General features: G+C 64.8%; 49 protein-coding genes and 1 pseudogene (1 of these 50 running past the window's edge). 35 read left to right on the top strand and 15 right to left on the bottom strand.

The features are described 5' to 3' along the window. Nucleotides 1-488: the 3' portion of a molecular chaperone DnaJ gene (dnaJ, locus tag AC1DX5_RS22530; protein WP_478017454.1), read on the top strand. It extends 631 nt beyond the left edge of the window; only the last 488 of its 1119 coding nucleotides appear in the window; the start codon falls outside the window, past its left edge; it ends in the stop codon at nt 486-488. 53 nt (nt 489-541) lie between these two features. On the opposite strand, the gene AC1DX5_RS22525 is transcribed toward dnaJ, so the two are convergent. Next, nucleotides 542-847 (bottom strand): hypothetical protein, encoded by a 306-nt coding sequence (locus tag AC1DX5_RS22525; protein WP_478017453.1) that lies wholly within the window; start codon nt 845-847, stop codon nt 542-544. A gap of 148 nt (nt 848-995) precedes the next feature. Between AC1DX5_RS22525 and AC1DX5_RS22520 the strand changes: the two genes are divergently transcribed. Then, the gene (locus AC1DX5_RS22520) at nt 996-1859 is read left to right on the top strand and encodes a sigma-70 family RNA polymerase sigma factor (RefSeq protein WP_478017452.1); all 864 of its coding nucleotides are present in this window, start codon (nt 996-998) and stop codon (nt 1857-1859) included. Nucleotides 1860-2132: 273 nt separating this feature from the next. On the opposite strand, the gene purB is transcribed toward AC1DX5_RS22520, so the two are convergent. Next, complete coding sequence (gene purB / locus AC1DX5_RS22515; RefSeq protein WP_478017451.1) at nt 2133-3440, bottom strand: adenylosuccinate lyase; 1308 nt, start codon at nt 3438-3440, stop codon at nt 2133-2135. Between the two features lie 236 nt (nt 3441-3676). Here purB and AC1DX5_RS22510 point away from each other — a divergent pair, with 236 nt between their 5' ends. Beyond that, nucleotides 3677-4243, top strand: a complete 567-nt coding sequence (locus AC1DX5_RS22510; protein WP_478017450.1) for an EF-hand domain-containing protein — start codon at nt 3677-3679, stop codon at nt 4241-4243. Between the two features lie 80 nt (nt 4244-4323). Here AC1DX5_RS22510 and AC1DX5_RS22505 read toward each other — a convergent pair whose 3' ends face one another. Further along, nucleotides 4324-5553 (bottom strand): mandelate racemase/muconate lactonizing enzyme family protein, encoded by a 1230-nt coding sequence (locus AC1DX5_RS22505; protein WP_478017449.1) that lies wholly within the window; start codon nt 5551-5553, stop codon nt 4324-4326. Nucleotides 5554-5810: 257 nt separating this feature from the next. After that, the gene (gene radC / locus AC1DX5_RS22500; protein WP_465172717.1) at nt 5811-6494 is read right to left on the bottom strand and encodes a RadC family protein; all 684 of its coding nucleotides are present in this window, start codon (nt 6492-6494) and stop codon (nt 5811-5813) included. A 172-nt stretch (nt 6495-6666) separates the two neighbouring features. Here radC and AC1DX5_RS22495 point away from each other — a divergent pair, with 172 nt between their 5' ends. The 4 genes from AC1DX5_RS22495 to AC1DX5_RS22480 all read left to right on the top strand — a co-directional run bounded on the left by AC1DX5_RS22495 (nt 6667) and on the right by AC1DX5_RS22480 (nt 12176). Beyond that, nucleotides 6667-8238, top strand: coding sequence for a hypothetical protein (locus tag AC1DX5_RS22495; RefSeq protein WP_465172718.1), 1572 nt, complete (start codon nt 6667-6669; stop codon nt 8236-8238). 121 nt (nt 8239-8359) lie between these two features. After that, the gene (locus tag AC1DX5_RS22490) at nt 8360-11566 is read left to right on the top strand and encodes an intermembrane phospholipid transport YdbH family protein (protein ID WP_478017448.1); all 3207 of its coding nucleotides are present in this window, start codon (nt 8360-8362) and stop codon (nt 11564-11566) included. A gap of 47 nt (nt 11567-11613) precedes the next feature. Beyond that, nucleotides 11614-11796, top strand: coding sequence for a YnbE family lipoprotein (locus AC1DX5_RS22485; RefSeq protein ID WP_465172720.1), 183 nt, complete (start codon nt 11614-11616; stop codon nt 11794-11796). 8 nt (nt 11797-11804) lie between these two features. Beyond that, on the top strand, nt 11805-12176 hold the full coding sequence (locus tag AC1DX5_RS22480; RefSeq protein ID WP_465173897.1) for a YdbL family probable chaperone protein: 372 nt from the start codon (nt 11805-11807) through the stop codon (nt 12174-12176). A gap of 16 nt (nt 12177-12192) precedes the next feature. Here AC1DX5_RS22480 and AC1DX5_RS22475 read toward each other — a convergent pair whose 3' ends face one another. After that, nucleotides 12193-13524: an MFS transporter gene (locus AC1DX5_RS22475; protein WP_465172721.1), complete on the bottom strand. Its 1332-nt coding sequence runs from the start codon at nt 13522-13524 to the stop codon at nt 12193-12195. 183 nt (nt 13525-13707) lie between these two features. Between AC1DX5_RS22475 and cyoA the strand changes: the two genes are divergently transcribed. From cyoA to AC1DX5_RS22395, 16 genes are all read left to right on the top strand, one after another. After that, nucleotides 13708-14724 (top strand): ubiquinol oxidase subunit II, encoded by a 1017-nt coding sequence (gene cyoA / locus AC1DX5_RS22470; protein WP_478017462.1) that lies wholly within the window; start codon nt 13708-13710, stop codon nt 14722-14724. Further along, nucleotides 14725-16725: a cytochrome o ubiquinol oxidase subunit I gene (cyoB, locus tag AC1DX5_RS22465; RefSeq protein ID WP_465172722.1), complete on the top strand. Its 2001-nt coding sequence runs from the start codon at nt 14725-14727 to the stop codon at nt 16723-16725. It abuts the gene before it with no gap. 2 nt (nt 16726-16727) lie between these two features. Continuing rightward, nucleotides 16728-17387, top strand: a complete 660-nt coding sequence (gene cyoC / locus AC1DX5_RS22460; protein WP_478017447.1) for a cytochrome o ubiquinol oxidase subunit III — start codon at nt 16728-16730, stop codon at nt 17385-17387. Beyond that, entirely contained in the window at nt 17384-17734 is a 351-nt protein-coding gene (gene cyoD / locus AC1DX5_RS22455) for a cytochrome o ubiquinol oxidase subunit IV (protein WP_465172724.1), read from the top strand. The genes cyoC and cyoD overlap by 4 nt, the downstream gene beginning before the upstream one ends. Next, the gene (locus AC1DX5_RS22450; protein WP_478017461.1) at nt 17731-18429 is read left to right on the top strand and encodes an SURF1 family protein; all 699 of its coding nucleotides are present in this window, start codon (nt 17731-17733) and stop codon (nt 18427-18429) included. Before cyoD ends, AC1DX5_RS22450 begins: the two co-directional genes overlap by 4 nt. After that, on the top strand, nt 18426-19742 hold the full coding sequence (locus AC1DX5_RS22445; RefSeq protein WP_478017446.1) for an ATP-binding protein: 1317 nt from the start codon (nt 18426-18428) through the stop codon (nt 19740-19742). The genes AC1DX5_RS22450 and AC1DX5_RS22445 overlap by 4 nt, the downstream gene beginning before the upstream one ends. Continuing rightward, nucleotides 19743-20276: a response regulator transcription factor gene (locus AC1DX5_RS22440; RefSeq protein WP_478017445.1), complete on the top strand. Its 534-nt coding sequence runs from the start codon at nt 19743-19745 to the stop codon at nt 20274-20276. 206 nt (nt 20277-20482) lie between these two features. Then, nucleotides 20483-20773 carry an AtpZ/AtpI family protein gene (locus AC1DX5_RS22435; protein ID WP_465172727.1) on the top strand — a complete coding sequence of 97 codons (291 nt, stop codon included), beginning with the start codon at nt 20483-20485 and terminating at the stop codon, nt 20771-20773. Between the two features lie 60 nt (nt 20774-20833). Beyond that, nucleotides 20834-21601, top strand: coding sequence for a F0F1 ATP synthase subunit A (locus AC1DX5_RS22430; RefSeq protein WP_478017460.1), 768 nt, complete (start codon nt 20834-20836; stop codon nt 21599-21601). Nucleotides 21602-21665: 64 nt separating this feature from the next. Then, nucleotides 21666-21878 carry a F0F1 ATP synthase subunit C gene (locus AC1DX5_RS22425; RefSeq protein ID WP_055777096.1) on the top strand — a complete coding sequence of 71 codons (213 nt, stop codon included), beginning with the start codon at nt 21666-21668 and terminating at the stop codon, nt 21876-21878. Between the two features lie 16 nt (nt 21879-21894). Beyond that, nucleotides 21895-22389: a F0F1 ATP synthase subunit B family protein gene (locus AC1DX5_RS22420; protein ID WP_465172728.1), complete on the top strand. Its 495-nt coding sequence runs from the start codon at nt 21895-21897 to the stop codon at nt 22387-22389. Further along, nucleotides 22382-22936 carry a F0F1 ATP synthase subunit B family protein gene (locus AC1DX5_RS22415; protein ID WP_465172729.1) on the top strand — a complete coding sequence of 185 codons (555 nt, stop codon included), beginning with the start codon at nt 22382-22384 and terminating at the stop codon, nt 22934-22936. The genes AC1DX5_RS22420 and AC1DX5_RS22415 overlap by 8 nt, the downstream gene beginning before the upstream one ends. Nucleotides 22937-23010: 74 nt before the next feature. Next, complete coding sequence (locus AC1DX5_RS22410; protein ID WP_478017444.1) at nt 23011-24879, top strand: CHASE2 domain-containing protein; 1869 nt, start codon at nt 23011-23013, stop codon at nt 24877-24879. After that, complete coding sequence (locus tag AC1DX5_RS22405) at nt 24797-25150, top strand: hypothetical protein (protein WP_478017443.1); 354 nt, start codon at nt 24797-24799, stop codon at nt 25148-25150. The genes AC1DX5_RS22410 and AC1DX5_RS22405 overlap by 83 nt, the downstream gene beginning before the upstream one ends. Continuing rightward, nucleotides 25147-27039 (top strand): M48 family metalloprotease, encoded by a 1893-nt coding sequence (locus AC1DX5_RS22400; RefSeq protein WP_478017442.1) that lies wholly within the window; start codon nt 25147-25149, stop codon nt 27037-27039. Before AC1DX5_RS22405 ends, AC1DX5_RS22400 begins: the two co-directional genes overlap by 4 nt. A gap of 130 nt (nt 27040-27169) precedes the next feature. Further along, nucleotides 27170-27511, top strand: a complete 342-nt coding sequence (locus AC1DX5_RS22395; RefSeq protein ID WP_478017441.1) for a hypothetical protein — start codon at nt 27170-27172, stop codon at nt 27509-27511. A gap of 3 nt (nt 27512-27514) precedes the next feature. Here the strand turns inward: AC1DX5_RS22395 and AC1DX5_RS22390 are convergent, their stop codons facing one another. Then, entirely contained in the window at nt 27515-28234 is a 720-nt protein-coding gene (locus tag AC1DX5_RS22390) for an SDR family oxidoreductase (protein WP_478017440.1), read from the bottom strand. A gap of 69 nt (nt 28235-28303) precedes the next feature. Between AC1DX5_RS22390 and uvrC the strand changes: the two genes are divergently transcribed. Next, entirely contained in the window at nt 28304-30226 is a 1923-nt protein-coding gene (gene uvrC, locus AC1DX5_RS22385; protein ID WP_478017439.1) for an excinuclease ABC subunit UvrC, read from the top strand. 171 nt (nt 30227-30397) lie between these two features. Here uvrC and AC1DX5_RS22380 read toward each other — a convergent pair whose 3' ends face one another. Continuing rightward, the gene (locus AC1DX5_RS22380) at nt 30398-31561 is read right to left on the bottom strand and encodes a DUF3089 domain-containing protein (RefSeq protein WP_478017438.1); all 1164 of its coding nucleotides are present in this window, start codon (nt 31559-31561) and stop codon (nt 30398-30400) included. Nucleotides 31562-31839: 278 nt separating this feature from the next. On the opposite strand from AC1DX5_RS22380, the gene AC1DX5_RS22375 reads away from it, so the two are divergent. After that, the gene (locus AC1DX5_RS22375) at nt 31840-32526 is read left to right on the top strand and encodes a TetR/AcrR family transcriptional regulator (protein WP_478017437.1); all 687 of its coding nucleotides are present in this window, start codon (nt 31840-31842) and stop codon (nt 32524-32526) included. 197 nt (nt 32527-32723) lie between these two features. Here AC1DX5_RS22375 and AC1DX5_RS22370 read toward each other — a convergent pair whose 3' ends face one another. Together AC1DX5_RS22370 and AC1DX5_RS22365 are read right to left on the bottom strand one after the other, a co-directional pair. Further along, nucleotides 32724-35519 (bottom strand): TonB-dependent receptor domain-containing protein, encoded by a 2796-nt coding sequence (locus AC1DX5_RS22370; protein WP_478017436.1) that lies wholly within the window; start codon nt 35517-35519, stop codon nt 32724-32726. 811 nt (nt 35520-36330) lie between these two features. Continuing rightward, on the bottom strand, nt 36331-37713 hold the full coding sequence (locus AC1DX5_RS22365) for a PI-PLC domain-containing protein (protein WP_478017435.1): 1383 nt from the start codon (nt 37711-37713) through the stop codon (nt 36331-36333). A 212-nt stretch (nt 37714-37925) separates the two neighbouring features. Here AC1DX5_RS22365 and AC1DX5_RS22360 point away from each other — a divergent pair. Beyond that, a pseudogene (locus AC1DX5_RS22360) lies at nt 37926-38210 on the top strand (helix-hairpin-helix domain-containing protein); the annotation flags it as partial. 623 nt (nt 38211-38833) lie between these two features. Here the strand turns inward: AC1DX5_RS22360 and AC1DX5_RS22355 are convergent. Further along, nucleotides 38834-41953 (bottom strand): HD domain-containing protein, encoded by a 3120-nt coding sequence (locus tag AC1DX5_RS22355; RefSeq protein ID WP_478017434.1) that lies wholly within the window; start codon nt 41951-41953, stop codon nt 38834-38836. A 718-nt stretch (nt 41954-42671) separates the two neighbouring features. Continuing rightward, the gene (locus AC1DX5_RS22350; RefSeq protein WP_478017433.1) at nt 42672-43529 is read right to left on the bottom strand and encodes a helix-turn-helix domain-containing protein; all 858 of its coding nucleotides are present in this window, start codon (nt 43527-43529) and stop codon (nt 42672-42674) included. A gap of 818 nt (nt 43530-44347) precedes the next feature. On the opposite strand from AC1DX5_RS22350, the gene AC1DX5_RS22345 reads away from it, so the two are divergent. The 4 genes from AC1DX5_RS22345 (at nt 44348) to AC1DX5_RS22330 (ending at nt 50044) form a co-directional block, all read left to right on the top strand. Then, entirely contained in the window at nt 44348-47143 is a 2796-nt protein-coding gene (locus AC1DX5_RS22345) for a DUF3857 domain-containing protein (protein WP_478017432.1), read from the top strand. A gap of 43 nt (nt 47144-47186) precedes the next feature. After that, nucleotides 47187-47813: a DNA repair protein RecO gene (gene recO / locus AC1DX5_RS22340; protein WP_465172746.1), complete on the top strand. Its 627-nt coding sequence runs from the start codon at nt 47187-47189 to the stop codon at nt 47811-47813. A gap of 84 nt (nt 47814-47897) precedes the next feature. Then, nucleotides 47898-48944 (top strand): 3-isopropylmalate dehydrogenase, encoded by a 1047-nt coding sequence (leuB, locus tag AC1DX5_RS22335; RefSeq protein WP_478017431.1) that lies wholly within the window; start codon nt 47898-47900, stop codon nt 48942-48944. Then, entirely contained in the window at nt 48941-50044 is a 1104-nt protein-coding gene (locus AC1DX5_RS22330; RefSeq protein ID WP_478017430.1) for a glycosyltransferase family 2 protein, read from the top strand. The genes leuB and AC1DX5_RS22330 overlap by 4 nt, the downstream gene beginning before the upstream one ends. A 7-nt stretch (nt 50045-50051) precedes the next feature. Here the strand turns inward: AC1DX5_RS22330 and AC1DX5_RS22325 are convergent, their stop codons facing one another. Continuing rightward, nucleotides 50052-51341 (bottom strand): phospholipid carrier-dependent glycosyltransferase, encoded by a 1290-nt coding sequence (locus tag AC1DX5_RS22325; protein ID WP_478017429.1) that lies wholly within the window; start codon nt 51339-51341, stop codon nt 50052-50054. A gap of 83 nt (nt 51342-51424) precedes the next feature. Here AC1DX5_RS22325 and AC1DX5_RS22320 point away from each other — a divergent pair, with 83 nt between their 5' ends. The 5 genes from AC1DX5_RS22320 to AC1DX5_RS22300 are packed head-to-tail and all read left to right on the top strand — an operon-like array spanning nt 51425 to nt 54588. Then, the gene (locus AC1DX5_RS22320) at nt 51425-52630 is read left to right on the top strand and encodes a trans-sulfuration enzyme family protein (RefSeq protein ID WP_478017428.1); all 1206 of its coding nucleotides are present in this window, start codon (nt 51425-51427) and stop codon (nt 52628-52630) included. Then, on the top strand, nt 52627-53025 hold the full coding sequence (apaG, locus tag AC1DX5_RS22315) for a Co2+/Mg2+ efflux protein ApaG (protein WP_465172752.1): 399 nt from the start codon (nt 52627-52629) through the stop codon (nt 53023-53025). Before AC1DX5_RS22320 ends, apaG begins: the two co-directional genes overlap by 4 nt. Next, nucleotides 53022-53813, top strand: coding sequence for a LysR family transcriptional regulator (locus AC1DX5_RS22310; protein WP_465172753.1), 792 nt, complete (start codon nt 53022-53024; stop codon nt 53811-53813). The genes apaG and AC1DX5_RS22310 overlap by 4 nt, the downstream gene beginning before the upstream one ends. Further along, complete coding sequence (locus AC1DX5_RS22305; protein WP_478017427.1) at nt 53810-54337, top strand: GNAT family N-acetyltransferase; 528 nt, start codon at nt 53810-53812, stop codon at nt 54335-54337. Before AC1DX5_RS22310 ends, AC1DX5_RS22305 begins: the two co-directional genes overlap by 4 nt. After that, nucleotides 54334-54588: a hypothetical protein gene (locus tag AC1DX5_RS22300; RefSeq protein ID WP_465172755.1), complete on the top strand. Its 255-nt coding sequence runs from the start codon at nt 54334-54336 to the stop codon at nt 54586-54588. Before AC1DX5_RS22305 ends, AC1DX5_RS22300 begins: the two co-directional genes overlap by 4 nt. A gap of 44 nt (nt 54589-54632) precedes the next feature. On the opposite strand, the gene AC1DX5_RS22295 is transcribed toward AC1DX5_RS22300, so the two are convergent. The 3 genes from AC1DX5_RS22295 to AC1DX5_RS22285 form a co-directional block, all read right to left on the bottom strand. Continuing rightward, complete coding sequence (locus tag AC1DX5_RS22295; protein WP_478017426.1) at nt 54633-55028, bottom strand: hypothetical protein; 396 nt, start codon at nt 55026-55028, stop codon at nt 54633-54635. A 71-nt stretch (nt 55029-55099) separates the two neighbouring features. Further along, a complete protein-coding gene (gene parE, locus AC1DX5_RS22290; protein WP_478017425.1) occupies nt 55100-57079 on the bottom strand; it encodes a DNA topoisomerase IV subunit B in 1980 nt (659 codons plus the stop codon). 102 nt (nt 57080-57181) lie between these two features. Beyond that, on the bottom strand, nt 57182-57671 hold a 490-nt coding region (locus AC1DX5_RS22285; RefSeq protein ID WP_478017424.1), incomplete at its 5' end, for a GcrA family cell cycle regulator.

Raw genomic sequence — 57671 nt, 5'->3', positions numbered from 1 at the left:
AGACCAAGACGCTTACCGTCAATATCCCGCCCGGCGTCGACGAGGGCACGCGGGTGCGGCTGACCGGCGAGGGCGAGGCCGGCGCGCGCGGGGCGCCTCCGGGCGATCTCTACATCTTTCTGCACGTGCAGCGGCACGCGCTGTTCGAGCGCGAGGGCACGACCCTGTTCGCCCGCGCGCCGATCAGCTTCACCACCGCGTCGCTGGGCGGCGAGATCCGCATCCCCGGGCCGGACGGCGAGCGCCACACGATCAAGATCCCGGCCGGCACCCAGAGCGGCCGCGAGCTGCGCCAGCGCGGCGCGGGCATGCCCGTGCTGCAGGGCCGCGGTCGCGGCGACCTGGTGATCCGGGTCGAGGTCGAGACACCGACCAAGCTGACAGCCCGGCAGCGCGAACTCCTCGAACAGTTCCGCGCCACCGAAACCGGCGAGGAAAACCCGCAGACCACGAGCTTCTTCAAGAAGGTGAAGAGCGCGCTCGGCTGACCCTATGAATACCCCTCCCGCTTGCGGGAGGGGTCAGGGGAGGGCCTGTGCGATCAACCAATCCCGAAACTGTCGACCAGTTCAACCGCCAACCGCACCGGCACGACCGGCGTGGCGCAGCGCGATGCCAGATCGGCCTGATAGGCCTGGAAAGACGGCAGTCCGGTCACCGCATCGGCGCTCTCGTCGGCCAGATTGACGAACAGGTGGATAAATTCGTCCCCGTCGCGGAACAGGGCATAGCCCACCTTATCGGGCGCGTTGGCGCGTACCTCGTCGAACACGGCGCGCGCCAGCCGTTCATTCTCGTCCGACGTCTCGGCTTTGGTCGCATAGCGTACCAGCGTCACTCTCTGCATGATGTGGGTTCCTTATCGACGCGGCATCGCGTCGGAGGATGAGACGGTGCCGATCCCGCAAAGGATTCGGCGGTCGAAAAAGAATCCTCACCCGAATCCTTTGCGTCTCCCGCGGCGTCCCTGGGCTAGAGGAAAAGTGGAGGTGCGTGTGACGGACCGGTTGAACGACTGGCTGGGTGAGATGCGGCCGCGGCTGCACCGTTATGCCGCGCGCATGATGGGGTCGGCCTTTGATGGCGAGGACGTCGTCCAGGATGCGCTCGCCAAGGCAGCCGAAGCACTCGGCGCCGGCGCGCAGGTGGCCGAGCCCGACGCCTGGATCTTCCGCATCGTCCACAATACCGCGCTCGATGCGCTACGCCGCAGGCGGCGGCAGGAGGCGCGCGATGCTCTTGCCGTCTCGGACGATGCGTCCACCGAAGAGGCCGACCGGCGGATCGCGGTGGAGGCCGGGCTGGGCAGCTTCCTCCATCTCGTGCCGGCACAGCGATCGGCCGTGGCGCTCGTCGATGTGCTGGGTCACTCGCTCGCCGAAACCGCGGCGATTCTCGGCATGACGGTCCCAGCGGTCAAAGCAGCGCTTCATCGCGGGCGGGTCAGGCTGCGCGCGCTTGCGCAACAAGCGGAAATATCGGCGGTCATCGCGCCTGCCGAGCGCGCGCGCCTTCGCGCCTATGCCGACCGCTTCAACGCCCATGACTGGGATGCCCTGCGCGCCTTGCTGGCCGAGGATGTGAAGCTGGATCTCGCCAATCGGACGACGCTGTCCGGTGCGCGCGACGTGTCGATTTATTTCACGCGCTACGCTGCGCTGCCGGACTGGCGGGCAAGTGTGGGCATCGCGGAGGGGCGTCCGGCATTGCTGATCCGGAAGCGTGGGGACGAGTCAGGTCCACCCATTTTTGTCGTGCTGCTCGATTGGCGCGGGGATCGGATCGCGGTGATCCGCGACTTCCACTACGCCACCTATATCATGGAAGGATTGAGCTGGTCGGCCATCCCGCCGGCCTAGCCACCCCTTTAGACAAGGGGTGGGCGGGCCGATGGATCAGAGGCTTACGACCTCGACCACCAGCGCAAGAGCCGTGAACGTCAGCATGGTGCTGACCACGGTTTCAAAGAAGCGCATGGTAGGGTCTCCGATGCCGGAAAAGTCCGGCTAGGCCCTATGTGGAGATTGTTGCGGACTCTCGCAATATTGTTACGCGCCTTCGCAGTTGCAGCATTTGCAATCGCTTCATCGACAAATCGACACGCTTCGCCGCCCGATCAGTGACATCTTGATTCAATAACCAGTCCCGAACACCCGGTCGAAGATCGTATCGACATGCTTCAGGTGATAACCGAGGTCGAACTTGTCCTCGATCTCTGCGGGCGACAGCGCCGCAGTCACCTCGGGATCGGCCTTGAGCAGCTCGAGCAGCGACAGCTCGCCGTCCGATTCCCACACCTTCATCGCGTTGCGCTGAACCAGGCGATAAGCGTCCTCGCGGCTCACCCCCGCCTGAGTCAGCGCCAGCAGCACGCGCTGCGAATGGACCAGCCCGCCCATCTTGTTGAGGTTCTTCTCCATCCGCGCCGGATAGACCAGTAGCTTGTCCATCACGCCCGTCAGCCGCGCCAACGCGAAGTCGAGCGTGATCGTCGCGTCCGGCCCGATATAGCGCTCGACCGACGAATGGCTGATGTCGCGCTCATGCCACAGCGCGACATTCTCCAGCGCCGGCGTCACATAACCGCGCACCATGCGCGCCAGGCCGGTGAGGTTCTCGGTCAGCACCGGATTGCGCTTGTGCGGCATCGCCGAAGAGCCCTTCTGTCCTGGCGAGAAATATTCCTCCGCCTCCAGCACTTCGGTGCGCTGCAGATGGCGGATCTCGGTCGCGAGCCGCTCGATCGAACTGGCGATCACGCCCAAGGTCGCGAAGAACATCGCATGCCGGTCGCGCGGGATGACCTGAGTCGAGACCGGCTCGACGCTCAGCCCCAGCTTCTCGGCGACATAGCTTTCCACGAACGGATCGATATTGGCGAAGGTCCCGACCGCGCCCGAAATCGCGCAGGTCGCGATATCGGCGCGCGCCGCGACGAGCCGCGCGCGGTTGCGGTCGAACTCGGCATAAGCCTGGGCGAGCTTGAGGCCGAACGTCACCGGCTCGGCATGGATGCCGTGGCTGCGCCCGATCGTCGGGGTCATCTTGTGCTCGATCGCGCGGCGCTTCAGCACCACCAGCAGCGCGTCGATATCGGCGATCAATATGTCGCTCGCGCGCGCCAGCTGCACTGCGAGGCAGGTGTCGAGCACGTCGGACGAGGTCATGCCCTGATGCATGAAGCGCGCCTCGGGCCCGACATGCTCGGCGACGTTGGTCAGGAAGGCGATCACGTCATGCTTGGTCTCACGCTCGATCTCGTCGATCCGGTCTACCTCGAACGCGCCCTTCTCCCAGATCGCCTTCGCGGCTTCCTTGGGGACTACGCCCAATTCGGCGAGCGCGTCCGTCGCGTGCGCTTCGATCTCGAACCAGATGCGGAATCGGGCTTCGGGCGTCCAGATGGCGACCATGTCGGGGCGTGAGTAGCGTGGCACCATGGCAACGGTTCCTGAAATTCCGGTTTCTGTTCGTCGCGAATCCTGAACGGACTCGCGATGAGCCGCGCGTTAGCAGGGACGAGGCGAAGCTTCAAATCGAGAAAAAATGAACTATCTCGGTCGCTGAGGGGTTTTATCTTCAAGTCTTGGTCAACGGGAAATTGACCGGCTTATGTATCTTGAAGTAACACCAACGGAGAGAGCACATGTTGAAATATATTCTTCTTGCCAGCGCCATGACGATTTCTGTCCCTGTTCTGGCACAGGATAAGCCTGCCGATACCCAGACGGCGCCGACTACTCAGACCGCACCGGTGCAGACTGCGCCTGAGGCGACTCCGGCCGCACCCGATGCTACGGCACCCGAGACGGCCTCGCCCGTCGACCAGGCGATGAGCCCGGTTGCGCCGGTGACGGACCAGACCGCGCAGACCACGCCGCAACAGACCCCGGTCGATCCGGCGGCGGCGCCCGCTCAGACCGCCCAGGCTACGCCGGCCCCTGCTGAACCTGCCGCGGCGCCGGTCCAGACCGCGTCCCAGCCGGCCACCAGCGCCGCCCAGATCGCTCAGGTGGTGAGCACCGAGTTCCCGACCTATGACAAGGACTCGAACGGGTCGCTCAACGAGACCGAGTTCAGTTCGTGGATGGTCGCGCTGAAGACGGCGAGCGATCCGACGACCAAGGCGGAGAGCGCTGCGACCAAGACCTGGGTCAACCAGGCCTTTGCCAGCGCCGACACCGACAAGAGCAAGTCGCTGTCGAAAACCGAGCTCACCGGGTTCCTGACCAAGGGCTCGTAAAGCTACCTAGCGGGACGCGCAGTCCCTCCGGGGCGGCCGTCGGACCTTCGGGCCCGGCGGCCGTTCGCCGTTTCGGCCGATCATCCCCACCACGGCTCGCCCGGCGCAAGGTTCGCGCGCAGATACGCCTCGTCCATATCGAGCCCGAGCCCAGGCTCGTGCGACACCGCCATGTGCCCGCCCTTAATGACCAGCGGGTTCGCCTTCGCCCATTTGAAATCGACCGCGCGGCGCGAGCATTCGATCCGCGGGCAGTTGAACAAGGCCGCTGCCAATTGCTGCGACGCCATGTTGAGCAGCAGCCCGCTGACATTGTGCAGCGCGACCGGGATGCGGTAGCGCGCCGCCATCTCCGCGATCATCCTCGTACCGGTGATGCCGCCCGAATTGATGATGTCGGGCTGGAAGATGTCGACGGCCTGATTCTCCAGGAACGGCACGGCAAATTCCGCCAGCTCCATATTCTCGCCGGTCATGATCGGCACCTTGGTCGCGCGGCGCAGCGCGTTCCACCCTTCCGACCAGGCCGAGGCGAGCGGATCCTCGAAATAGAGCGGACGGATCGGCTCCACCGCCCGCGCGATGCCGATGGCGCTCGGCACGTCGAACTCGCAATGGCAATGGACCAGGATGTCGATGTCGTCGCCGAACGCCTCGCGCGCCAACGCATAGGCGCGCTCCATCCTGCGGAAATCCTGCGGGCCCAGCGACGGCGTATATTGCTGCATCGGCACGCCGAGCACGTGATGCGTGTCGACCTTGTACGCCTGGAACCCCCATGGGTCGGCCGCGAGTTGCTGCACCCGGTCGCGCCATTCTGCCTTGTCGAGATAATTGCCGCCCGGGCAGTGCGAATAAAGATCGATCTCCTCGCGGAAATTGCCACCGAGCAGCTTCGATACGGGCTGGTTCAGGATCTTGCCCGCCAGGTCCCACAAGGCCATGTCGATGCCGCTCAGCACGCGGATCGCCCGACCGCGCTGCTCATAGGCATAGAACATGTTGTGGAAATGGACCTGGATGGCCAGCGGGTCCTTGCCGATCAGCCCGAGATGCGGAAGGCGGCCCCCGCCATTATAGGCCGCGATCACTGACCGCGCCGTCGGCCCGTCCGCGCCGCACTCGCCATAGCCGCTGATCCCGGCATCGGTCTCGATCCTGATGAGGGTCTGCCCCTCCTTCAGCCGCATCGCCGTGATCGCGGTGATCTTCACCAGCCCGCGTGCAGGCGCCGCAAGGGCGTCGAGCGTCCCGAACAGCGGCGCAAGGGCGACAGCGCCGAGCGCTTTCAGGAGATCGCGACGGCGCATGGCATGTGGCCCATGATTTCAGACAGGCAAGGCTATCCGGGCAGGAATCGCGACGTCAATCGACCGCCCCTTGGCGTTCCTCAAAAGCTGAGAGGGAAGCAGAGAGCGACCCGTTCCACCGTCATGCCGGACTTGTTCCGGCATCCATGTTTCCTCGTACGCACCCGGCGTTGCGTTTTCCGGAACGATGGACCCCGGGGACAAGCCCGGGGTGACGGGAGTGAGGGGGTGACGCCGGTCGACTTTGTCCCTTCGCCCTACATCAACCCCAGCGCCCGCAGGCTGGAATGACCGCTCGTGCCCATGATGATATGGTCGTGCACGGTAATGCCCATGCGCTTCCCGCCCTCCACCATGTTGCGCGTGATCTCGATATCGGCCCGGCTCGGCGTAGGATCGCCGCTTGGATGGTTGTGGACCAGGATAAGCGCCGCCGATCCCAGGTCCATCGCCCGCTTGATCACTTCGCGGACATAGACCGCCGCTTCGTCGATCGACCCCTCGCTCATCAGCTCGTCGCGGATCAGCATGTTCCTGGTGTTGAGGTGAAGCACCCGCACCCGCTCATGGATATGGTGGGCCATGTCGGCGCGAAGATAATCGAGCAGCGCCTGCCAGTTGGACAGCACCGGCCGCGCCGCCACCTCGGCGCGCAGCAGGCGAAGCGCGATGGCATGCGCTACCTTGACCGCCGCGACCGACGTTTCGCCCATGCCCTTCACGCGCCCGAGCGCTTCATGGTCGGCCGTCAGCAGCCCGCCCATCCCGCCGAATTCGGCGAGCAAGGCCTTGGCCAGCGGCTTGGTGTCGCGTCTCGGAATAGCCAGCGCGAGCAGATATTCGATCAGCTCATGATCGAGCAGCGCGTCCGATCCGCCCTCGCTCAGCCGCTGGCGCAGGCGGGCACGGTGGCCGCTATTGTCATTGTCGGGAACGCTCATCCTTTGTCCGAGACTAGGGGCAGCGATGGGCACGCGCAATTGCGCATCCCGCGACGCCTGTTACGTGTTCCCTTATAGTCGGGCTGCAACCGTGGTTCCTGCGTCCTGCACGGCCTGCGAGCGAAAATCCCATGAAGCGAGTATTTGATGCCGGTCGGTTCAGGTCCGTGGAATGAACCTCGCGATTGATCGGCGTTCCGTATCGGAAGATTCTCCGACGCAGCTTACCGACCGGGACCGGCGCTGGTGGGAGAGTCGCACAGCGGCGACCTTCGCTATTCTGCTCACGGCATTGCCGTTGCTGATGCCGGCCATCCCGCCTTTGACCGATCTGCCCGGCCATATCGGTCGTTTCCGGATCATGGCGGAGGCTGGGTCATTGCCGCTTGCGCAGCATTATGCGGTTCATTGGGCCCTGGTCGGCAATCTCGGTGTGGACGGAATAGTGCTCGCTTTGGCCCCCGTCATGGGGCTTGAGCCAGCGACGAAGCTGGTCGTGCTGACCATCCCGATGCTGACGGTCGCCGCGATGCTGTGGCTTGCGCGGGAGGTACATGGCAGGCCGCCGCCGACGGCTGCCTTTGCGTTCCCGCTCGCTTATGCCTTTCCGTTCCAGTCGGGCTTTGTGAACTTCTCGCTCGCTTCAGCGCTGGCGCTGGCTGGTCTCGCCCTCTGGATCAGGCTGGCGCACAGGGCGCGGCCTTGGACGCGGCTGGTCCTGTTCGTGCCTATTTCCGCGCTGGTCTGGGTCAGCCATTCCTTTGGTTGGGCAATGCTGGGCTTGTTCGTGTTCGGGGCGGAATGGGCGTTGCGACGGCGCGCGGGCCTCAACCCATGGCGTGCCGGTTCCCATGCGGCGTTGATGTGTGTTCCGATGGCGCTGCCTGTGCTGTTGACGGTCGCGGCTGGCGAAAACCGGCTGACCGGGGCGACCGGCGACTGGTTCGATTGGCCGTTGAAGCTGTTCTGGGCAATGTCGCTGCTTCGCGAACGGTGGCAGCTCTACGATATTCTCGGCGCCGGTTTGCTTTATCTTCTCCTGGCGCTTGCCCTTCGCTCGCGCGCTCTGTCCTTCTCGCCGGTGTTGGCGGCGCCCGCCCTGCTTGGCGGAGTCGCCTTCATTCTGTTGCCCGCTTTCTATGCAGGGGCATCCTGCGTCGATATGCGCGTGCTGCCCGCCACCGTGGCGGTGGCCGTCCTCGCGATCAGGATAGGCCCAAGGGCAGACCGGCTTGCGGGCCGGCTGGCGCTCGCGGCGGCGGCCTTCTTTCTGGTGAGGACCGCCACCTCGACGATCGCGCTCGATCTTTTCGCCCAGCGCCAGGAAGAGGCGTTGCGCGCGGTGCCGTTGTTTCCGGAAGGGGCGGCGGTGCTGGTGCTGGTCGACGAGCCGGCGGCGGACAATTGGAACAATCCGCGACTGAGCCATATTGCCGGGATCGCGATTGCGCGCCGACGCGTCTTCACCAACGAACAATGGTCGCTGGCGGGGCAACAACTTGTCCGTCCCCTGCACCCGGCCGCGGCCCCTTATGATCGGGATCCGTCTCAGCTCGTCTATCCGCCGACGGTGCCGGGGAGCCCTGGCCTGGGTCGTGCGATCCGCGATTTCGATCGAGGGACGTTTGGCTATGTCTGGACGATCGGCTTTCCGGTCGGACGGGTTCAGGCCGCCGATCTGGCACCGGTCTGGTCGGACGGCCGCTCCGCCGTCTACAGGGTCGTTTCGAGCGGACACCGGTAGCGCCGTCGGGGGTAGGATACGTCGGGCACGGCTGCCATTTTCCCTTTCGGGAACGCTCATCGGGGTTCGGGAATTGGAGACCGGGTGGCCACGCGCAATTGCACGTGCCTGGGCGTGCCCTATGCTGAAGAGCGCGTGCCCTTGTGCCGCAACCGGGAGTGGCGAGCTGAGTCTGGACGAAGCGATCGAGGATAAGCCCCGCTGGCGGCGGGTGCGCCGGGTCGTGCTCGTCGTGGCGCTGGTCCTGCTCGCCGGGCTGGTCGCGCTCTGGACTCAGCGCAAGCCGATTGCGTCAAGCTATATCGACAAGGCGCTCACGGGCTATGGYGTGCCTGCGCGCTACAAGATCGCCGATCTCGGCCTCAACCGCCAGCGCCTGACCAACGTATCGATCGGGGATCCGGCGCACCCCGATCTCGTCGCTGACTGGATCGAGCTGCGCACCAGCATCGGCCTGTCCGGCGCCACCGTCACCGCGATCCGTGCGGGCCATGTCCGGATGAACGCGCGGCTGATCGACGGCAAGCTGTCGCTCGGCGCGCTCGACAAGCTGATGCCAGCGCCTTCGGGCAAGCCTTTCGCGCTGCCCGCGCTCTTTGCCGATGTGCAGGATGCACGGATCAGGCTGGTCGCGCCGCAGGGCGTGATCGGCATCAAGCTGAGCGGGCAGGGCAAGCTGAATGACGGTTTTGCCGGTCAGGTCGCGGCCATCACCGAACGGCTCGATCTCGGCGGCTGCGTCAGCGGCCCCGCGACGGCGGTGCTGGCGGTGCGTATCGCCTCGGCGCGCCCGACCTTGCGCGGGCCGGTCCATGCCGGGAAGCTCGATTGCGCGGGTGCCGTGCTGAGCGATGCCGGCGCCGACATCTCGGTGACGCTGGAGCAGGCGCTGGACGGCTGGCGCGGGGACGCGAAGCTCTCTGTGGCGAAGATTCGCCATCCGTCCGCCGAGCTCCACACCCTCACCGGCACGATCGATTTCGCCGGCAAGGCGGACGGCACGGCCGGCAAGCTCGACCTTGTGTCGGGCATTGCCGCGTCTCGGGGTATTGCCGCCGATTCGACCACGCTCACCGGGACCTACCGGTTCGGCACGGCGGGCATCGCGTTCGAGGGCAAGGCCGGTGCCCGCCATGCCCTGTTGGGCAAGCTGATGCGGGCCCGGCTGGCCACCTATCGCGACAAGGGCGCGGGCACGCCAGTGGGGCCGCTGGTCCACAAGGCAGTCGACGCCGCGGTGGCCGCCGCGCAATCCGCCGATCTCGACGCCGATATCGCCGTTTCGCTCGACGGCGGACGCGGCCAGGCCAGGGTCTCGCGTCTCCAGCTTGCAAGTGCCTCCGGCGCCTGGGCGACGATCGCCGGTGGAGAAGGCATTGGCTATGCCTGGCCGGGTGGGGGCGTACGGTTCGACGGCTCGGTCGATCTGGGCGGCGGGAACCTCCCGACCGCCACGATCCGCGTCGCGCAGGCGGTGGCGGGCGGGCCAGTGAGCGGCACCGCGACCATGCAGCCCTATGCTGCCGGCAATGCCCGCCTCGCGCTGACGCCGGTCAGCTTCGCCGCGACGCCAAGCGGCACGACCCGTATCGCGACGCGCGTCACTCTGTCGGGGCCGCTCGCCGACGGGCGCATCGACAATCTCGTCCTGCCGGTGAACGGCCTGTGGGACGGGCGCGACCGGCTCCAGATCAATCGCACCTGCGCGCCGCTGTCGGTCGGTGCGCTTGCCCTATCGAGCTTCAGGCTGGGGCGGACATCCGCGACTCTATGCCCGGTCGACGGCGCGATGTTCCGTCTCGACGGCGGTCGCATCGGCGGCGGGGTCCAGTCCGGCGCGCTGCGCCTGTCGGGCGCGATCGGCAGTTCGCCGCTCACCCTGTCCACCGCCAGCCTCCTGCTCCGGCTGCGCGATACCCGCGCCGATCTGCGCCATGTCGATGTTCGCATCGGCGCGCCCGACCGCCTCACCCAACTCTCCTTCGCGCGAGTCGAAGGCGGCCTGTCCGGGGGCACCATGGCCGGCACGATCGAGGGCGGTTCAGGGCGCATCGCCAATGTGCCGCTGCTGATGTCGGAAGCGCAGGGGCGCTGGACCTTCGCCAAGGGCGCGCTCGACCTGACCGGCGGCACGCTCAAGGTTGCCGACGCCGATCCGCAGCCGCGCTTCGAGCCGCTCGCCGGCAGCGACGTGGCGCTCCGTCTCGCCGACAACCGGATCACCGCCACCGGTCGGCTGAGCACGCCCGAAAAACAGGTCTTCGTCAGCGGTGTCGCGATCGAGCATGATCTGTCGAACGGCAGCGGCCATGCCGACCTGACCGTTCCCGGCATCACCTTTGGCGAGGCGTTTCGGCCCGAACAGCTCACTTCGCTGACCAAAGGCGTGATTCAGAATGTGGTCGGTACCGTCTCGGGCGAAGGCCATATTCGCTGGAACCAGGCCGGGGTGACGAGTGACGGCGTGTTCCGCACCCCCGGCACCGATCTCGCCGCCGCCGTGGGACCGGTCACTGGCATCGCCGGCGAGATCCGCTTCACCGATCTGCTCAACCTGGAGAGCGCGCCCGGCCAGATCGCGACGATCAAGACGATCAATCCCGGCATCGCGGTCAATGACGGCACGATCCGCTACCGGCTGCTCGCCGGCACGCGAGTCCAGATCGAGGAAGGGCGCTGGCCCTTTGCCGGCGGGTCGCTGGTGCTCGAGCCGACCATGCTCGATTTCGGCCAGAGCATCGAGCGCCGCATGACCTTCACCGTCACCGGCATGGATGCCGGCCAGTTCCTCCAGCAGTTCGATTTCAAGAACCTCAACGCGACCGGCGTGTTCGACGGCACCTTGCCGATGGTCTTCGACGAACAGGGTGGGCGGATAGAGCATGGCCGGCTGACGGTGCGCCCCGGCGGCGGCACGATCGCTTATGTCGGCGAGGTCAGCCAGAAGGATGTCGGTTTCTGGGGCAATCTCGCCTTCCAGGCGCTCAAATCGCTGCGCTATCGCAGCCTCGAGCTGGTGATGAACGGTCCGCTCGCGGGCGAGATGATCACTGAGGTGCGCTTCGAAGGCGTCGGCCAGGGCGAAGGGGCGAAGCGCAACTTCATCCTCGACCGGCTGCAGAAGCTGCCGTTCATCTTCAACGTGCGGATCAAGGCACCCTTTCGCGGCCTGATCGATGCGACCGCGTCCTTCTACGACCCGAAACGCCTGGTGCAGCGCAACCTGCCCGCCCTGCTCGAGGAGCAGCGCAAGCGCGGCAAGCCGCCCGAGGAAACTCCGCCCGCGATCCAGCCCATTCAGCCTGCCGAAAGCGAGAAACTGCCATGACCGAAACAGGATTGACGAAACGAGAGTGGAGACCGACGAGGTACGGGATGAAGAGAATGCTTTCGATCATGGCCCTGGGCGCCACCGCCGCAACCACCGGTTGCGTCAACGTGACCGCGCCGGACAAGCCGATCGAGATCAACCTCAACATCAACGTGACTCAGGAAGTCGTCTATCGGCTCGACGGCGAGGCGAAGGCGTTGATCCAGCAGAATCCGGGAATTTTCTGATGAAGAAGATGATGAAGCTGATGACGATCGCGGCGGCCGTTGGGGTCGCGGGCCTTGCCACGGCGGCCTATGCGCAGCGCGACCCCGCCTATCAGGCGGCGCGCGCGGCCGGCCAGGTGGGTGAGCAGCCCGACGGCTATCTCGGCATCGTCGGTGCCGGCACCCCGGATCTGCGCACGCTGGTCAACAGCATCAACATCCAGCGCAAGGCGAAATATACCGAGAGCGCCGCGTCGGGCGCGACGGTGGAGCAGATGGCGTTCGTCAGCGGCTGCAACCTGATCCTGAAGACCGCGCCGGGCGAGAAGTACAAGACGCCGGGCGGTATCTGGGCGACCCGCGGCGCCGGCCCGCCGGAACGCGATTCCCGCTGCGTCTGATCTCCGGCGTCGCCGATCAGTCTCCCGGACGCGCCCATTCCTTGTTGATGCCGAGCGCGGCCAGCGTGCAGACCGCACCGGACAGCAGGTACACGCCCACTGACCACAGGCCGAACCGGCTCGCCAGGGTCAGCGCGACCAGCGGCGCGAAGCCGGCGCCGATCAGCCAGGCGAGATTGGCGGTGAGCGCCGCGCCGGTATAGCGGCGCTCGCGCGAGAAGCTGCCGTTTACCACGCCCGAGGACTGGCCGAAGGCAAGGCCGAGCAGCACGAACCCGCCCAGCATGTACAGCGTCTCGCCAAAGCCGCCCGCGTTGAGCAGTTGCGGGGCGAAGCCGCTATAGGCGCCGATCAGCACCGCGGAGACGCCCAGCACCGCGCGGCGCCCCACCCGGTCGGCGATGATGCCCGAGGCGAGCATCGACAACACGCCGACGCCCGCGCCGATCATCTCGATCAGCAGGAAGCGAACCGTGCCCTCGCCGGTGTAGAGCACGACCCAGGACAGGGGGAACACCGTCACCAGGTGGAACAGCGCGAAGCTCGCCAGCGGCGCGAAGGCGCCTAGCAGGACGGTGCGGCCTTCCTCGCGCAGCGTCTCGCCGATCGGCGCGGGCTGCAGTTCGCGGCTCTCGAACAGATGCTCGAAGTCCGGCGTGGCGACGATGCGCAGGCGGGCGAACAGCGCGACCACGTTGATCGCGAAGGCGACGAAGAAGGGATAACGCCAGCCCCAGCTCAGAAAGTCGGCGGTGGTCAGGGTCGCGAGGAAAAAGGCGAACAGGCCGGCCGCGACGATCAGGCCGAGCGGCGCGCCTAGCTGCGGGATCATCGCATACCAGCCGCGGCGATCCCGGGGCGCGTTGAGCGACAGCAGGGACGGCAGCCCATCCCACGCGCCACCCAGTGCCGCGCCCTGGCCGAGCCGGAACAGCGCGAGCAGCCAGACCGCGACGATGCCGACGTCATTATAGCTGGGCAGGAAGGCGATCGACATGGTCGAGCCGCCGAGCAGGAACAGCGCGATCGTCAGCTTCACCCCGCGTCCGTAGTTGCGGTCGATCGCCATGAAAATCAGCGAGCCGATCGGCCGGGCGATGAACGCCAGCGCGAACAGCGCGAAGGAATACATCGTGCCGGTCAGCGCATCGACAAAGGGGAAGACCAGCGAGGGGAACACCAGGACCGAAGCGATGGCATAGACGAAGAAGTCGAAGAACTCGCTGGTGCGGCCGACGATCACGCCGATCGCGATCTCGCCGGGCGCGATCTTGCGTTCGCGTGCCGTGATCAGGCGCGCGTCGCGCTCGAGGGGCGTCGAGGTCGACGCAGCGATCGGTGCAGTCATGGCGCTTCGCTCCACAGCCTGATGGCAGGATTCCACTTTACAACACGCCTTGCACGATAAAAAGCTCGCGAGGGTATCGGACAAAATGTCCAATGTCGGCATCCAGACCTGTCGGGATAGGCGATGACCATGCGCGAACACCCAACGCCGGCGAGTCGACGACTCGTGCCAACGCTCATCCTGATGCCGCTCGTCGCGCTGGTTTCGGCCTGCGACCGCGCCGTGCTCAACCCTGCGGGCGACATCGCCCTGCAGCAGCGCGACATCATCTATATCTCGACGGCGCTGATGCTGGTCATCATCATTCCCGTGATCGCGCTGATCATCGTGTTCGCCTGGCGCTACCGCGCGTCCAACAAGGACGCGACCTATGATCCGCATTTCGACCATTCAACCTCGCTGGAACTGGTCATCTGGTCGGCGCCGCTGCTCATCATCATCTGCCTCGGCGCGCTGACCTGGTGGAGCACGCACCTGCTCGATCCGTTCCGGCCGCTCGACCGGGTGACGGTGGGCAGGCCGGTCGATCCGAAGGAAAAGCCGCTGGTCATCCAGGTCGTCTCGCTCGACTGGAAATGGCTGTTCATCTATCCGGAACAGGGCATCGCGACGGTCAACGAGCTGGCGCTGCCGGTCGATCGCCAGGTGCGGTTCGACATGACGTCGACCAACATGATGAACACCTTCTACGCGCCGACGCTGGCCGGCATGATCTACACCATGCCGGGCATGCGCAGCACGCTCCACGCGGTGCTCAACAAGCCGGGCAGCTATGAGGGCATGTCCGCCAATTACAGCGGCGCTGGCTTTTCCGACATGCGCTTCAAGCTCTACGGCGTCGACAAGGGCGGGTTCGACGCCTGGATCGCGCGGGTGAAGGCGAGCGGCCGCACGCTCGATACCAGCGGCTTCCTTTTGCTGGAGCGCCCGAGCGAAAAGGTGCCGCCACTCTATTTCGGTGGCGTCGACGCGACTTTGTTCGACCGCATCTACAATCGCTGCGTCAAGCCGGGCACGCCGTGCATGAGCGACATGATGCGGCTTGCCGGAAAGGGCGGCCACGCCGCGCCGCGCACTGACCAGGGCAAGGCCGAAGGCGCGCTGTTCAAGCAGGACGGCGAGAAGGGCAGCGGCGAGAGCCTCACCCCGCCGCCCGGCGCGCAGGCCAGCCCCGCCCCGCATTCGCACCAGGAGCGTTAAATGTTCACCGAAAGCCTGGCGCGCACGATCTTTGGCCGCCTCACCCTCGAATCCTTCCCGCTCCACGAGCCGATCCTGCTCGTGACCTTCATCGCCGTCGTTCTGATCGGCGTCGGCATCCTGGCGGCGGTGACGAAATACCGCCTTTGGGGCTGGCTGTGGCGCGAATGGCTGACCAGCGTCGACCACAAGAAGATCGGGGTCATGTACATGATCCTCGGCATCATCATGCTGCTGCGCGGCTTCGCCGATGCACTGATGATGCGCGCGCAGCAGGCCGTCGCCTTCGGTGCGAACCAGGGCTATTTGCCCGCGCATCATTACGACCAGATCTTCTCCGCGCACGGGACGATCATGATCTTCTTCGTGGCGATCCCGCTGATCGTCGGCCTGGTCAATTTCGTCATGCCGCTGCAGATCGGCGCACGCGACGTGTCCTTTCCCTTCCTCAACAATCTCAGCTTCTGGCTCACCGTCGCGGGCGCGCTGCTCGTCATGGTCTCGCTGTTCGTCGGCGAATTCTCGCGCGGCGGCTGGCTCAACTACGTGCCCGTGACCAACCTGCAGAACAGTCCCGATACGGGGCCGGATTATTATCTCTGGGCATTGCAGATAGCGGGCGTCGGCACGACTCTGTCCGCGATCAACATGGTCACCACCATCATCAAGATGCGCGCGCCGGGCATGACGATGATGAAGATGCCGGTGTTCTGCTGGACCGCTCTGTGCAGCAACGTGCTCGCCATCGCGATCTTCCCGGTGCTGACCGGCGCCTTCGCGCTGCTGATGCTCGATCGCTATGCCGGCACCAATTTCTTCACCAACGATCTCGGCGGCAACCCGATGATGTACTGGAACCTGGTGTGGATCTGGGGCCACCCCGAGGTGTACGTCCTGGTCCTGCCGGTGTTCGGCATCTATTCCGAAATCACCTCGACCTTCACCGGCAAGCGCCTCTTCGGCTATTCGTCGATGGTCTATGCCACGGTGGTGATCACCATCCTGAGCTATCTGGTGTGGCTCCACCATTTCTTCACCATGGGCTCGGGCGCCAGCGTCAACAGCTTCTTCGGCATCGCCACCATGGTGATCTCGATCCCGACGGGCGCGAAGATCTTCAACTGGCTCTTTACCATGTATCGCGGCCGGATCCGCTTCGAGCTGCCGATGATGTGGGTGGTCGCCTTCATGCTGACCTTCGTGGTCGGCGGCATGACCGGCGTGCTGCTCGCCGTGCCGCCCGCCGACTTCGTGCTGCACAACTCGTTGTTCCTGGTCGCGCACTTCCACAACGTCATCATCGGCGGCGTGGTGTTCGGCCTGTTCGCCGGCATGGAATATTGGTTTCCCAAGGCCTTCGGGTTCCGGCTCGACCGCTTCTGGGGCAAGGTGACCTTCTGGGGCTGGGTGATCGGCTATTGGGTCGCGTGGACGCCGATCTACATCGTCGGCCTGATGGGCACGACGCGCCGCGTGCGCCACTTCGATGATGCGAGCCTGCAGATCTGGTTCGTCATCGCCGCGATCGGCGCGGTCATCATCCTGATCGGCATCCTCGCCTTCGTCATCCAGATCGCGGTGAGCATCAAGAACCGCGACAAGCTGCGCGACTTCACGGGCGATCCCTGGGACGGCCGCACCCTGGAATGGTCGACCTCGTCGCCGCCGCCGGCCTATAATTACGCCTTCACCCCGATCGCGCACGATCTCGACGCCTGGTACGACATGAAGGAACGCGGCGCGGAGCGCCCGGTGAGCGGTTTCCGCCCGATTCACATGCCGCGCAACACCGGGGCCGGGGTCATCCTGTCCGGCCTCGCGCTGGTGCTCGGCTTTGCGATGGTGTGGTATATCTGGTGGCTGGCCGCGGTCAGCCTGGTCGGCCTGTTCGTCGTCGCGATCGGCCATACCTTCAACTACAACCGCGATTATTACATCCCCGCCGATGAGGTCGCGCAAACCGAGGGCGAGCGCACCGCGCTGCTCGCGGCGGGAGCCTGATCATGAGCACGACGACGCTTGCCGATGCCGATGGCCGCACCCCGACCTTCTACCTGATCGAGGAAGACGGCCACGGCCATGACGGTGATCATGGCCATGAGCCTGCAGCAGGCAGCACGCTGCTGGGCTTCTGGATCTACCTGATGAGCGATGCGCTCATCTTCGCGACGCTGTTCGCGACCTATGGCGTGCTGAGCACCAGCTATGCCGGCGGGCCGACTCAGCATGAGCTGTTCGAGCTGCCGCTGGTCGCGCTCAACACCGCGATCCTGCTCGTGTCGTCGATCACCTATGGCTTCGCGATGATCGCGATGCAGCAGGGCAAGCTCGGCGGCACCCGGCTGTGGCTGATCGTCACCGCGCTGCTCGGCGCGTCCTTTGTCGGCGTCGAGCTCTACGAGTTCGGCAATCTGATCGCCGAGGGCGCCACGCCGCAACGCAGCGCCTTCCTGTCGGCCTTTTTTACCCTGGTCTCGACGCACGGCCTGCATGTCAGCTTCGGCATCCTGTGGATCGGCGTGATGCTGTTCCAGCTCGGCCAGCGCGGCCTGCATCCGGAAAACCAGAAGCGGCTGATGTGCCTCAGCATGTTCTGGCATTTCCTCGACGTCGTCTGGATCGGCGTCTTCACCTTCGTCTATCTGCTCGGGGCCGTGCAATGAGTGCTGACGCTTCCCACGCGCACGGCTCGCGCCGCGCCTATCTGGTCGGCTTCCTGCTGTCGGTGGTGCTGACGGCCTTGCCCTTCTGGCTGGTGATGACCGGCGCGCTCGGCAACCCCCAGGCGACTGCGGCGGTGATCATCGTCGCCGCCTTCGCGCAGATCCTGGTGCACACCGTTTGTTTCCTCCACGTCAATCCGCGCGTCGAGGGCGGCTGGACCCTGATGGCCTATATCTTCACGGCCGTGCTGATCCTGATCTGCATCAGCGGGTCGCTGTGGATCATGCATCATCTCAACGCGAACATGATGCCGATGAACGGGCCGGAGATGAGCAACCAGCCCTGAGCCGCCTGCTCCTCCTCGGTCTCGCCCTGTTCGGGGCGATCGGTTTCGCGGCCCTCGGCATATGGCAGATCGAGCGGCGCAGCTGGAAGCTCGATCTGATCGCGCGCGTCGAGGCGCGCGTCCACGCGCCGCCCGTCGGCCTGCCACCGACGGGCGAATGGGGCAGGGTGGCCGGGGGGACCGATGCCTATCGCCATGTCCGCGCGCGCGGCGTCTTCGACCATGGCGCCGAGGCGCTGGTGCAGGCAGTGACCGAACGCGGCGCCGGCTTCTGGGTGCTCACGCCGTTGCGTACGGCGCAGGGCATCGTGCTGGTCAATCGCGGGTTCGTCCCGGAGAATTTGCGCGATCCGTCCCGTCGCGCCGCCGGGCAGGTGCAGGGGCCGGTGACCGTCACCGGCCTGCTGCGCATGACCGAGCCGCGCGGCGCTTTCCTGCGCAGCAACGATCCGGCGGGAAACCGCTGGTATTCGCGTGACGTGGCGGCGATCGCCGGGGCGCGGCACCTCGGGCCAGTCGCGCCCTTCTTCATCGATGCAGATGCCGCCCTCAATCCCGGCGGCTATCCCGTTGGCGGGTTGACCGTCGTCCGGTTCCGCAACAACCATCTCGTCTATGCGCTGACCTGGTTCGCCCTGGCCGGGCTGTGCATCGCGGCGTTCCGCCTTCTGTTGCGCGGGCGTGAGGCCGCATGATGGACACGCCGCTCCTCGCCCTGATGGTCGGCCGGTCCGCCGTGCCCGGCGGCACCTCGCCCGAGAACGCCACCGCGGACAATATGCGCCAGCTCACTCAGCTGCGCTGGATCGCGGTGGCGGGCCAGACCGTGACCATCCTGGTCGTGCATTTCGGCTTCGGCGTGGTGCTCCCGCTCGGCTGGATGCTGGGCGCCGCGCTGGCGCTCGGGCTGGCGAATCTCGTCGCCTCGGTCGCGCTGCGGCGGCACCGCGTGCGCGACATCGAGATCATGCTGGCGCTGCTGCTCGACATGGGCACGCTCACCTTCCAGCTCTATCTCAGCGGCGGCGCGGCCAATCCCTTCATCTCGCTCTACCTGCTCCAGGTCGTGCTCGGCGCGATCCTGCTGGCGCCCATGCTGGCGGCGGTCCTCGTCGTGGCGACCGGCCTGAGCTACGGGTTGCTCACCCTGCGCTATGTGCCGCTGGTCTTGCCTGCCGGGCTGGTCGCTGACAGTGCCGATCTGTTCGCGATCGGCCGCTGGATCAGCTTCGTCCTCGTCGCCGCGCTGCTCGTGCAGCTGATCACCCGGATCAGCCGGAACCTCCGGGCGCGCGAGGCCTATCTCGCCGACCTGCGCCACCGCGCCGCGGAAGAGGAGGGTATCGTGCGCATGGGCCTGTTCGCGTCGGGCGCCGCGCATGAACTGGGGACGCCGCTTGGCTCGTTGTCAGTCATCCTGGCCGACTGGCGCCGCATGCCGGCGATCGCGCGGAACCCGGCGCTTGCCGCCGAAGTGGCGGAGATGCAGGCGGAGGTGCAGCGCTGCAAGTCGATCGTCTCGGATATCCTCCATTCCGCCGGCCAGCCACGCAGCGAGCCGCTGGAGAGCATGGCGGCAGGCGCCTTCATCGCCCGCGTGGGCGATGCCTGGGCCGAGATCCATGCCGAGGTTCCCTTTGTGTGCGATCCGGCCACGGCCGGCGGCGCCGTGATCGTGGTCGAGCCTGCGCTGCGCCAGGCAGTATGGAACCTGCTCGACAATGCGGCCGAGGCATCGTCCCGTGGCGTGGTGCTCGAAGCCGAGGCGGAGGGCGACATGCTCGCGATCGTGGTGCGCGATCACGGGCCGGGCTTCGCGCCGCGGGATCTGGCGACGGTGGGCAAGCTCTACCAGTCGACCAAGGGGGCAGGGCACGGGCTCGGCCTGTTCCTCGCCACCAATGTCGCGCGCCGCCTCGGTGGCCGGCTGGAGGCGCGTAACATCGCGGGTGGGGCGGAAGTGCGGCTCGTTCTTCCGATGATCTCGTCGGCACCTGCAGGAGGCTAGATGGACCAGGCCCGCACCCTTGTCATCGTGGAGGACGACGCCACCTTCGCCCGCACCCTGCAGCGATCCTTCGAGCGGCGCGGCTACCGCGTCAGCATCGCGACCAGCCCCACCGAACTCGACACGCTGCTCGAGACCGAACGTCCGGGGTATGCGGTGGTCGACCTCAAGCTCGGCACCGCATCGGGCCTGCCCTGCGTCGCCCGGCTCCACGCGCATGATCCGGCGATACTGATCGTCGTGCTGACCGGCTTCGCCAGCATCGCGACCGCGGTGGAGGCGATCAAGCTGGGCGCCTGCCATTATCTGGTGAAGCCGTCGAACACCGACGATATCGAGGCTGCGTTCGCCAGGGGGGATGGGGATGCGGAGGCGCCGCTCACCAACCGCCCAACCTCGATCAAGACGCTCGAATGGGAACGGATCAACGAGATGCTCGCCGAGACCGGGTTCAACATCTCGGAGACCGCGCGCCGGCTCGGCATGCATCGGCGAACGCTGGCGCGCAAGCTGGAGAAGCGGCCGATCCGGTGAGCGTGATTCGGCTTTGTGCAAGGCCCCGGAATGGCGGCCGGAACCTGCCCGTCAAAGGCACCGCAATGTCACCGTCGGGCAACGCCCGGTTAAGGTTGACTCAAGCCGACCCCTTTTCTAAACGGGCGCCGCAACGGGGGCTCGCCCCATGTTTTCCGTCGCCGTGCGCAAGCCCGGCGGCGTTTTCTTATCAGGATGCTTTCGCGTTGGCCGACGACCGCCAGAACGATGACCTTGAAAGCCGTATCGCCAATGCGCGAGCGGTCGAAGAGGCGCGTACTGCCGGGAACCCCGCCGCAAAGCCCGCCAAGGGCTATTCGCAGGGCTCGCGCGTGCTGGCCGAGCTGATCGGCGCGCCGATCGGTGGCGGTCTCATCGGCTGGCTGCTCGACAAGTGGCTCGGCACCAGCCCCTGGCTGCTGCTGATCCTGCTCGTGCTGGCCGTCGTCGCGGCGTTCCGCAACATCTTCAAGATCTCGAAGGAGCGCGCGGAATGACCGTCGCTTCCGACAGCAACGCACAAGGGTAAGGCGATCGTGGCCGGTAAAATTGACCCGATGGAACAGTTCCTGGTCGAGCCTGTGCTCGGCCGGCATATCGAGCTGTTCGGATACGACGTGTCCTTCACCAACTCGGCGCTGTTCATGGTCGTCGTGTTCGCGCTGCTGTTCCTGTTCATGTGGGGCGGCATGAAGCGCCAGCTGGTGCCCACGCGCTGGCAGGTCGCGGCTGAATCGGTCGTCGGCTTCATCGACAACATGATGCAGGTGAACATCGGGCCGGAAGGCAAGAAGTTCGCGCCCTATATCTTCTCGATCTTCATGTTCATCCTGTTCGCGAACCTGGTCGGCGTTCTGCCGCTGGCGATCGTGCCGGGGCTGCACACCTTCGCCGTGACCAGCCACATCACCGTCACCGCGGTGCTGGCCTTCCTGTCGTTCGGCATCGTGCTCGCGGTCGGCTTCTGGAAGCATGGCCTCCACTTCTTCTCGCTGTTCGTGCCGCACGGCGCGCCTGGCTGGCTGATGCCCGTCATCATCCCGGTCGAGTTCGTGTCGTTCATGGTCCGCCCGTTCAGCCTTGGTCTGCGACTGTTCGTCGCGATGACCGCCGGCCACATCCTGCTCGAAGTGTTCGGCAGCTTCGTGGTTCAGGGCTTGAATGCTGGCCTCGACGGCAGCCCGATCGGCTTCATCGTTACCGTGCTCAGCTTTCTGATGATCGTCGGCGTCAGCGCGCTCGAGTTGCTGGTGTGCGCGATCCAGGCCTATGTCTTCGCGCTGCTGACCTCGCTTTACCTCAACGACGCGGTGCACCTGCACTAAGTCATTCGACTTTATCGTTTAATACCGTATTTTTAGGGAGCTTATCATGACTGATCTTGGTGCAATGTACATCGGTGCCGGCCTCGCGGCGATCGGCGTCGGCATGGCCGCGCTCGGCGTGGGCAACGTGTTCGGCTCGTTCCTCGAAGGCGCGCTGCGCAATCCGGGCGCAGCGGACGGCCAGCAGGGCCGCCTGTTCATCGGCTTCGCGGCATCCGAGCTGCTCGGCCTGATCGCGTTCGTCGTCGCGATCCTCATCCTCTTCGTCGTCAAGTAAGCGAAGAGCGACCTCAATGCCGCAGCTATCCCAAATTCCAGAGATCTACGCGTCGCAGCTGTTCTGGCTCGCGATCGTATTTGCCCTGATCTATTTCGGGATCGGCAAGGCGATGGTCCCTAAGATCGAGCGCACGATCGATGATCGTAACGCCCGTATCGGCGGAGACCTCGCCGCGGCGGAGGCCGCGAATGCCGCCGCTCGCGCGTCGGAGCTTGAGTATCAGACCGGGCTGGACTCGGCCCGGTCCCAGGCTCTGCGCGCGGTGACGGAGGCCAAGGCCAAGGCGTCGGCCACGGCCGAGACCAAGGTGAAGGCGGGCGATACGGCCATGGCCGAAGAACTCGTCACCGCCACCGCCCGCATCGGCACCGCCAAGACCACGGCCATGGCCGAAATCGAGACGGCGACCGTGGATGCGGTGCAGGCCATCGTCGCCAAGCTTTCGGGCGTGGCGGTCGATCGTTCGGCGATCGAACAGCAAGTGAAGGCGGAACTGGCGCATGGCTGACGCGCATCATCAGAGCATGACGGCAGCGACCGGCACGACCGAGCTACATCACGAGCCCACGGCGCTGGGCATTTCGGCGCCCGGCTTCGTCGCACTGTCGATGCTGGTCGTCATCGGCCTGATCCTCTGGAAGAAGGTGCCGGCGATGATCGCCGGCATGCTGGACGCGCGGATCGCCACGATCCGCACGCAGCTCGAAGAGGCCACGCGCCTCCGCACCGAAGCCGAGGCGCAGCTTGCCGAAGCCAAGGCGCGCAACGCGGCGAGCGCCGGCGATGCCGCCGCGATCATCGCGCACGCCGAAGCCGAAGCGAAGCAGATGATCGCCAAGGCGGAAAGCGACTCCGCCGATCTCGTCGCCCGCCGCCGCAAGATGGCCGAGGACAAGATCGCCGCGGCCGAGCGCGCCGCGATCGCCGAGGTTCGCGCCACGGCGGCCGATGCCGCCACTCGCGCCGCCGCCGCGATCATCGCGGAGAAGCATGACGCCAGCGCCGACAAGCCGCTGATCGATCAGACCATCGCCGGGCTCGGGCGCCTCAACTAGCTCCATTTCGGTGCGGTAACCGATTCGACAAGGCTGGCTGCCGTGATTAGCCTCTCCGGATTGCCGGGGGGCTCATGCGAATCGATTGGGTTAAATGGGGGCGTTTCGCCGCGATCGCCGCGCGGCATGCGGTCACGCGCGCGCTCCTGTTTCTGCTGATCCTCCTGATCAACCCGTTCGGCATCGCCGAATGGGGCGACCTGCGCAGTCACGACGTCTGGCAGCGTATCTATGCGGATCATTATGGCGACCGCTCGGAGGTCGGGCGGAATGCCATCACGGTGGTCGAGCTTGACGAACAGGGAATGCAGGCAGCGGCGCCGTCGGACGCCTCGCCGGATTCGATCCACCTGCTCGAGATATTTCGCACCGTTGCGGAAGGCGATAACGGGCCGGATGGGCGCCTGAGGGCGCATGGCAAACCGGAGGCGATGTTCATCGACCTTCTACTCGGCGATTTCGCCCCGGACGGGATGACCCAGGCCGAGCTGCTCGATTTTGCCGGGGCGCCTGTCACCTGCCCCGGCCGGCTCGGCGCCACGCTGGAATATGCTCAGGTCGCATCGCCCTTCCGCTGCATGCTGCGCGGCATTGCCGACATCACCCGCTATGATGGGCCAAAGGGCTGGAAGGATGACAAGGGCTGCCTGAAGAGCGAGCTCGCCAAGCTCCATTGCATCCTGAAACGAGGCGGCACACCCGTCATGATCGCCAGCGCGGTCGATCCGAAAGACAAGCGTGCCGCGGTCGAGAAACCGGGCGCGGCGGCGCTGGCGACGATCGCGATCTCGGTGCCGATCATGGTCAATGACCGGCGCTATCCGCTGGTGTTTCCGGTCGAAGCCGCCCAGCGAGAAAACCGGCCTTTCACCTTGCACCCCGCCGCGATGCTGTACGCCGCCTATTGCGCGACGAATGGGTGCAAGGACGACCCCTCGATCGCGCCGGCGCCGGAGGAAGCGAAACGGACCGGGGCCGCGTGGCTGGACGATTGGCGCTGGCCGACCGCGTTCGAGACGCCCGTCGAGGTGATCTGGGGTGTCGGCAAGCAGGACCGGTTCACCAACCAGGTCGATTCGCTTGCGCACGGTACCACCGGCAGTCGCTGCCGTGTCGCCGATCCCAGTCGCGGGGGGACCTTCCGCGCCTTCATGCAGGCCTTGTTCTCTGGTCTCAGGATCGAACCTCAGGCTGCCTGCGCCTATCAGCATAGCGTGAGCTATGGCCTGCTGCGGCTCGGCAAGGACGATCCAGCGCAACTCGCAGCGTTCCGCCAATCGGCACTGGCCGGGAAGATCGTGCTGATCGGCATGTCGACCAGGGACAGCAACGACTATGTTTCGGCGGGCCCGCACGGCCAGTTGCCGGGCGTCTTCTACCACGCGATGGCGCTCGACAATCTGATCGAACGAGGAGCCGCCTATCCGCGCGTGGCGCGCCAGATGTTTCCGCCGTTCACGCTTTCGGATCAGGATGTCACCAACGCCATCGGCGCGTTCCTGATGCTGTTGTTCGGCGGCGCGGTCGTCGCGCGGCAGCGTCTGTTCGGCAAGCCTGACGACGCCGAAGGGTCGGTCCGGCTTATGATCGAGGGGGCGATCTTCCTCGCCGCGGCGATCGTCTACATGGTCCTGATACTCTATATTTTGACACGCCAGGTCAGCGTTCTTCCGGACAGGTTCAATCTGGCGGCATTGTCTATCGTGATAGTATTGGAATTCTTCAACATCATGGGGATTTTGCTTGCGCCGATTTGGAACAGGCTGGATGTTTCCCGTGCGGTGATTCTCTTGTTTCCGGGGCTGAAATCATCCGGTTCTGCTGCTGCGGGGCCGGCGAAGGTGGGGGATAGCAATGTCGTTGATCCTGATCGCACTCCTCGCCGCCGCCGGCGGCGGACCCCAAGTGACGGCGTACAAGGTAAACCCGCTGACGACGTTTGACGAACAGGGGGCGTCGACGGGCAGGTTGACCGCTGCGGAACTGCCGCCGYCGCCGCTCGACATCAGCGGTACGAATGAATTCGGCTATCTCAAGGTGATGATCAACGGGCGTGCCGTCTATCTTCGTCCGGCGGACGTGCGGCACACCATGAAATATTGCGCGGACGGAGATGTCACCAGGCGCGAGACCGGGGATCGCCTCGGCGGCGCCAAACCGGGCGGCGTGCGAAAGGGTGCCGGAGAAGATGACGGGCTCTGCATCCAGCAATGAACGCGATGCTGCGAAACGCCGGGCGGACATCGTGCCGCATCTCTGCCGCTGCCGCGGCGCTTGGCCTCGTGCTGTCACCGGTCGCGGAGACCCGGGCCATGCCGCAATGTCTGCCCGGCATGTGCGGCTTCACCGAGAGCGGCAAGAAGGGCCCGTTCCTGAAGACCAGGGTCGACGCCGACGATCTCGCGAAGAACGACGCAGCGATTGCGACCTCCGGCAGCAAGGAGGGGTTGCTCGCGGCGCAATCGGTCAATCGCGGCCAGCTATATGGCACCGGCCTGTCGATGCCGGCGACCGAAGCGCAACTCGCGGCGCTGATCGACACGTTTCGTCCATTCTGGCCGTATCGGCCGGTCGGGCCGGTGAAGGTGCGCATCGTCGGCACCAACAGTTTCGTACCGCAAAGCTTCGCCGACAATGTCATCGTCGTCCCGTTCGGCGTCCTGTCCCGCGCCAGGAGCGACGGGCAGGTGGTGTGGTTGCTGGCGCACGAATTCAGCCATCTCGCCATGGCGCATTTCGCCCGTGAGGCGCGCGCCAAGAAGCGGTCGAGGGGGATCGGCCAGATCGTCGGCGCCGTCGATATGGCAACGACACTGTCGCAACAGCGGGTCGATACCAGCGGCAACAAGCTGCGGCTCTACGAGGTGACCGACAAGGAAGCCGTTGCGATGAGCGATTCCATCTGGGCGCGCAGCCGCCAGCTTGAAGGCGCCTTGTCGCTGACCGACGCGTTTTTCAGCCGCGGCGACGAGGACAAGGCCGATGTCGCCGGCGTCGATTTCGCGGTCGCGGCCGGTTATCCTTATAGCGGCGCGCTCGATGCCCTCGAGATCATCGGAAACGACGACAAGGAGTCGATCACGATGTTCGACACGATCGCCGCCACGACCGGCGATTATGCCAAGAAGACGGGCCTGCAGACGCTGGGCTCGCTCGGCGGGTCGAAGAATGTCGGCGACACGCTGACATCCTGGGTCAAGGATCTCGCCAGCAACGCGATGGTCGTGGCGCTGAAGGAGACCAAGAAGAAATACCTGGCACAGCACCGCCCGTCGGAGAAACGGATCGACGGCCTCCGCAAATATTACAAGCTCGCCTATGGCGACGCGGCGGAAAAACCGCCGTCGCTGGCCTTTTTGAAGTCGCTGCGCGCGACGCCCGAATATCGGGATGCCGACATAGCCGTCGGGGCCTATACGCGGGCGCTTGCCAGCGTCATCAAGGGCAATGCTGCGCAGGCCAGGCTGGATTTGCAGCCCGCACTCACGACGCGGTACGGCCCGACACCCCTGATCAGCAATCTCAGCGCGAAGATCCTGATGATTCAGGGCGATCTTCGCGGTGCGGACCAGGCCTATACCACTGCCGAACGCTTGCCGGGCAACGCCGCCGTCCCGGTAAAGGCGCCGCCCCGCAAGGGCAGGAAACCCGCACCCAAACCGGCCGCGCCGGCGCCCGCGCCGATCATATTGCGCGATCCTTATCTCGAGCAGAATTTGCAGGGCTTCCAGGCCCATGTCGATCTGCTCGTGCGGATGGCCAATTATCCCAAGGCGCTGGCGGTCATCGCCGAGGCAAAGCGCCGCTTCAACGATGACGAGGCGTTTCTGCCGCAATATATCGCCATCTATATGGCGACCAAACAGGCCGAGATGCTCGTCGTCACGCTGAACCGATGCTTCGATGTCGCCGATCAGGGTCTTGAGCAAAGCTGCCGCGCGGCGATGTTGAACGACAGCCAGCAGAAGAAGATGGCTGAGCTGTCGCCGGCCGATCAGGACAAGGTCGATCGCGCATTGGCGCGTGCATCGAGCAAGGCGCGTAGCGGCGGCTTGCTCGCGCAGATCAACGATGCGCTCACGCCGGACGACAAGGAGGATTGATCGGCGCCGGGTATCGCCGGCCGAATTTCCGCCTTGGGCAGTGCCGCCGTCATTTCACGCCTTATCGATCCCGGCTACACCGGGTGCGTGGCACCGAGTCGCGTGCCTGCATCCTTGGAGAGACCGCCCCATGAAGCTTGCCGCCTTTACCGCCGCCCTGTTCGTGATGACGGCGGCGCCTGCCCTGGCGCAGAACGCCCCTGCGGCACCGGCTGCCCCGGCCGCCACGCCGGCAGCGACCGCGGATGCCGCGCCCGCCGCGAAGTTCACGCTCGATACCCCGGTGGAGACCATTGCCGCCGACCCCGCCGGCAAGGCCGTGCTGGCCGCCGATTTTCCCGAGATGCTTTCCCATCCCGCCTATGATCAGTTCAAGGCTCTGTCGCTCAACGCACTTCAGCCGCTGGCTCAGGGCGCTATCACCGATGAGATGATGGCCAAGGCCAAGGCCGATCTCGCTGCGATCAAATAAGCGTCAATACCGGATCATCACCCGCCGTGCGATGGCGGGTGACACATTGTACACCGCGTTCAGCACCGCGGTCATGCCGACATTCGCCTGCTCCCGCCCGCGCGCCATCGCCGCCACGATCTGCCGCCCGCATTCCGGCGCCGGCATCTTCCGGTGCCTGTTCTCCTCGGTCATGCGCGTTTCGACCACCGGCGGCAGCGCCTCCATCACATGCACCCGCGTGCCCGCCAATTGCGCCCGCAACGCCATGGTGAAGCTCCGCAACCCCGCCTTGGTCCCGCAATAGACCGGGCCTTTCCCACTGGGCGCAATCGCCAGCCCCGAGGTGACGTTGACGATCATCGCCTCCGGCCGCGCCCGCAGCCCGTCGAGCAGGCCCGCGATCAGTCGGATCGGCGCATTGAGATTGAGGAAGATGCAGCGGTCGATCTCAGCCAGGTCGAACGGCACCCCGACCTGAAAGGTCGCGCCCATGCCGGCATTGTTGACCACTATATCGACCGGCCGCTTGGCCAGTTCTGCCACCAAAGCATCGCACCCCGCGGCATCCGACAGGTCGGCGGTGATCGTGTCGAACCCTTCCGCCAGCGCGGACGCCAGCCGCCCGCGGTCACGCCCGACCACGATCACCTCGGCACCCGCTTCCTTCAGGTGCCGCGCGATCTCCAGCCCGATCCCATCGCTGCCCCCGGTCACCACCGCCGTCTTGCCCTTAATGTGCATGTCCAGCTCCTCTGCCGATCATGATATACCCGTTGTTGCGCGCGCCCCGGAGTCCTAACTGGGGGAACGATGTCGACCCCCAATGCCCCCGATCGCTTCAACGAAGAGAAATCCACCTTCACCGTGCGCGGATCGGACGTACCCGATCTGGAGGCTGGCGTGGCGGCGATCCGCAACGTGCTGAAGACGCTGCCCGCGCGCCCAGGCGTCTATCGCATGCAGGATGCCAAGGGCGACGTGCTCTATATCGGCAAGGCCCGCGCGCTGAAGAGCCGCGTCAACAACTACACCCAGGTCGATCGCCTGCCCAAACGCCTCCAGCGCATGGTCGCGCAGACTCGCTCGATGACGATCGTCACCACCAACAACGAGGCCGAGGCGCTGCTGCTCGAGGCGCAGTTGATCAAGCGCTATCGCCCGGCCTACAATGTCCTGCTGCGCGACGACAAAAGCTTCCCCTTCATCCTGCTGCGCGCCGATCATGATTTTCCGCGCATCCAGAAGCATCGCGGCGCCAGGCGGGCCAAGGGCAATTATTATGGCCCCTTCGCCAGCGCCGGCTCGGTCAACAACACGCTCAACGCGCTGCAGAAGCTGTTCCTGCTCCGCTCCTGCACTGACAGCTTCTTCCGCACGCGCGACCGGCCCTGCCTGCTCTACCAGATCAAGCGCTGCTCGGCCCCCTGCGTCGATCGCATCTCGAAGGAGGACTATGGCGAGCTGATCGCCGACGCCAAGGCCTTTCTCGCCGGCAAATCGACTCAGGTGCAGACCAAGCTCGGCGGCCAGATGCAGGCAGCGGCCGAGAATATGGATTTCGAGCTGGCCGCGATCATCCGTGATCGGCTGAAGGCGCTCACCTTCATTCAGGGCAGCCAGGCGATCAACGCGGAAGGGGTGGGGGACGCCGATATCTTCGCGCTCGCCAACAAGAATGGCGTCATGGGCATCCAGGCCTTCTTCATCCGCGGCGGCCAGAATTGGGGCCATCGCAGCTTCTTTCCCGCCCACACCAACGACGTGCCCGAGGCCGAGGTGCTGGCGAGCTTCCTCACCCAATTCTACGAGGAGGTGCCCCCGCCGCGCATCATCTTCGTCGATCGCGAGCTGGAAGAGACCGAGCTACTGCAGGAGGCGTTCGCCGAGCGGGCAGGGGCGAAGGTCGCCATCTCCATCCCCCAGCGCGGCACCCGCCGCCGCCTGCTCGACCAGGCGAAGCGCAATGCCGAGGAAGCGCTCGACCGCCGCCTCGCCGAAAGCACCACTCAGGCCAAGCTGCTGCGCGAGGTCGCCGACCTGTTCGACCTGGCCGAGCCGCCCGATCGGATCGAGATCTACGATAACAGCCATATCCAGGGCACCAACGCGCTTGGCGCGATGGTCGTCGCCGGGCCGGAGGGTTTCCGCAAGGGCCAGTATCGCAAGTTCAACATCAAGGATGCAAAGACCATCCCCGGCGACGATTTCGGCATGATGCGCGAAGTCTTCGCCCGCCGCTTCGCCCGCGCCCAGGCCGAGGATCCGGATCGGGATTCAGGCGAATGGCCCGATCTGGTGCTGATCGACGGCGGCCGCGGCCAGCTCAACGCGGCGAAGGGCGTGCTGGAGGAACTCGGCATCGAGGATGTCTGCCTGGTCGGCGTCGCCAAGGGGCCGGACCATGGGCGCGAGGGCCGCGAGGTGTTCCACCTGATGGACGGCCGCGAGCTGACCCTGCCCACCAACGCGCCGGTTCTGTTCTACCTCCAGCGCCTGCGCGACGAAGTCCACCGCTTCGCGATCGGCGCCCACCGCGCGAAACGCGCCAAGGCCATCGGCGCGAGCCCGCTCGACGAAGTCCCCGGCATCGGCCCGGCGCGGAAAAAGGCGCTGCTGATGCATTTCGGCACGGGCCGGGCGGTGCGCAATGCGAGCCTGGAGGATCTGCAAAAGGCGCCCGGCGTCTCGGCGCTGGTGGCGCGGCAGGTCTATGATTTCTACCACGGACGGTAGGATTGGCTTTCCCGGCCGGAATTGATCCACTACCTCCGTTCGGGCTGAGCCTGTCGAAGCCCTGCTCTTCTCTTCCTGGGAAGAAAGAACAGCCGTTGAGCTTCGCTCGCCTTCGGCCCGACGAGCTCAGGGCGAACGGGGAGAGGTGACTCCCGCTAACCAGGTTTTGCTCTATCGCTTCCCTGCAAGATAGCTCTTGGCCTGGGCGCGGACGACATCGACCAGATTGCCCATCGTCAGGTTGACGTCGATCCGGTGCAGCCCCCAGTCCGGCAGCTTGCGCCCGTCGATGACGACATCCCCCACGATCACGTTCGTGCGCTTGCCCGCCGGATCGGGATGGATGGCGACCGCGAGATAGTTGTGGGTCCCGTCGTTGCGGCACTCGGCGCTGAGCAGGCCCGGCACTTCGACGAACGGTTCGCTGATCGGCCTGGGCGGGGTGGTCCATGGGCCCTGCTGCTCGCCGCTGGCGGTCACCATCTCGGCACCGGCGCCGAGATAGGCGTGCAGCGGCGCGACGCCGCCGGCCAGCGCCGCCGGGTTCACGCATGCTGCCTCGAGGCCGGCACCCGCCGAGGCACCGAAGGTCCGGGCCTCGGGCGGTGGCGGGCTGTCGGCGCGGAACGAGGCGAAATTGATCGCGCAGCCCGTCTGCCCCATGGCGCGGCATAGCGGGATCGCCTTGAAATCGCCGCCGACATCCTTGCCCACCGGCACCTGCAACCGGTATCCGGCCAGGATCACTGACAGAATCCGGGCCTGCACCGGCTTGCCGTCGATCTCGTTCCTGACCAGCTGGGCCAGCACGCTCGATCCCTGCGAGTGGCCGATCAGCACCACGGGCCGGCCATGATTGTCGTTGGCGAGATAATGGTCCCAGGCGCGCTTCACATCGTCATAGCCCATCTGCCGGTCGGTCGGGATCGGCGCGCCGCGGATATTGGCGTGGAGCGCCGCGAGCGTCACCTGCCGGTACAGCGGCGCATAGCGCCGGCACACCGCGCCGAACCGGGCGAATTGCTGATTCACCACCGCGACATATTCCGGCGAGACCTTCATCGTCGCGTTGCCGCCCGGGTCGCGCGAGACGGTGGGATAGACATAGAAGCAGTCGACCGGCGCCCGCGGGTCGGCGCGAAAGCGCTCGATCTTGGTCGACCCGTCGGCCTGCAGGACCACGGCGTCCTGATCGGAGCGGCTGCACGCGTCGCCGGCCTGATCGGGGCGGCACAGCCATGCCGCGGGATTGGCATAATCGGGCGTGTCGGGCGCCGGGAGCGGCGCCGCATCGGCGGGGGCGGCGCCCATCAGCGCGGCGGCGATTGCGGCCATCCCCCATGCGGACCGGCCTCGCACAGTGCTGCTCGAGCCTGATTCCGCCCATGGCATGGCGATCCGCATGAACCTCTCCTTTTTGCCGACCATTCCCGTCGATTGCGCGGATCTGGCACTTCCCGCTTTGCGATGTCAAACGCTCACTATAACGATAGCGAATATTCTTTCCGGGGGGGCCTGGGGTCTCCTTGCCCAGGCGGAAGGGCGCGTCGGGGCTATGGCCTGCGGTCATCTTTGCCTTGACGTCCCCCCGGGCAAGCTGGAAGGCGGACGATGTGAACAAGGCAGCCGAACCCCGTCGCCAGTCGCGCAAGGCGGAACAGCGCGCCGCGACGACCGAACAGATCCTCGACGCGGCCGAGGCGCTGTTCGCGGAGCACGGCCTGTACGGGGTCACGCTCAAGGACGTGGCGAAGCAGGTCGGCGTCCACAACACGCTGCTCAACTATTATTATGCCGACAAGAAGGCGCTGTTCGACGCGGTCTTCGCCCGCCGTGCGGTCGTCACCAGCGAGCGGCGGATGCAGGCGCTCGACGCCTATGAGCAGGCGGCGGGCGACGCCCCCACCGTCGAAGGCGCGCTGCACGCCTTTCTCGACACCGATCTCGACCTGTACATCCAGGGCGACGAGGGCTGGCGCAACTATGCCAAGCTCGGTGCCCAGGTCGCCAACACGCCGCACTGGGGTGCCGAGCTGATGGACACGCATTTCGATCCGGTCGTGCTCCGCCTGATCGGCCTGCTGCGCCGCGCGCTGCCGGGCTGCGCCGACACCGACATCTTCTGGGGCTATCATTTCGTCACCGGCGCGCTGATGCTCACGCTCGCGCGCACCGGCCGCATCGACAAGCTCTCCAACGGCCTCAACCGCTCGGACGATTTCGCCGCCGTGAAACAGCGCATGGCGAAGTTCATGGCCGCCGGCTTCATCGCGATCTGCGAGGGCGGCAGGCCGGAATAGCGCCCACCCTTCTTCCTGCTTCCCCGGCGAAGGCCGGGGTCCAGTTGGGGGCGAGATATGGCTGGGCGGATTCACCCTTTCCCGTTCGGCCCCGGACTTGATCCGGGGTTGTCGAAGCCCYGCTCTTCTCTTCCTCGGAAGAAAGACAGCCCTTCGACAAGCTCAGGGCGAACGGGGAGGGGGCACGCGAAAACCCCCTAGAACTTGGTCCGCACCCCGACCCGGAACCGCCGCCCGAGCGGGTCGTACAGGTCGAACCGCCCGCCAAGCCCCGGCGCCGAATATTGCACCGTCGCCGGGATGACCGGAATGTCGATCGGGTCCCGGTCGAACAGATTGTCGATGCCCAGGGTCAGCTTGAACGACCGGCTGCCGACATTGACGGTCACCATGCCGGTCAGGTCGAACGTCGCGTAGCTCGGCACCGAATTGTCATCCACATCGACGCCGCTCACCCAGTTGTTCTGGAGCTTCGCCGCGCCCAGGATATGCGCGTTGAGCGCCAGCGAGTACGGCCCCTGCTCGTACATCGTGGTGATATTGGCCCGAAGCTTCGGCTCGCCCGGGTTGAGATCGCCGATCTGCCCGGCGAAATTGGTCACGTTGCCCAGCGCGTCGACCTGGCGGAACACGGGCACGTAATTCGCCAGCGCGCGCAGCTCGAACCGGCCGGCGCCCACGGCGTGCCGGTAATCCACCTCGAAGTCCCACCCTTGCGTCCTGAGGCTCGCGGCGTTGATCGGCACCGTGTCGATCGAGGTGATCGCCTGGGTGTTGTCGCGGTGGATATATTGGCAATATTGGTCCTGCCCGCTGAAGCAATATTGCAGCTCCTGCGCCGCGCTGATCGAGGTGATCGCGCCCTTCAGCGAGATCCGGTAATAATCGACCGACAGCGTGAGCCCCCTGAGGAAGCTCGGGCTGTAGATCACCCCGGCGGTCAAGGTGCTGCCCTGTTCCGGCCGCAGCGCGGGGTTGCCCCGAGCATTGGTATATTGCGGATAGGTCTTCTGCGTGAACGGGTCGAGCACCGGCTGTTGCGTGAGGATGCCGCCCGAGAACAAATCGTTCAGCGTCGGCGCGCGGATGTCGCGGGAGATGGTGCCGCGAACGCGCAGATCGTCGGTCAGCTGGTCGGACAGCCCGACCTTCCACGTCACCACATTGCCGCTGGTGCTGTAATCGGTCAGCCGCACCGCGCCGTTGAACTCCAGCTTCTGCGCGAGCGGCAGGTCCTTGAGCAGCGGGATCACCGTCTCGAAAAACCCTTCCTTCACGTCCCGCTGACCCGAAAAGGGCTGGAAATTCTGCACGGCATATTGCCGCGCCAGCGCCAGCGCGTCCTGCGTCGAGGATGCCTTGTTCTTGATGTAATCGCCGCCGAACGCGATCGAGACGTCGCCGGCGGGCAGGCTGAACAGCGTGCCGGTCGCATCGAACGAGGCCACGTCGAGCTGCACGTTCGAGCGCTGATACGCCGTGCCGTGCGTATAGGCGATCGCGGCGGGCGAGGCGACGCCGACCCCGAACACGTTGAGCGGCGCGCAGCCATTGTTCGGGTTGGTCAGCGTCGACCGGCAGACGATCGCGCCGGTCGCCGGGTTGCGCACCGCGTCCACCGCCTCGATGAATTTGGCGATGATCGTGTCGTTATAGGCATAGAGCTTCGCGGTGACGTCGCCATGCGTGTAATAGCCATGCCATTTCCAGCTGTCGCCGATCGTGCCGTTTAGCCCGACCACGCCCCGCCACACGTCGCGCGTGTTGTGCGATGTCGGGGGGCCGAAATCGACCGTGTCCTTGCCCAGGTTGAAGCCCGTCTGCCCCTGCGCGAGCAGCCGCGACCGGATCGTCGGGTCGAGATAGGCATTGTCCACGCTGATCGGCAGATTCCCCTGCCGCAGATAATAGAGATAGCCATTCTCGTTATAATTGGACTTGCCGTAAAACCCCTCGACATAGGCGGTGATGTTGGGCGTGATCTCGTAATCGACATGCGCAAAGGCATTCGCATAGTTCAGCGCGGTTGAAATCGCGCGGTTCTGCCCGACCGTATTGTCGATATCCCCGCCATATTGCACCAGGCCGGACTGAGTGCCGAAATTATACGGCGCCGGCGTGCCGTTCGGCCCCAGGAACTGGATGCCCCTGAGCGGCCCCGATGTGATGACGCCCCCCGGCGACACGTTCGACGGCGCGGTGCCGCTGACGGTGATCTGCCGGGGCTGGCCGTTGGTCGCGGTATAGGCCGGGTTGTTCACCACCGCCCGGCTGCGGAAGAAGCTGCGATCCTTCAGGTCGACGCCGCGCGGCGTATTCGCATAGTCGAACTCGGCGACGATATGGCCCTTGCCCTCCGCGAAGCTGGTTCCCGCGGTGACGGTCGCCTTCACATAGCCACTGTCCCCCCGCTCCGTCACGCCGCTGTCGATGTTGACGCCGAGCCCCTGATAGTCGCGGTCGAGCACGAAGTTCACCACGCCGGCGACCGCGTCCGATCCCCAGGCGGCGGAGGCGCCGCCCGTCACCACCTCGACTCGCTTGATCAGGTTGAGCGGCAGCGTGACGGTATCCACCCCGCCCGTCGTGGTCGCCTCGACCACGCGGCGATTGTCGAGCAGCACCAGCGTGCGCGTCACGCCCAGGTTGCGCAAATTGACGAATTCGATGCCGCCGCCCGCGACGTTGATCGCCGGGTTCTTGGCGGAGGTGGTGCCGCCGAAGGACGGCATCTTGTTGAGATAATCGGCGATCGTGACGGGCGCCTGCCGGCCGATCTCCGCCTGGCCGAGCACGGTGACGGGGGTCGGCTGCTGGAAACCGTTATTGGCGATGCGCGATCCGGTGACGACGATGTCCCGATCGGCGCTGTCCCTGTCACCGCTGTCGCTGCCGCTGGACTCCTGGCTCGGCGCGGGAGGCGCCGTCTGCGCCGCCGCCGCGGACATCCATGCCAGAGACGCAACACTGCCCAACAGAATTGACCGGATCATTCCGACATCCCCCCATGAATACGCACTTATCGGCGCTATGGGCGGATCATGAACCCGGGCAGGGCGGAATGCAATACTCGTTCTCGCGTGAGTGAGTGTTTTTTACGGGGCGGAAATGGGTAGGGTGGCAATCGGTTCGAGGGCGCGTCGCATCACCCCCTTACCGTCACCCCGGACTTGTTCCGGGGTCCATCGGGCCGCGTCCGCTGCGTCTCGTCATGCGAGAAAACCGTGTAGCAAATGCAGGTAAGACCCCGCCCACTGCACCCCGCCAGGGAAGGAGAACGGCGAAGATCAGGCGCTTGGCCTGTGCGTGGTCCAGGACCAGCAAAATCCCTCCCATGAGGCAGGCCGATCGCATTTGGAGCGGTGCGAGGTGGAAAGGCACGGAAGAAAGGGTTCACGCGAAGGCGCGAAGGCGCAAAGATGTTCGAATGCGATCGAGCGAACCGCGTATCTCGGACAGGCTACTGGAGCGAGATGACTTTACCTTCACCCGTTCGTGCCGAGTGAGACCGAGTAGCGCCGCAGGCGCGTATCGAGGGCTCGTATCGAGGCACTGTTCCGGGCGACACCCTGTCTCTCGATACGCCATCTCGCTACGCTCCTACGGAGCTACTCGATGGCTACTCGAGACGAACGGTAGGGGCCGGATCGACCTGAAGTCATCTGGCTCTAAAACTCCGCGTCTCCGCGCCTCCGCGTGAACCATCTTTTCCTCTTCGCCAGGCCCGAACCAAACGCGGTGCGCTCATAGGCGATGGCCCCGCCCATGAGGGCAGGCTGGACCAGGGCACGGCGGAGCCCGCGCTCAATCGCGCGCGCGCTGCTCCGTCACCATGATGGCGGTCTCGACCATGCAATTGTCGACAAAGTCGTTGAGGAACACCAGCAGGTGATCCGGCGACAGCCGCTTGGCGGCATGCTCGCGCAGCCAGGGATTCGTCGCCGTATCCATCACCGGCTTGGTCGCGAGCAGGGGCGAGGAGGCGTCGCTCGACGTGACGACTGAGGCCGCGACGACCGCACCGATCTTGGTCGCCGTCGCCTGCATCTGCATCACGACATGGTTGGCGCCCGCCGGCATGTCGCGCCTCATGCCCTCAAACGCCTTGATGATCGGGGCCGGCTGCAACGTGGCATAGGCCCCGCTCCAGCTGTTGTAGAAGCGCGACCCGTTCTCGATCTCGTTTGCGAAGATCAGGCGGGTATTGTCGCGGATCAGCGCATCGTAGCTCCTGACGAGATCGGCGGACCTGCCGATGGCGATCCGYGGGGCCGGGTTGATCCTGTCGATCGCGGTAGTGAGCGCGTCCCGCACGGCCTGGGCAGTCGGCGCCATCGCATCGGCGGCGAAGCCCTGGGTGTTCGGGTTGACCACCACGATCTCGCCGGGATTGGCCTCGAGCCAGCGCAGCACGTCCACCAGGAAATCCACATAGGGATATCCGGGGACCAGTCCGTGCTGGTGGTAGAGCGTGTTCCCGAAAAAGGGGCGGATCGCGGGATGCATCCAGCCGGGGCGAAAATCGAAATAGCGGGTACCAATGTCGAGCTGCGTGCGGATATTGTCCTTCTGCGTCATCGCGAGATTGGCGATGGCGCGCGGCCCGAGCGCGGCGGCGGCCACGCCCATCGCCGCGCCGAGTGCGAGGACGAACGCGGGATTGTGCACCACCTTCCGTACCGCGCGCATGTCGAACATGCCGGCATCATGCGAACCGGGCAATGCGAACCGGGCGAAGGGCCCGCGCGCGACGCGCGGATTGCGCTTCGCGAGATCGCCCATCCAGCGGCGCTGATCGCGCGTCGCATAGACGTAGAACTGATGCTGGTTGGTCATCCCCGAGATCACGCCCGCTCCCGCGTCGTAGAGGCCCCAGCACACGGTCGGATTGCCGATCCGCGGCGGCGAGTTGAACATATTGTGCATCGTGCCGGTGTAGAGGTTGCCGTCGAGCGAGCTGATGTTCTGCCAATGCCTGATCATCTCCTTGCCGCGATCGGTCGTGACCCATTCGAGCCTGCCGGTATAGTTGAGCGGATCGGGGATGTTGCCCGACTGGACCTGGAAGTTGTTGTGCTTGAAATTGGCCTCGGGGCCGTGTGAGCGATGAATCTTCGGCACGGCCAGATCGGTACGGAGATCTTCCGAAGCCGAGTAAAGATAATAATCGATACCCTTCGCGACCATGATCTTATCCTCTCGCCAGGGCAGATTGTTTCGCACACGAAATTGGAATCGGGAAGTCGATCCCACGGTTATCGAGGATTGTTGTGGAAGGGCGAACAGCGCTCGTGGCTGCGGCGGGATGTGGTGACGGCGTATTTTATTACTCGGCCAGGCGTTGCCGTTCGGCTTTGCCTGTTGGGTTGAATGCACTGTCGCCGTTATCCCTGTTCTAACTCCAGTTCCTGCGCGACGAAGTCCACCGCTTCGGCCTCGGCGCCCACCGCGCAGAACGCGCTCAGGCCATCGGAACGAGCGCGCTGGACGAGGTCCCGGGGATTGGGCCTGCGCGGAAAAAAGCGCTGCTGATGTATTTCGGCACGGGGCGGGCGGTGCGCAAGGCGAGCCTAGAGGATCTGCAGAAGGCGCCGGGCGTCTCCGCGCTGGTGGCGCGGCAGGTTTATGATTTTATCATGGACGGTAGGGGAGGGGTGGGCAGCGTGTTTCCGGGCGAAGGCTAAACATTCTAACGTCACTCCGACCTTGTTCCGGGCGATAGGCACACTTTAGATCCGGACGACCTTTTCAATTTGAGGTCGAGGTTCCGAAAACCAAGATGCGTTAGAGCGCTAGCAGCCTATGCCTTGCCTAAATAATTAAAATCCCGAACTAATGCGGCTTCGATATTTTGGTTCCTTGAACTGGTTTAATGACATAACATCGATCGAGGAGGGTCGGCAAAGCCAATGAATAACCAACTATCGCGGCAAACAACGTTAGAGACACGTACGTCTCGTACCAACGGAACAGGGATTGCAGCTTCGGGCCCTCTCGGGCGGCTCCATGCACTTTGATTTCTACGTCAGCTTCGTCACGCCGATAGCTCAACCACGATGCCAGCCCTCCTAAAAGTAGTAGTATGCAAGCTATAGTCGAAATCAAAAACGCAATATACGACGCTATTATGGCCAGCTTCGCAAATGATACGTCGATCTCTGCGCCTTGGACCGACTTAACGATAGTAAAATTCGCTGACGCTACAGCTGCGACTACAAGCTGGAAAATTGAAACTATTTTGAATGTTACGGTATTTAGAGATCTTTTTTGTTCAAGAATATATTTATATCTCTCAAGAAGAAATCCCTCAGTAGTCATCGAGACCCACTCCTGCTAAGCCGAACCCACTCCGCTTGTCCCACGCGAACGGATCAAATATTTTTCCAGAGGTGTTGCGAATAGCTGACAAGAAGCTCTGTTGATCAATGTATTGTGCCATTGGAACACCAGAAAGGGCATTAACTGCCCGTGCCATCAAGTCCTCGTTCATAATCTCCCATCCCCAATTTTGGGCCCTCAGTACGTCGAGAGCAAGAAGCATAGAACCTAGCCTCCTAAGACGATTCTCATCTATCTTGTTGAACTCTTCGGCAAGTAGAGTAGCAAGGTGCGTTCCGGGAAGGAGGTATTTCTCTCCTCCCAGAACAAAAGCGCCCTCTTCATCAAATCCGTTTAGCGATACGTCCCCAATCGGAATATATATCCGATCCCCTGTAGAACGGCCCGCTCGCAGACGATCTCGACCTTCGCTAATTAGGTTAGCGAATTTAGGATCGTCCTGCCGGAGCATCTCAAAAACCGAAACCATGGAAATCCAGATCGCGTCGGCAGTGTCTATTCTTCGCCAATGGAGATTTATGGAGCGAGTTTCGGCACTGACAGTGACTCCGTCGATCTGAAACAATTCACGAATTTTTTCATCGACGTAGAACGAGCCTGCTCCAAGATTACAAAGTACCGGGTAACCAGGGGCAGCCTGACCCAGATTGCCGAGGGAATTTAGCAGCTTCTGCGTAGATATGTCTGCAGGAGCTTCGCGTACAAAATACTCGATCGAGCGATAAAGCGGGGACACTACAGTGTGGAAGCCCGGCAGCTTCGAAAGATTGTCGAGAGACACACTCTTTCTTCCTTCGGCTTCTTCCAATAGCACGAAAGGTATACAGCTAAGCGCCTCGCCCAAAAGGTCTCCCTTTGCGGGGGGAGTTGATGGTGATGTGAGCGGGGAAGAAATAAACGGTCCGACCCCAACCGCGYGGGAGAGGGAATAACCGCCATCTGTAGCTAGGCGCTTCATTTCAGCACTAACATGGTCCGCGTACATCTTATAAACGGCGGCAAGCAGATCGCGGTACTCCTCCGTGTCTTCCAATGCCGAACGCGCAACGTTAGTGCGTGGCGCAGTCCGACCTATTGAGTTAGCCACCGCTAGAAAACTTATACCTTGAAACCCCGGAGTATTTTGTTGGACTGCAACACCTTCCACACAAGTCGCAACCGGTATAACAACACTCTCGTCGTCACGCTCGGCTCGCGCTCTCGCAATATCTACTAGGCCCCAATCTTTAAAAAGCTCGTCTTTGGCGACTGCAAATGCGAGCGTCGTCCCACCTGAACTGTATTGCTTAACTGCGTACTCTTTCTTAAAGCGGCCCTTATGGAACGACGTATCTATGTAAGCTCGGAGAGCTTGTTCAGGACTATCATAACCGACCTCAACGGGTTCGTTTTCATCTATATACACCAAAACCCTGCAACGCGGAAACATTAGCCATTGCCGAGCAACTTTTAGTATGTCACCAATCTCAGACGTTGGTCGAAGTACTATCTTAACTGAAGTGCCGTGCGGATACATTGGCAGCTCATCTCTGTCCTTCGACTTATCTAAAAGTTTTATTAGATATTTTCCGTGCACAGACCGCAACGCAATACGTCGGGCTTGCTCGTCGTCGGGGCTACAAGTTGTTATCTCGACGTCATCAGAAACCATAAAGGCTGACAATACGCCGATACCAAAACGGCTTATTGAATGAAAATCAGGATGATGTTCTCTAAACTTTGCATCCTGATACCGAGAGGATCCGACTTTTAATAGATGTTTCTCTACTATCTCCTGCGACATTCCAGTACCATTGTCTTCGACAATAAGACTTCTCGTTTCAGATTTCCAAAAGATCTTCACATGCCCAGTCGCCTCAGAGTTTGTCTTGTCAATATTAGACTGTAGTCTGACGGCATCTAAAGCGTTCTGCGTTAGCTCTCGAAGAACGACAGTCGAATTATTGTATAAGGTATGCCCAGTAAGTAGATCAAGAATCTTGTGTTGGTCGAGTTCGAACTCAAAAGATTGTTGAAGGAAGCCATCTGTCTCTATGTCGTTGCCGTCAATAAACCGCCAGTTAAAGCTATACGACTCGATTCTATGTTTTTTTGACTTTTCTAAAGCAGCGTAGGTCGCAGACAACTCCTTTTCCGCATAGGTAATATATCTAGTCAGCCCGAAAAAGCCATCGGGCTCTTTGAAATTAGCATGAACCTCAATCGTATTTGGCGGAATGTCGTTTGTTACGGCGCCATCTCGGTTGCGGGCAGGCTTTGGTCGAACAGTTTTTACTGCGTTCTGTTTTTTCCATTCTACTTGGCTCGTGGGATCGCTCGGGTTTATCAATTGATAGAGAATGCTCGGGGCTCGATTATGCGTAATCTGCAATAAATCAACCGTTCGTAAAATGGCCGCAACATATTGTAGATTTGCGGTTTCAGCTTTGGAGCCATATGGACGATCGTATTTAAATACGTTTGTGTCATCGATAGAGCTCAAGGTGTGACTCTCGCATAAAAGAGCCAAGTCCTTTCGCAGTGCTGGGTCAAGTTTATCCAGTAATGCTGCAATCGCGGTTCTCATTTCTTGTGACGCGTCTGCATCGTCCAGATGGGTGCCGTCGATCCATGCTCGTACTCGTTTGCCGTGCGAATATCTCACAAAATCTTGGTATCGGATCGCGTCGGCCGCATCTCTAGACATCTGAGCCAGGCGTGCTTCGTATTCACGGTTTTTATCGGCATCCAGCACCGGATTCACCAAGAAGGATTTGAAATCCGGATTGCTCGCTCGTGTCTCAAACTCACGCTTAGTGACGAGAAGACCGATATCGTGGAAATATATTGAAACAACGAGCATGAACCAATCGGCCGGCGTCATGATATCCTGGGTTTCTCCGGGGATGATCCATTCACACATATCGAGCATATCAACCACGTGCTGAAAGCTATGATCAGTGTACTCGTAAAAGAGTCCGCCGGACTTCCAATTATCCAAGATGGCTCGTACCTTGGCGCGAACATCATGCATATTGATGGGAAATGCCGGCAAACTCGTAGCCGGTAGGGCACGATTCTCAGCAGCGGTGAATGGCAGTTCGGTCATTAGTCTCCCCTTCGACACCGTGAACAATCGCCTAAAGACATGGGTGGATGCAAGTGCGCGAGATGCAGTGCCACCCAGCGCCTCCGAATCTCGGTTCACTATTTAGACCAGAAGTTGCGCTGCGAGCAGTACACGTAGTTTGCCTAAGCCTAGGCACATTGGCAGACCATCACCCAATCCAGTTCAGACCGCCTGGTCCGATACAACCAAAAAAAGAAGGCATGGCAGCCACCAGCTGGGGCAACGAACGGCTTAGCGACCGCCGTGCTGCCCGGCACGCCTTGCGATGTCCACTCATGACCGCTGGATATTCGGTGACGTTGCGCAATTGAGGTAGCCCTCCTCCCGCCTAGCAGGTGCTTCAAGGCAGGAGGGATGACCGATGACGATTTATGCCGGTTTACACATTTCTGACAAGATGACGCGCATCTGTGGGTGGACGGCGACGCAGGATCAAGTGGTGCGATGTGCGGGCGACCGATCCGGAAGTTCTGGCAAAAACGCTAAATGGCTGTACCCGGATCTGGCGCGGGTGGTCTTGGAAAGCATAAGCGGAAGGCTGCGATGACACAGCGGGAGAAAGAAGCTACCCAGCAGCGAATCCTCTCGAATCCGACTGCTGGCGGCGAGGCGGTGAACGGCCGATCGCGCTCAAGCTGATAACGGCGGTGCCAGTGCATACCGCTGCCCATCGGAGCAGCCGCCACCCCAACCCACCTCAAGTAATCACCCCACTCCGCCCGATCGGATTCCCCCGCTCCAGCGCAATCCGCTTCGCAATCTCCCGGTTCAGCTCCGTCGGATTCTCCGCAAACGCCCGCGGCGTCATCCCAGTGAAATGCTTGATTTCCCGCGTCACATGCGACTGGTCGTAGAACCCGTCGACCAGCAGCTCGTCCAGCTCGGGGTCGCGGTGCGTCATCGCCACCGCCGCGCGCAGCGCCCGGTATTTGCGGGCCAGCACCTTGGGCGGCGACCCGAAATAGCGTTTGCAGCCGCGCTGGACCTGGCGCAGCGAAAGGCCGGTCAGCTCGACCAGATCGTCGATGTCGGGCGCGATGGCGCTGGCGAGCCATGCGTTCACCTTGCCCACGAACGCCTGATATCCCGGTTTCTGCCGCGTCATCAGCGTGACCAGCATCTCCTCCAGGATCGCGACGCGCGCATCGAAATCCGGCGTGGCGCGCAGCTTCTCGTACACCTCGGTCACGATGGGGCCGAACAGATCCTTCGCATCGAACAGCCGGTTCGCCGCCGCCGAGGCGTCCATCGGCACCAGCGCCGCCCAGCCAAGCGGCATCAGCCCGACGCCGATCGCCTCGGCCGCGCCGTCGCAGCTCAGGCTCGAGGATCCGGTGGTGGGGCCCAGCACATAGATGTCCGGCATCGCCTGCTCGGTGCCGTCGATAAAGCGATAGCGCGCATTGTCGCCGCGCAGGATGAAGCGGAACTGCGCATAATCGGCGCGGTCGACGCCCTCGAAACGATCGTCGTCCTGCTCGAAATGGTAGAAAAACGAGAAATGATCGGCCAGCCGGGCAGGGGGCTGGCGGAAATCCATCTTCAGGTTCGACATAGATGTTGCTCAGTCGATGAAGTTTCTTGCGCCATTCCGCTAGGCGAATCCGGCTTTCTTCACAAATGTTTCGAGAAGGGCGGCGATAATGGCGCCGCAGCGCATGAGCTCCCGCCTGCGCCTCGCCTTCAAGGCCCTGCCTGGCCCCGGCGACGCGAGGTCGATTCAATAGTCTCGCCAGCGATGCCAGCGTCACCGCCGAGGAGGACCGTCGCATGAAGCCGCCATTGCCGCCCATCGAAGCCGCGCTGCACTATGCCCGATCGTCCCGCGCCGTCATGGCGGCCCCGCGCACCGGCGCCATCCCGCCGAAACACGGCGCGCGCAAGACACCATCCCAATTCATGTGCCTGACGTCCAGCGCCGCGCGACCACCGCTAGTCCCTGCAACCGGTTCTCATAAATCGGCAACTATAGGTGATCTACTCGATCCGGGTCCTGCGCGCCGAGGACTGCAAAATTTCCCGCGCACCGCGCCGGCGCACCGGCTCTTCTGCCGCTTGTCTTGCTCCATCGGGCAGGCATCCGAAAAAATCGGGGTCGACGTGTCCTGGCATAATAGGTGTTTTACTGCCGCCTTTCCGGCCGCACCGCCCGTTTTTACTGTCGCTGTTCTTGAGCCACAGGGAAGGGCRCCATCGTCCCCCGTCGTTCAGGCGGCGCTCTTCATGCTTCCCGCCATCGGCCAGTCGCACAGGCCCCGCCGCTCCCCGGCGACGAGCCGCCCGGCACCGAATCCCCGCACCAAAAATCCTTTTCGCCCCCGCTTGTCGCCTCGGCGCGCTGCGCTAGAGTCGCGGGGCACAAGGGGTAATATCATGGTTCGGCCTATCTTCTTCGCCACGCTGCTCGCAGCCGGCTCCGTCGCGCATGCGGGCGACAAGCCGCTTTACGCCCCGCTGCCGGATTGGGTGAAGCCCGCGCCGCCGATCGACCCGGCCGCCGTCAAGGACGATTCCCCCGTCTATCTGATCCTCGACAATCAGCAGCGGCTGAAGGACGGGCAGGTCACGGCCTATGTCGAAACCGCGGCGCGCGTCGGCTCGACCCAGATCCTGGATTCGCTCGGCACGGTGAAGCTGCAATGGTCGCCGGACAAGGGCGACCTGATCGTCCACCGCGCCGAGATCATCCGCGGCGCCGAGCATATCGATCTGCTCGCCGCCGGGGAGCGTTTCTCGGTGCTGCGGCGCGAGGAGCAGCTCGAGCAGCGCATGCTGAGCGGCACCTTGACCGCGACCATGGCGGTCGAGGGCCTGCGCGTCGGCGACGTGCTGCACCTGAGCTATTCGATCACGGAGAAGGATGCGACGCTCAAGGGCAATGTCCAGGCCTTCGCCCTGCTCCCCACCGAGCCGCTGCGCATCCAGTTCGCCCGCAGCCGGCTGATCTGGCCGCAGGATGTCGACATCCACTGGAAGGCCAATATCGGCACCGCCCAGCCCGTGCTGACCACCGCCGGCGGCTATCGCGAGCTGACCATCGCGCTGCCTTTGGCCAAGCAGGCCGAGATGCCGGCCGACGCGCCCGCGCGCTTCCGCCGCCCGCCGATGCTCGAGGCGACCAGCTTCGACAGCTGGAACACCATCTCGAAGGTGATGGCGCCGCTCTATGCGACCGACGGGCTGGTCGCGGCGGGCAGCCCGCTCGCCGCCGAGATCGCGAAGATCAGGGCCGCCGAGACCGATCCGCTGAAGCGCACCGCGCTCGCGCTCCAGCTGGTGCAGGGCAAGGTGCGCTATCTGTTCAAGGGCATGGATGGCGGCAATTACGTGCCCCAGACGCCGACCCAGACCTGGAACCTGCGTTATGGAGACTGCAAGGCCAAGACGCTGCTGCTGCTGACCATCCTGCACGAACTGGGCATCGAGGCGGAGCCGGTGCTGGCGAGCAGCCAGCTCGGCGATCTGCTGCAGGATCGCCTGCCGACCCCCGGCGCCTTCGACCATGTCTTTGTCCGCGCGACCGTGGCGGGCGAGGCCTTGTGGCTCGACGGCACCGATGGCGGCGCGCGGCTGGAGGACCTGCATGACGCGCCGCCCTTCCGCTTCGTCCTGCCCGTGCGCGTGGCGGGCTCGGGGCTGATCCCGGTGCCGCTTCGTCCCGGCGCCCGGCCCGAGCTGCGCGCCGAGATCGAGCTCGACGAGACCGCCGGGGTCAATTTCCCCGCGCCGTTCCGCGCCGCGATCACGGTGCGCGGCCAGCTCGCCGAGCTGTTCCGCGCCGGCTCGCTCCAGGCGAGCAAGGATCAGCTGACCGAGATGGCCGGCAAGATGATCGGGCCCTATCTCGACAATCCCACCGTCATGTCGCGCAGCATCAGCTTCGACGATGCTGCCGGCACCGCGACGCTCAACGCGGCGGGCGTCGCCTATCCCGACTGGAACAAGGAGAATGAACGCTATCGCGACGCGCTCGATCGCGCCGTCACGCAGCTCAATTTCCAGCCCGACCGGACTCGCCCGGCCTGGCGCGACATCCCGGTCGCGACCGAGGATCCGCATCATTTCGTGATCCGCACGAAGATCCGCCTGCCCGATGGCGGCACCGGCTTCACGCTCGAAGGCAATCAGACCTTGTCGGCCACGCTGGCCGGCAACAAGCTGCAGCGCACGACGACGCTGGCCAATGGCTGGGTCACCACCGAGGACGATCTGATGTCGACCGGTGCGGAGATCGCGGTCGCCGACATCGGCGCCGAACGCCAGCGGCTCGATCAGGCGAAGCAGCATCTGCTGCGCGTCGTCGCCCCCGCCAATTATGCCGCGCCCTGGCAGATCGTCGCCGAGGGCAAGAAGGCCAAGCGCTTCGATCCGATCCTCGCCCAGTACAGGCAGGGCATCGCCGACGAGCCCGACAAGGCCGAGCCCTATCGCAACCGCGCCTGGTTCCTGGAGCGCATCTATGATCGCGGCGCCGCGATCGAGGACCTGACCCGCGCCATCGCGATCGATCCCAGCGTCGATTTCTACCTGTGGCGCGCCCGCCTCTACGAAGCGACCGGCGACAAGGCGAAGGCGCTCGACGACGTCACCGCGGCGCGCAAGGTCGATCCGGCGTCGGGCGCGGCGATCAATCAGCTCGCCTCCCTGCTCGCCGACAATGGCAAGAAGGATCAGGCGCTGACCCTGCTCGATCAGCGCATCGACGAAGGCGGCAAGGACAAGCCCAATTTCATGGCCGCCAAGGCCGAGATTCTGGGCGATTCCGGCGACAAGGACGGTGCCATCGCCACGATCGACGCCGCCATCGCTTCGACCCCGGGCAGCCCGGTGCTGCTCAACGCGCGCTGCTGGGTGAAGGGCACGCTCAACGTCATGCTCGATACCGCGCTGAAGGACTGCACCAAGGCGATCGAGCTGAGCGATTCGCCGGAGTCGATCCTGGACAGCCGGGCGATGGTCTATTTCCGCATGAACCGCTTCGAGGATGCGCTGAGCGATCTCAACGCCGCGCTCGATCTCGAACCGGGCCTGCCCGCCAGCATGTATATGCGCGGCGTGGTGCGCAAGCGCATGGGCGACGCCAAGGCCAGCGAGGGCGACCTCGCGGCCGCGCGCATGATGACGCCGCAGATCGACCGCACCTATGCCAAATACGGCATCGTCCCGTGATTTGGTCCTCCCCTGACCGGGCCCGGGCGACTACAGCGCTGCGATGCATCTGCGCGCCGAAGCCCTGGTCCTCGCGATCCGCCAGCATGGCGAGCACGGCGCGATCGTCCGTGCGCTCACCGCGGCGCACGGCCTGCAGGCGGGTTATGTCCGCGGCGGCCGCTCGCGCGCCATTCGCCCCATCCTGCAGCCGGCGAACCTCATCCTGGGCGAATGGCGCGCCCGCACCGAGGATCAGCTCGCCGGCCTCACGGTCGAGCTCATCCGCAGCCGCGCGCCGCTGTTCGCCGAGCCGCTGCCGGCCGCCGCGCTCGAATGGGTGACGGCCTTGACCGCGACGGCCTTGCCCGAGGCGCAGCCCTATCCGCGCCTCCACGCGGCGCTGGGCGGGGTGATCGGCGCGATCGAGGCGGCGCCCGCCGCGCGCGGCTGGGCGGTCGCGCTCGCCCGCTACGAGCTGCTGCTCCTCGCCGAGCTCGGCTATGGGCTCGAACCCGATGACCTGCCCGATATCCTGCGCACCGGCGGCGAGGCGGCCTGGCCCGACATCCTCACCGCGCTGCGCGTCACCGGGGAGGCGCTGGAGAGCGATGTCCTCACCGATCGCCGCGCCGAGACCCTCGCGGCGCGCGCGCGGCTGATCGACCGGTTGAAAAGGGCGGTTGCGTGAGTCCCCGCGCCTGAGGCAAGGGCGCGCTCGCGCCGAAGGATCGGTCGCTACCCGACACGAACGGAACTATTGGAGGACGTCTGAATGCCCTTGATCGCGATCCTGCCCGGAGACGGCATCGGCCCCGAAGTCACCGCGGAGGCACGTCGCGTGCTGGAGACGCTCGATCTCGGCCTGTCGTTCGAGGAAGGGCTGGTCGGCGGCATCGCCTATCACACCACCGGCCACCCGCTCCCGCCCGAGACGCTGGACCTCGCGAAGCGCGCCGACGCCATCCTGTTCGGCTCGGTCGGCGATCCGACCTGCGACAATCTCGAACGCGGCCTGCGCCCCGAACAGGCGATCCTCGGCCTGCGCAAGGAACTGACGCTGTTCGCCAATCTGCGCCCCGCCAAGCTCTTTCCGGGGCTCGAGGACGCGTCCTCGCTCCGCCCGGAGATCGCCCGCCGGATCGACCTGCTGATCCTGCGGGAGCTCAACGGCGACGTCTATTTCGGCGAAAAGGCCATGCGCACCACCGCGACGGGGCTGCGCGAAGGCTATGACATCATGAGCTATGACGAGAGCGAGGTCTCGCGCATCGCTCATTCCGGTTTCCAGGCCGCCCAGCGCCGGCGCGGCAAGCTCTGCTCGATCGACAAGGCCAATGTGCTGGAAACGTCGCAATTGTGGCGGGATGTCGTGATCGAAACATCGGCGCAATATCCGGACGTCACGCTGACTCACATGTTGGTGGACAATGCGGCAATGCAGCTGGTGCGCGATCCGGGCCAGTTCGACGTGATCGTGACGGGCAACCTGTTCGGCGACATCCTCTCCGATCTGGCGAGCATGTGCGTCGGCTCGATCGGCCTGCTGCCCTCCGCCGCGCTCGATGCGCAGGGCAAGGGCCTGTACGAGCCGATCCATGGCAGCGCGCCGGACATTGCCGGGCAGGGCAAGGCCAATCCGGCCGCGGCGATCCTCTCGGCGGCCATGATGCTGCGCTTCTCGCTCAACATGCCCGAGCCCGCCGACCGGATCGAGGCGGCGGTCGCGACTGCCCTGGCGAACGGCGCGCGTACCGCTGATCTCGGCGGAACGCTGTCGACCCGCGGCATGGCCGACGCAGTGCTGGCGGCGCTTGCATGACCGGTTCGTTGCTCGATCTCGCGATCGTCATCCCGACCTTCAACGAGGCGGGCAACGTGCCGCTGCTCATCGCCAAGCTCGACGCCGCGCTCCGGGGGCGCGAGTGGGAGGCGATCTTCGTCGACGACAACAGCCCGGACGGCACGGCGGGCGTCGCGCGCCAGATCGCCCGGCTCGACCGGCGCGTCCGCGTGATCCAGCGGATCGGACGGCGCGGGCTTTCCTCGGCCTGTATCGAGGGCATGTCGGCCACCGCCGCGCCGATCGTCGCGGTGATCGACGGCGACATGCAGCATGACGAGACGATCCTGCCGGCCATGCTCGACCGCCTGCTGCAGGACGAGAGCCTCGATCTCGTCATCGGCTCGCGCTTCGTCGAGGGTGGCGGCACCGGCGACTGGGATCATGACCGCGTCGCCAAGTCGGCCTTCGCCACCAAGCTCTCGCGCCAGGTGTTGAAGGCCGATCTCAACGATCCGATGAGCGGCTTCTTCATGATCCGCACGCAGATCGTGCGCGAGGCGTCACCGCATCTGTCGGCGATCGGCTTCAAGATCCTGCTCGACATCATGACCGCCAATCCGCGGCCGCTGAAGTTCGTCGAGCTGCCCTACACCTTCCGCCTGCGCACCGAGGGCGAGAGCAAGCTCGATCACGTCGTCGCGATGGAATATCTGATCGCGATCTACGACCGCATGTTCGGGCGGGTCGTGCCGGTGCGCTTCGCCATGTTCGCGGCGATCGGGGCTCTTGGCGCGGGCGTGCATTTCCTCGTGCTCGGGCCGTTGTTCAAGGAACTGCATGTCGGCTTCCTGGTGTCGACGATCATCGCTACCAGCGTGGCGATGACCTTCAACTTCTTCCTCAACAACGCGCTGACCTATCGCGACAGCCGCCTGAAGGGCGCCAAGCAGCTGTTCGAGGGCTGGGTGTCGTTCTGCGCCGTCTGCTCGGTCGGCGCGATCGCCAATGTCGGCGTCGCGGCCTTCCTCTACGACGCGCGGTCGGACACCTGGGCCTTCTCCGCGCTCGCGGGCATCCTGGTCGGCGCGGTGTGGAACTATGCGCTGTCCTCGCGCTTCACCTGGGGGCGCTATTGACCGGGGTTCAGGGCCATGTCGGGAACCACATCCAGTAGCGGAAATCCTGCGGATCACTCAACGGCATCGCTGCGATGATCGGGTAGAAATAGACGAACAGGCAAAAGGCGAGCAGGAGAAAACCCTCATCCCAATGCGCATAACGCCCTTTGCCGAACCGGTCGAACGCAGCAGCCAGCGGCAGCGCCAGGAAGATGCTCGACAGGTAATAATAATAGAAGAAACCCAAGGACTTGGGGATGATGGCCCATATCGCGTAAGACGCGATCCACAGCGCCGCGACGGCCAGCATCCTCGCAGATCCGTCGCGCTGCCATGCGTAAAGGCAGGCGCCCACGGCAATCAGGCCGCCCCACAGGATCGCCGGGTTGCCGACCAGCAGGATGCCGCGCATCGCCCCGTCGACCGACTCGTACAGATACCAGATCGGCCGGATCATCAGCGGCCAGGTCGGCCAGCTGGACTGATAGGTGTGCGGTGGCAGGACCTGGGTCTGCGAGGCGTACATCTGCATCTGGAACTTGATGAAGCCGTCGGCCGTCAGGGGGAACTGGGCGTAGAAGAAGGCCGGGAGGAAGGTGAGGCTGTAGACCGCGACGCTCACCACACCGAGCGCGAACAGCGCGGGCACCACGGGCAGGCCGGGCCAATAGGTCTGGTCGCCCGGATTGAGCGCGGCATAGATCGATCGCCTGCGCGCGCGGGCGTCGCGCAGCCGGATCGCGACAAGCGCGACCGCCGCATAGGCGATATAGGGTACCGCCGCCCATTTGGTGCCTACCGCCAGGCCGAGCAGCACCGATCCGAGGATCCAGCGCGGCCAGGTCTTTCCGGGTGGTGCCCGCATCGCCCAGAGCAGGGCGGCGATGCCGGTGACGACGAACGCGGCCATGAAGCCGTCCAGCATCCCGATCCGCGCCTGGATGAACACGGTGATGTTGAGCAGTACGAACAGCGCGCCCATCGTCGCCGTGCGTACCCGGCCGAACAGCATCCACAGGATCGCGAAGATGCCGAGCACCACCGCGGTCGCCGCATAGGTCGACATGATCCGCCAGCCCAGGCTGTTGTCGCCGAAGATCAGCATGCCGAGCGCGATCAGTTCCTTGCCGAGCAAGGGATGTTCGATGTTCGACGGGCCGCTCAACTGCAGCAGGACGCGAGCGGCCGCGACATAATGCGTTTCGTCGAACACCAGCTTGTGCGGCGTGGTGAGTCGGAAGCTGAACAGCAACTGCGCGACAAAGCCGATGATCGCGGCGGCGCGGTACGGGCGGGGCTGCGACTCGGTGGTCATTACCGTGCCATTCCCACTTCGGCAGCGTCCTTTCAAGAGTCGCCCATTGACGCAGGGCAATCCGTCCCGGCAAAGCGTCCCGCATGAAACGCCGTACCGGACAAGACCGCTCGATCACCAGCAACTGGCGCCCCGCCACCCAGGCCGTGCGCGGCGGGACCGCGCGCTCCGAATGGGGCGAGACCTCGGAAGCGCTCTTCCTGACCTCGGGCTATGCCTATGACTGCGCCGGCGACGCCGCGGCGCGCTTCGCGGGCGAACAGGTCGGCATGACCTATTCGCGCCTTCAGAACCCCACGGTGCAGATGCTGGAGGAGCGCATCGCACTGCTCGAAGGCGCCGAGGCGTGCCGGTCGATGACGACCGGCATGGCAGCGATGACCGCGGTGCTGCTCTGCCAGCTCCAGACCGGCGACCATATCGTCGCGGGTCGCGCCGCGTTCGGCTCGTGCCGCTGGCTCACCGACACCTTGCTGCCGAAGTTCGGCATCGGGGTGACCATCGTCGATGCACGCGATCCGCAGCAATTCGCCGACGCGGTCCGGCCCGAGACCAAGGTCTTTTTCTTCGAAACGCCCGCGAACCCCACGATGGACGTCGTCGACCTGAAGGCGGTCTGCGACATTGCCCGCGCGCACGGCATCGTCAGCGTCGTCGACAATGCCTTCGCCACGCCCGCGCTGCAGCGGCCGATGGAGTTCGGCGCGGACGTCACCGCCTATTCGGCGACCAAGATGATGGACGGGCAGGGCCGCGTGCTCGCCGGTGCTGTCTGCGGGAGCGAGGATTTCATCAACAACACGCTGCTGCCCTTCACCCGCAATACCGGCCCGACGCTCAGCGCGTTCAATGCCTGGGTGGTGCTGAAGGGCCTGGAGACGCTCGACCTGCGCATCCGCCGCCAGAGCGAGAACAGCCTGAAGGTGGGGCAATTCCTGGAGACGCGGGTGCCGCGCATCCTCCACCCAGGCCTGCCGAGCCATCCCCAACACAATCTCGCGATGGCGCAGATGGACGCGTGCGGCCCGATCTTCGCGTTCGAGGTCGAGGGGCGCGAGCAGGCGCACGGCCTGCTAGATGCGCTCACCCTGGTGGATATCTCTAACAATATCGGCGACTCGCGCTCGCTGATGACTCATCCTGCCTCGACCACTCATTCGGGCGTGGCGGAGGAGAAGAGACTGGAGATGGGCGTCACCGAGGGCATGCTGCGCCTCAATGTCGGCCTGGAGGATCCGCAGGACGTGATCGAGGATCTCGATGGCGCGCTGCGGGCGGTGGGGCTGTGAAGGCACTTTTCCCCAATGTCGCGGAGACGCGCGGCGTGATCGTGCGCGTCTCGGTCAGTTATCTTCCCGAACAGTCGGAGCCGGGCCGCGGCCGCTGGTTCTGGGCCTATCATGTCCGGCTGGAGAATGAGGGGCCGATGGCGGTGCAGCTGCTGACCCGCCACTGGATCATCACGGACGGCCGCGGCGCGCGCCATACCGTCGAGGGCGAGGGCGTGGTCGGCGAGCAGCCGCTGATCGCGCCGGGTGGCAGCTTCGATTATGTCTCGGGTTGCCCGCTGGCGACGCCGACCGGATCGATGCAGGGCAGCTATCACATGATCGGCGAGGACGGATCGGCGTTCGAGGTCGATATCCCCAAATTCGCGCTCCTCGCGCCGGCGGTGGGCGCGTGAAGCGGACTCATCTTCCCCTCAACGGCCTGCGCGTGCTCGACGCCGCCGCGCGGCATCTGTCCTTCACCCGCGCCGCCGATGAGCTTGCCGTCACGCCGGCGGCGGTCGGCCAGCAGATCCGCGCGCTGGAGGACACGCTCGGCGTCGTCCTGTTCCGCCGCACCACCAAGGGCCTGGAACTCACGCCCGAGGGTGAGGCGGGCCTTGCCGCGCTCCGCCACGGCTTCCTCCAGTTCGAGGAAGCCGTCCGCGCCATGCAGGCCGGGCAGACCTCCAAGTCGCTGACCATCGCCGCCCCGCGCGACCTGACCGAGAAATGGCTGATGCCGCGCCTCGCCGAGATCGCCCGCGCCGATGGCGAGCTGCGCTTCGTGCTGGTCTCCGCCGACGATGACGTCGACTTCACCGAGGCGAACCTCGATCTGGCGATCCGCTGGGGCGATGGACCTGGCGAGCATGAGGGCGAAGCGCTCGAATCCGAGGGCATGGTCACGATCGAGCGGCCCGGCGGCGGCATCGATACGCGCATCTCCTGGCCGGGCTGTCTCAACGACCCCGACGTCTCGCTCGTGCGAGTCGGCGATGCCGGCCTCGCGATCGACGCCGCGGCGCAGGGGCTGGGCCGGGCGACCGTGCCCGAGCTGCTGGCGGCGGCGGACCTGGCTTCGGGGCGGGTGGTCATCATCGGCGATGCCCGGCCATCCGCGCTCGGCTACTGGATCGTCGCGCCCCTGCCGCAATGGCGCCAGAAGAAGGTGCGCTCGCTGGTCGACGCGCTGACGGCGTGAGCGAGACGTTCTCGAGCGACCGTCTGGCGATGCGCCCGCAAGGCGTCGGGGACGCCGAGGCGCTGCACGAGGCCTATCGTGACGAGACGGTCATGCGATACTGGTCCAGCGCGCCGCACGCCGATCTGGAAGAGACGCGCGCCTATCTCGCGCCACGCGATGACAAAGCCGACTGGCGCGGCTGGACGATCACTCTGGCCGGGACCGGCGAGGTGACCGGCACGCTCGCCGCCGGCGCCAGGCGTGCCGGGGTCAGCGAGATCGGCTATATGATCCTGCGTCGCCACTGGGGCCATGGCTATGCGCGCGAAGCCGTCAGCCGGCTGCTCGACCTGCTGTTCGTGGAGGAAGGGCATCGCCGCGTGATGGCTGACACGGATCCGGACAATGCCGGCTCCAACGCCTTGTTGACCCGGCTCGGCTTCACGTTGGAAGGGCGGCTGCGCGGCGAATGGGAGACGCATATCGGCGTCCGCGACAGCTTCATCTGGGGCATGCTCGCCGAGGAATGGACAAACAGATGAGCAAGCCCGACCTGACCGACCCCGTTCAGCGCGCCGCCTATCGGCGCGAGTTGCGGAATGTCGCCAGTCCGTTGCGCTACACCGGCGTGGCCTTTGCACTGCTAGGCGCGCTGCTGGCCATCGCCCGCAGCAAATGGGCGCCGCAGATGCCGTCGGCCATCCCCATGGCGGCGCTCGCGCTGGGCGTGCTCAACATGCTCGCGGCGATAGCGCTGCGCACGCGCTATCATCAGCAACGCATGAAGGACTGATCGCGCATCGCCCACGGGCGAGGCCGGACGAGCTGGATTGGGGGCTAGCGGGCAGTGACGCCGGTTACGCGCAGTCCCGCGATCTGGTGCGGCGCGGCGGGGTCCAGCGCGATCTGCATCGTAGCGATTCCACGTTCGAAGCCGATCAGCAGCGTTCCACTCAGCGGCGTGACCGGGGTCAGCTTCTCGACGCCCGTCACCGGGCCCGAGGCGGCGACGAGCTGTGCGGTCACCGTATCGAACTGGTCCTTGGGCACGGCGGTCCGGAAGGCGGCCGTGAATACCGCGTCATAGTCGCCCTTGCCGCCGAGGATCGCGACCACATCCTTCGCGCGGGCCTCCATCGCGGGGTCTGCGACGACCGTGGTCGCGGACGGCACGGTCTGCGCGGCGGCGGGGGTCATGATCAGGAGAAGGGCGGTAGCGAGCGCGCGGTGCATTGGCGGATCCTAACTGTGTCGCCGGACTGTTACGCCCGATCCAGCTCGATACAAAGGGAGGACTCCCTGGATCAGGCGTCGATCGCGTCCTCGTCCATGCGCGCGGCATTTTCCTGGATGAAGGCGAAGCGGTGCGCCGGGTTGTTGCCCATCAGCCGGTCGACCAGATCCTTCACCACCGCGCGCTCCTCATATTCCTGGGGTAGGGTGATGCGCAGCATGCCGCGGGTCTTGGGGTCCATCGTCGTCTCGCGGAGCTGCATCGGGTTCATCTCGCCAAGGCCCTTGAAGCGCGCGACATCGACCTTCTTGCCCTTGAACTCGTTCGCCTCGATCGATGCGCGGTGGGCGTCGTCCATCGCGTAGAGGCTCTTCGTGCCGGCGGTCAGGCGGTAGAGCGGCGGCTGGGCGAGATAGAGGTGCCCGCGCCGGACCAGTTCCGGCATYTCCTGGWAGAAGAAGGTSATCAGCAGSGTCGCGATATGSGCCCCGTCCACGTCGGCGTCGGTCATGATGACGATGCGCTCATAGCGCAGATTGTCGGGGATGCAGTCCTTGCGCGTACCGCAGCCCAGCGCCTGGATCAGGTCGGCAATTTCCTGATTGGCGAGGATCTTGGCCGAGGTGGCGGAGGCGACGTTCAGGATCTTGCCGCGGATCGGCAGGATCGCCTGGGTCTTGCGGTCGCGCGCCTGCTTGGCCGAACCGCCGGCCGAATCGCCCTCGACGATGAAAATCTCGGTGCCCGTCGGATCGTCGGCGGAGCAGTCGGTAAGCTTTCCCGGAAGTCGCAGTTTGCGCGCCGAGGTCGCGGTCTTGCGCTTGACCTCGCGCTCCTGCTTGCGACGCAGGCGCTCGTCCATCCGCTCCAGCACATAACCGAGCAGCGCCTTGCCGCGCTCCATATTGTTGCCGAGGAAATGATCGAAATGGTCGCGCATCGCCTTTTCGACGAGCAGGGCGGCTTCGGGCGAGGTCAGCCGGTCCTTGGTCTGGCTCTGGAATTGCGGATCGCGGATGAAGACCGAGAGCATCAGCTCACTGCCGGTCATCACGTCCTCGGCCGCGATCTCCTTGGCCTTCTTCTGTCCGACCAGCTCGCCGAAGCCGCGAATGCCCTTCACCAGCGCCGCGCGCAGGCCCGCCTCGTGCGTGCCGCCATCGGGAGTCGGGATGGTGTTACAGTACCAGCTATAGCTGCCGTCACTCCACAACGGCCAGGCGACTGCCCATTCGACGCGGCCCTTGCCCTCTGCGAATTCCTGGCTGCCGGTGAAGAAATCCGCGGTCGCGCATTCGCGCCCGTTGATCTGCTCGCGCAGATGATCGGCCAGGCCGCCGGGAAACTGGAACACGGCCTCGGGCGGGGTATCGTCGCCGATCAGCTCCGGCGCGCACTTCCAGCGGATCTCGACGCCGGCGAAGAGATAGGCCTTGGAGCGGGCGAGCTTGTAGAGCCGAGCCGGCTTGAAGTGGAGTTCGGGCCCGAAGATCTGCTCGTCGGGCACGAAGCTGACCGAGGTGCCGCGCCGGTTGGGCGTGCCGCCCAGCGATTCGAGCGGGCCGAGCGTGATGCCGCGCGAGAAACGCTGGCGGTACAGCTCCTTGTTCCGCGCGACCTCGATAACCGTGTCCGACGAGAGCGCGTTGACCACGCTGACGCCGACGCCGTGGAGGCCGCCTGCCGTGCTGTACGCCTTGCCCTCGAACTTGCCGCCGGAATGCAGCATCGACATGATCACTTCGAGCGCCGACTTGTCCGGGAATTTCGGATGCGGATCGACCGGCATGCCGCGGCCATTGTCGACGATGGTCAGCCGGTTGCCGGGCTCGAGCGTGACCTCGATCCGCGTCGCATGGCCCGCGACCGCCTCGTCCATGGCATTGTCGAGCACCTCCGCGGCGAGATGGTGCAGCGCGCGTTCGTCGGTGCCGCCGACATACATGCCGGGCCGCCGCCGGACGGGCTCGAGCCCCTCCAGCACCTCGATCGAGGAGGCGTTGTAATCGGCGGTTGCTTTGGATGAGGAAGCGAAAAGGTCTTCGGCCATGGAAGAGCTATAGGGTCCGGTGAGTCAGGAGCGCAAGAATGCTTCTCCCGCCGGGAGAAGGGTGGTCCTGTCCCCTCTCCCACGAGAGGAGAGGGGTTTGAATCAGCGGACCCGCGGGCCGCCGAAGGGAAGGGGCGGCGGCGGGCGGCGATCGCGGCGCGGGAGTTGCGCCTGATAGGCATGGCCGCAATGCGCGACGCAATAAGGGAAGCCCGGGTTCACCTTGTCGCCGCAGAAATGGAAGTCGGGCTCGCCCGGATGGCCGAGCGGCCATTTGCAGATCTTGTCATTGAGATCGAGCAGGGTGGTCTTGCCCGCCATGTCGGCCGACGGCTTGGCCGGCACGAGGCGGCGTGGCGGGGCCGGGGTGATCGGCGCCTGCTGCTCGCCCGGTGCCTGGCGGAGGAAGCCGCCGGGGCCCACCGAGCGCATGATCGGCTGCGGCGCAGCGGGCGCCGCGACGACGGGCGCATCGGTGTCGCCGTCGTCGTCCTCATCCTCTTCGTCGATCTCGACCTTGGCGGCGATCGGCGCGGGGGCGGGGGCCGGCTGAGGCGCGCGCTCGGGCGCCTTGGGCGGCGCCGGCTTGGCC

The sequence above is a fragment of the Sphingomonas sp. P2_B6 genome, assembly GCF_056404755.1.
The sequence above is the reverse complement of the archived record's forward strand: the minus strand, read 5'-3'. Positions and strand labels throughout refer to the sequence as shown.

What these genes read in the sequence shown, in the direction of transcription:
- AC1DX5_RS22525 (WP_478017453.1), bottom strand. Translation starts at nt 847, where the DNA reads ATGCAGAGAGTGACGCTGGTACGCTATGCGACCAAAGCCGAGACGTCG.
- purB (WP_478017451.1), bottom strand. Translation starts at nt 3,440, where the DNA reads ATGGTGCCACGCTACTCACGCCCCGACATGGTCGCCATCTGGACGCCC.
- AC1DX5_RS22510 (WP_478017450.1), top strand. Translation starts at nt 3,677, where the DNA reads ATGACGATTTCTGTCCCTGTTCTGGCACAGGATAAGCCTGCCGATACC.
- AC1DX5_RS22505 (WP_478017449.1), bottom strand. Translation starts at nt 5,553, where the DNA reads ATGCGCCGTCGCGATCTCCTGAAAGCGCTCGGCGCTGTCGCCCTTGCG.
- radC (WP_465172717.1), bottom strand. Translation starts at nt 6,494, where the DNA reads ATGAGCGTTCCCGACAATGACAATAGCGGCCACCGTGCCCGCCTGCGC.
- AC1DX5_RS22495 (WP_465172718.1), top strand. Translation starts at nt 6,667, where the DNA reads ATGAACCTCGCGATTGATCGGCGTTCCGTATCGGAAGATTCTCCGACG.
- AC1DX5_RS22485 (WP_465172720.1), top strand. Translation starts at nt 11,614, where the DNA reads ATGAAGAGAATGCTTTCGATCATGGCCCTGGGCGCCACCGCCGCAACC.
- AC1DX5_RS22480 (WP_465173897.1), top strand. Translation starts at nt 11,805, where the DNA reads ATGATGAAGCTGATGACGATCGCGGCGGCCGTTGGGGTCGCGGGCCTT.
- AC1DX5_RS22475 (WP_465172721.1), bottom strand. Translation starts at nt 13,524, where the DNA reads ATGACTGCACCGATCGCTGCGTCGACCTCGACGCCCCTCGAGCGCGAC.
- cyoA (WP_478017462.1), top strand. Translation starts at nt 13,708, where the DNA reads ATGCCGCTCGTCGCGCTGGTTTCGGCCTGCGACCGCGCCGTGCTCAAC.
- cyoB (WP_465172722.1), top strand. Translation starts at nt 14,725, where the DNA reads ATGTTCACCGAAAGCCTGGCGCGCACGATCTTTGGCCGCCTCACCCTC.
- cyoC (WP_478017447.1), top strand. Translation starts at nt 16,728, where the DNA reads ATGAGCACGACGACGCTTGCCGATGCCGATGGCCGCACCCCGACCTTC.
- cyoD (WP_465172724.1), top strand. Translation starts at nt 17,384, where the DNA reads ATGAGTGCTGACGCTTCCCACGCGCACGGCTCGCGCCGCGCCTATCTG.
- AC1DX5_RS22445 (WP_478017446.1), top strand. Translation starts at nt 18,426, where the DNA reads ATGATGGACACGCCGCTCCTCGCCCTGATGGTCGGCCGGTCCGCCGTG.
- AC1DX5_RS22440 (WP_478017445.1), top strand. Translation starts at nt 19,743, where the DNA reads ATGGACCAGGCCCGCACCCTTGTCATCGTGGAGGACGACGCCACCTTC.
- AC1DX5_RS22430 (WP_478017460.1), top strand. Translation starts at nt 20,834, where the DNA reads ATGGAACAGTTCCTGGTCGAGCCTGTGCTCGGCCGGCATATCGAGCTG.
- AC1DX5_RS22425 (WP_055777096.1), top strand. Translation starts at nt 21,666, where the DNA reads ATGTACATCGGTGCCGGCCTCGCGGCGATCGGCGTCGGCATGGCCGCG.
- AC1DX5_RS22420 (WP_465172728.1), top strand. Translation starts at nt 21,895, where the DNA reads ATGCCGCAGCTATCCCAAATTCCAGAGATCTACGCGTCGCAGCTGTTC.
- AC1DX5_RS22415 (WP_465172729.1), top strand. Translation starts at nt 22,382, where the DNA reads ATGGCTGACGCGCATCATCAGAGCATGACGGCAGCGACCGGCACGACC.
- AC1DX5_RS22410 (WP_478017444.1), top strand. Translation starts at nt 23,011, where the DNA reads ATGCGAATCGATTGGGTTAAATGGGGGCGTTTCGCCGCGATCGCCGCG.
- AC1DX5_RS22400 (WP_478017442.1), top strand. Translation starts at nt 25,147, where the DNA reads ATGAACGCGATGCTGCGAAACGCCGGGCGGACATCGTGCCGCATCTCT.
- AC1DX5_RS22395 (WP_478017441.1), top strand. Translation starts at nt 27,170, where the DNA reads ATGAAGCTTGCCGCCTTTACCGCCGCCCTGTTCGTGATGACGGCGGCG.
- AC1DX5_RS22390 (WP_478017440.1), bottom strand. Translation starts at nt 28,234, where the DNA reads ATGCACATTAAGGGCAAGACGGCGGTGGTGACCGGGGGCAGCGATGGG.
- uvrC (WP_478017439.1), top strand. Translation starts at nt 28,304, where the DNA reads ATGTCGACCCCCAATGCCCCCGATCGCTTCAACGAAGAGAAATCCACC.
- AC1DX5_RS22380 (WP_478017438.1), bottom strand. Translation starts at nt 31,561, where the DNA reads ATGGCCGCAATCGCCGCCGCGCTGATGGGCGCCGCCCCCGCCGATGCG.
- AC1DX5_RS22370 (WP_478017436.1), bottom strand. Translation starts at nt 35,519, where the DNA reads ATGATCCGGTCAATTCTGTTGGGCAGTGTTGCGTCTCTGGCATGGATG.
- AC1DX5_RS22350 (WP_478017433.1), bottom strand. Translation starts at nt 43,529, where the DNA reads ATGTCGAACCTGAAGATGGATTTCCGCCAGCCCCCTGCCCGGCTGGCC.
- AC1DX5_RS22345 (WP_478017432.1), top strand. Translation starts at nt 44,348, where the DNA reads ATGGTTCGGCCTATCTTCTTCGCCACGCTGCTCGCAGCCGGCTCCGTC.
- recO (WP_465172746.1), top strand. Translation starts at nt 47,187, where the DNA reads ATGCATCTGCGCGCCGAAGCCCTGGTCCTCGCGATCCGCCAGCATGGC.
- leuB (WP_478017431.1), top strand. Translation starts at nt 47,898, where the DNA reads ATGCCCTTGATCGCGATCCTGCCCGGAGACGGCATCGGCCCCGAAGTC.
- AC1DX5_RS22330 (WP_478017430.1), top strand. Translation starts at nt 48,941, where the DNA reads ATGACCGGTTCGTTGCTCGATCTCGCGATCGTCATCCCGACCTTCAAC.
- AC1DX5_RS22325 (WP_478017429.1), bottom strand. Translation starts at nt 51,341, where the DNA reads ATGACCACCGAGTCGCAGCCCCGCCCGTACCGCGCCGCCGCGATCATC.
- AC1DX5_RS22320 (WP_478017428.1), top strand. Translation starts at nt 51,425, where the DNA reads ATGAAACGCCGTACCGGACAAGACCGCTCGATCACCAGCAACTGGCGC.
- AC1DX5_RS22300 (WP_465172755.1), top strand. Translation starts at nt 54,334, where the DNA reads ATGAGCAAGCCCGACCTGACCGACCCCGTTCAGCGCGCCGCCTATCGG.
- AC1DX5_RS22295 (WP_478017426.1), bottom strand. Translation starts at nt 55,028, where the DNA reads ATGCACCGCGCGCTCGCTACCGCCCTTCTCCTGATCATGACCCCCGCC.